The organism is Cronobacter muytjensii ATCC 51329 (assembly GCF_001277195.1).
Lineage (GTDB): Bacteria > Pseudomonadota > Gammaproteobacteria > Enterobacterales > Enterobacteriaceae > Cronobacter > Cronobacter muytjensii.
Genome location: NZ_CP012268.1, coordinates 4,288,836 through 4,344,820, shown reverse-complemented (window position 1 = coordinate 4,344,820; position 55,985 = coordinate 4,288,836). Strand labels below are relative to the sequence as shown.

General features: G+C 58.6%; 55 protein-coding genes (2 of these 55 cut by a window edge). 18 read left to right on the top strand and 37 right to left on the bottom strand.

What is annotated here, in order from left to right; translation table 11 throughout:
• From glgX to asd, 3 genes are all read right to left on the bottom strand, one after another.
• A protein-coding gene (gene glgX / locus AFK63_RS19860; RefSeq protein WP_053531596.1) for a glycogen debranching protein GlgX crosses the window boundary here: on the bottom strand, positions 1-1,939 show its 5' portion. 44 nt of this gene lie to the left of the window's left edge; the window shows 1,939 of its 1,983 coding nt (coding positions 1-1,939); the start codon lies at positions 1,937-1,939; its stop codon lies off the left edge, out of view.
• On the bottom strand, positions 1,926-4,121 hold the full coding sequence (gene glgB / locus AFK63_RS19855; protein ID WP_038867024.1) for a 1,4-alpha-glucan branching enzyme: 2,196 nt from the start codon (positions 4,119-4,121) through the stop codon (positions 1,926-1,928). Before glgB ends, glgX begins: the two co-directional genes overlap by 14 nt.
• Before the next feature lie 258 nt (positions 4,122-4,379).
• Entirely contained in the window at positions 4,380-5,486 is a 1,107-nt protein-coding gene (gene asd / locus AFK63_RS19850) for an aspartate-semialdehyde dehydrogenase (RefSeq protein ID WP_038867022.1), read from the bottom strand.
• 169 nt (positions 5,487-5,655) lie between these two features.
• On the opposite strand from asd, the gene AFK63_RS19845 reads away from it, so the two are divergent.
• Entirely contained in the window at positions 5,656-6,249 is a 594-nt protein-coding gene (locus AFK63_RS19845; RefSeq protein WP_038867019.1) for a YhgN family NAAT transporter, read from the top strand.
• A gap of 102 nt (positions 6,250-6,351) precedes the next feature.
• Here AFK63_RS19845 and gntU read toward each other — a convergent pair whose 3' ends face one another.
• From gntU to AFK63_RS19820, 5 genes are all read right to left on the bottom strand, one after another.
• A complete protein-coding gene (gntU, locus tag AFK63_RS19840) occupies positions 6,352-7,692 on the bottom strand; it encodes a gluconate transporter (protein ID WP_038867017.1) in 1,341 nt (446 codons plus the stop codon).
• Between the two features lie 3 nt (positions 7,693-7,695).
• Entirely contained in the window at positions 7,696-8,223 is a 528-nt protein-coding gene (gene gntK / locus AFK63_RS19835) for a gluconokinase (RefSeq protein ID WP_038867014.1), read from the bottom strand.
• A gap of 141 nt (positions 8,224-8,364) precedes the next feature.
• The gene (gene gntR / locus AFK63_RS19830; RefSeq protein WP_038867012.1) at positions 8,365-9,360 is read right to left on the bottom strand and encodes a gluconate operon transcriptional repressor GntR; all 996 of its coding nucleotides are present in this window, start codon (positions 9,358-9,360) and stop codon (positions 8,365-8,367) included.
• A 104-nt stretch (positions 9,361-9,464) separates the two neighbouring features.
• The gene (locus AFK63_RS19825) at positions 9,465-10,160 is read right to left on the bottom strand and encodes a pirin family protein (protein WP_053531595.1); all 696 of its coding nucleotides are present in this window, start codon (positions 10,158-10,160) and stop codon (positions 9,465-9,467) included.
• A 121-nt stretch (positions 10,161-10,281) separates the two neighbouring features.
• Entirely contained in the window at positions 10,282-11,322 is a 1,041-nt protein-coding gene (locus AFK63_RS19820) for an oxidoreductase (RefSeq protein ID WP_038866983.1), read from the bottom strand.
• A gap of 273 nt (positions 11,323-11,595) precedes the next feature.
• Between AFK63_RS19820 and yhhY the strand changes: the two genes are divergently transcribed.
• The gene (gene yhhY / locus AFK63_RS19815) at positions 11,596-12,093 is read left to right on the top strand and encodes an N-acetyltransferase (RefSeq protein ID WP_038866980.1); all 498 of its coding nucleotides are present in this window, start codon (positions 11,596-11,598) and stop codon (positions 12,091-12,093) included.
• A 117-nt stretch (positions 12,094-12,210) separates the two neighbouring features.
• Here the strand turns inward: yhhY and ggt are convergent, their stop codons facing one another.
• Complete coding sequence (gene ggt, locus AFK63_RS19810) at positions 12,211-13,971, bottom strand: gamma-glutamyltransferase (protein WP_081642099.1); 1,761 nt, start codon at positions 13,969-13,971, stop codon at positions 12,211-12,213.
• Positions 13,972-14,097: 126 nt separating this feature from the next.
• Between ggt and AFK63_RS19805 the strand changes: the two genes are divergently transcribed.
• On the top strand, positions 14,098-14,574 hold the full coding sequence (locus tag AFK63_RS19805) for a DUF2756 family protein (RefSeq protein ID WP_038866971.1): 477 nt from the start codon (positions 14,098-14,100) through the stop codon (positions 14,572-14,574).
• On the opposite strand, the gene ugpQ is transcribed toward AFK63_RS19805, so the two are convergent.
• The 12 genes from ugpQ to AFK63_RS21765 all read right to left on the bottom strand — a co-directional run bounded on the left by ugpQ (position 14,571) and on the right by AFK63_RS21765 (position 24,545).
• Positions 14,571-15,311 carry a glycerophosphodiester phosphodiesterase gene (ugpQ, locus tag AFK63_RS19800; RefSeq protein ID WP_038866969.1) on the bottom strand — a complete coding sequence of 247 codons (741 nt, stop codon included), beginning with the start codon at positions 15,309-15,311 and terminating at the stop codon, positions 14,571-14,573. The genes AFK63_RS19805 and ugpQ overlap by 4 nt on opposite strands.
• Complete coding sequence (locus AFK63_RS19795) at positions 15,308-16,381, bottom strand: sn-glycerol-3-phosphate import ATP-binding protein UgpC (RefSeq protein ID WP_038866967.1); 1,074 nt, start codon at positions 16,379-16,381, stop codon at positions 15,308-15,310. The genes ugpQ and AFK63_RS19795 overlap by 4 nt, the downstream gene beginning before the upstream one ends.
• A 1-nt stretch (position 16,382) precedes the next feature.
• A complete protein-coding gene (gene ugpE, locus AFK63_RS19790) occupies positions 16,383-17,228 on the bottom strand; it encodes a sn-glycerol-3-phosphate ABC transporter permease UgpE (protein ID WP_038866965.1) in 846 nt (281 codons plus the stop codon).
• The gene (ugpA, locus tag AFK63_RS19785; RefSeq protein ID WP_038866963.1) at positions 17,225-18,112 is read right to left on the bottom strand and encodes a sn-glycerol-3-phosphate ABC transporter permease UgpA; all 888 of its coding nucleotides are present in this window, start codon (positions 18,110-18,112) and stop codon (positions 17,225-17,227) included. Before ugpA ends, ugpE begins: the two co-directional genes overlap by 4 nt.
• 216 nt (positions 18,113-18,328) lie before the next feature.
• Positions 18,329-19,648 (bottom strand): sn-glycerol-3-phosphate ABC transporter substrate-binding protein UgpB, encoded by a 1,320-nt coding sequence (gene ugpB, locus AFK63_RS19780; protein WP_038866961.1) that lies wholly within the window; start codon positions 19,646-19,648, stop codon positions 18,329-18,331.
• Positions 19,649-19,818: 170 nt separating this feature from the next.
• Complete coding sequence (locus AFK63_RS19775; protein ID WP_038866959.1) at positions 19,819-20,187, bottom strand: type II toxin-antitoxin system death-on-curing family toxin; 369 nt, start codon at positions 20,185-20,187, stop codon at positions 19,819-19,821.
• Complete coding sequence (locus AFK63_RS19770; protein WP_007730583.1) at positions 20,187-20,408, bottom strand: type II toxin-antitoxin system Phd/YefM family antitoxin; 222 nt, start codon at positions 20,406-20,408, stop codon at positions 20,187-20,189. Before AFK63_RS19770 ends, AFK63_RS19775 begins: the two co-directional genes overlap by 1 nt.
• 132 nt (positions 20,409-20,540) lie before the next feature.
• Positions 20,541-21,254 carry a high-affinity branched-chain amino acid ABC transporter ATP-binding protein LivF gene (gene livF, locus AFK63_RS19765; RefSeq protein WP_038866956.1) on the bottom strand — a complete coding sequence of 238 codons (714 nt, stop codon included), beginning with the start codon at positions 21,252-21,254 and terminating at the stop codon, positions 20,541-20,543.
• Position 21,255: 1 nt separating this feature from the next.
• Positions 21,256-22,023: a high-affinity branched-chain amino acid ABC transporter ATP-binding protein LivG gene (livG, locus tag AFK63_RS19760; protein WP_038866954.1), complete on the bottom strand. Its 768-nt coding sequence runs from the start codon at positions 22,021-22,023 to the stop codon at positions 21,256-21,258.
• Positions 22,020-23,300 carry a high-affinity branched-chain amino acid ABC transporter permease LivM gene (locus AFK63_RS19755; protein ID WP_038866952.1) on the bottom strand — a complete coding sequence of 427 codons (1,281 nt, stop codon included), beginning with the start codon at positions 23,298-23,300 and terminating at the stop codon, positions 22,020-22,022. The genes livG and AFK63_RS19755 overlap by 4 nt, the downstream gene beginning before the upstream one ends.
• A complete protein-coding gene (gene livH, locus AFK63_RS19750; protein WP_038866950.1) occupies positions 23,297-24,223 on the bottom strand; it encodes a high-affinity branched-chain amino acid ABC transporter permease LivH in 927 nt (308 codons plus the stop codon). The genes AFK63_RS19755 and livH overlap by 4 nt, the downstream gene beginning before the upstream one ends.
• A gap of 64 nt (positions 24,224-24,287) precedes the next feature.
• A complete protein-coding gene (locus AFK63_RS21765) occupies positions 24,288-24,545 on the bottom strand; it encodes an amino acid-binding protein (protein ID WP_038866948.1) in 258 nt (85 codons plus the stop codon).
• 420 nt (positions 24,546-24,965) lie between these two features.
• Here AFK63_RS21765 and panM point away from each other — a divergent pair, with 420 nt between their 5' ends.
• Positions 24,966-25,358 (top strand): aspartate 1-decarboxylase autocleavage activator PanM, encoded by a 393-nt coding sequence (gene panM, locus AFK63_RS19740; protein ID WP_038866997.1) that lies wholly within the window; start codon positions 24,966-24,968, stop codon positions 25,356-25,358.
• Between the two features lie 233 nt (positions 25,359-25,591).
• On the opposite strand, the gene AFK63_RS19735 is transcribed toward panM, so the two are convergent.
• From AFK63_RS19735 to AFK63_RS19725, 3 genes are all read right to left on the bottom strand, one after another.
• Positions 25,592-26,695, bottom strand: a complete 1,104-nt coding sequence (locus AFK63_RS19735) for a branched-chain amino acid ABC transporter substrate-binding protein (RefSeq protein WP_144420914.1) — start codon at positions 26,693-26,695, stop codon at positions 25,592-25,594.
• A 250-nt stretch (positions 26,696-26,945) separates the two neighbouring features.
• Positions 26,946-28,187, bottom strand: coding sequence for an aromatic amino acid transport family protein (locus AFK63_RS19730; protein WP_038866944.1), 1,242 nt, complete (start codon positions 28,185-28,187; stop codon positions 26,946-26,948).
• Positions 28,188-28,508: 321 nt separating this feature from the next.
• Positions 28,509-29,774 carry a 4-aminobutyrate--2-oxoglutarate transaminase gene (locus AFK63_RS19725; RefSeq protein WP_038866942.1) on the bottom strand — a complete coding sequence of 422 codons (1,266 nt, stop codon included), beginning with the start codon at positions 29,772-29,774 and terminating at the stop codon, positions 28,509-28,511.
• A 118-nt stretch (positions 29,775-29,892) separates the two neighbouring features.
• Between AFK63_RS19725 and pdxR the strand changes: the two genes are divergently transcribed.
• Positions 29,893-31,386: a MocR-like pyridoxine biosynthesis transcription factor PdxR gene (pdxR, locus tag AFK63_RS19720; RefSeq protein ID WP_038866940.1), complete on the top strand. Its 1,494-nt coding sequence runs from the start codon at positions 29,893-29,895 to the stop codon at positions 31,384-31,386.
• Between the two features lie 45 nt (positions 31,387-31,431).
• Here the strand turns inward: pdxR and rpoH are convergent, their stop codons facing one another.
• The 4 genes from rpoH to ftsY form a co-directional block, all read right to left on the bottom strand.
• Positions 31,432-32,289: an RNA polymerase sigma factor RpoH gene (rpoH, locus tag AFK63_RS19715; protein ID WP_007679219.1), complete on the bottom strand. Its 858-nt coding sequence runs from the start codon at positions 32,287-32,289 to the stop codon at positions 31,432-31,434.
• A gap of 261 nt (positions 32,290-32,550) precedes the next feature.
• Positions 32,551-33,606, bottom strand: coding sequence for a permease-like cell division protein FtsX (gene ftsX / locus AFK63_RS19710; RefSeq protein ID WP_038866995.1), 1,056 nt, complete (start codon positions 33,604-33,606; stop codon positions 32,551-32,553).
• Complete coding sequence (ftsE, locus tag AFK63_RS19705) at positions 33,599-34,267, bottom strand: cell division ATP-binding protein FtsE (RefSeq protein ID WP_015742802.1); 669 nt, start codon at positions 34,265-34,267, stop codon at positions 33,599-33,601. The genes ftsX and ftsE overlap by 8 nt, the downstream gene beginning before the upstream one ends.
• A gap of 2 nt (positions 34,268-34,269) precedes the next feature.
• Entirely contained in the window at positions 34,270-35,880 is a 1,611-nt protein-coding gene (ftsY, locus tag AFK63_RS19700; RefSeq protein ID WP_038866937.1) for a signal recognition particle-docking protein FtsY, read from the bottom strand.
• Between the two features lie 189 nt (positions 35,881-36,069).
• On the opposite strand from ftsY, the gene rsmD reads away from it, so the two are divergent.
• Together rsmD and AFK63_RS19690 are read left to right on the top strand one after the other, a co-directional pair.
• Positions 36,070-36,666: a 16S rRNA (guanine(966)-N(2))-methyltransferase gene (gene rsmD / locus AFK63_RS19695; protein ID WP_038866935.1), complete on the top strand. Its 597-nt coding sequence runs from the start codon at positions 36,070-36,072 to the stop codon at positions 36,664-36,666.
• Positions 36,656-36,925 carry a DUF1145 family protein gene (locus AFK63_RS19690; RefSeq protein WP_038866934.1) on the top strand — a complete coding sequence of 90 codons (270 nt, stop codon included), beginning with the start codon at positions 36,656-36,658 and terminating at the stop codon, positions 36,923-36,925. Before rsmD ends, AFK63_RS19690 begins: the two co-directional genes overlap by 11 nt.
• Before the next feature lie 50 nt (positions 36,926-36,975).
• Here AFK63_RS19690 and AFK63_RS19685 read toward each other — a convergent pair whose 3' ends face one another.
• Complete coding sequence (locus AFK63_RS19685) at positions 36,976-37,341, bottom strand: DUF2500 domain-containing protein (RefSeq protein ID WP_038866933.1); 366 nt, start codon at positions 37,339-37,341, stop codon at positions 36,976-36,978.
• Between the two features lie 140 nt (positions 37,342-37,481).
• On the opposite strand from AFK63_RS19685, the gene AFK63_RS19680 reads away from it, so the two are divergent.
• Positions 37,482-38,108, top strand: a complete 627-nt coding sequence (locus AFK63_RS19680; RefSeq protein ID WP_038866932.1) for a lysoplasmalogenase — start codon at positions 37,482-37,484, stop codon at positions 38,106-38,108.
• A gap of 100 nt (positions 38,109-38,208) precedes the next feature.
• Complete coding sequence (gene zntA, locus AFK63_RS19675; RefSeq protein WP_038866930.1) at positions 38,209-40,422, top strand: Zn(II)/Cd(II)/Pb(II) translocating P-type ATPase ZntA; 2,214 nt, start codon at positions 38,209-38,211, stop codon at positions 40,420-40,422.
• Between the two features lie 132 nt (positions 40,423-40,554).
• On the opposite strand, the gene AFK63_RS19670 is transcribed toward zntA, so the two are convergent.
• The 4 genes from AFK63_RS19670 to tusA all read right to left on the bottom strand — a co-directional run bounded on the left by AFK63_RS19670 (position 40,555) and on the right by tusA (position 43,825).
• Positions 40,555-41,841, bottom strand: a complete 1,287-nt coding sequence (locus tag AFK63_RS19670; RefSeq protein WP_038866928.1) for a TRAP transporter large permease — start codon at positions 41,839-41,841, stop codon at positions 40,555-40,557.
• Positions 41,842-41,852: 11 nt separating this feature from the next.
• The gene (locus AFK63_RS19665; protein ID WP_038866921.1) at positions 41,853-42,362 is read right to left on the bottom strand and encodes a TRAP transporter small permease; all 510 of its coding nucleotides are present in this window, start codon (positions 42,360-42,362) and stop codon (positions 41,853-41,855) included.
• Positions 42,363-42,410: 48 nt separating this feature from the next.
• On the bottom strand, positions 42,411-43,394 hold the full coding sequence (locus AFK63_RS19660) for a TRAP transporter substrate-binding protein (RefSeq protein ID WP_038866919.1): 984 nt from the start codon (positions 43,392-43,394) through the stop codon (positions 42,411-42,413).
• 185 nt (positions 43,395-43,579) lie between these two features.
• Positions 43,580-43,825 (bottom strand): sulfurtransferase TusA, encoded by a 246-nt coding sequence (tusA, locus tag AFK63_RS19655; protein WP_038866917.1) that lies wholly within the window; start codon positions 43,823-43,825, stop codon positions 43,580-43,582.
• A gap of 206 nt (positions 43,826-44,031) precedes the next feature.
• On the opposite strand from tusA, the gene AFK63_RS19650 reads away from it, so the two are divergent.
• Together AFK63_RS19650 and AFK63_RS19645 are read left to right on the top strand one after the other, a co-directional pair.
• Positions 44,032-44,697 carry a 7-cyano-7-deazaguanine/7-aminomethyl-7-deazaguanine transporter gene (locus AFK63_RS19650; protein ID WP_038866915.1) on the top strand — a complete coding sequence of 222 codons (666 nt, stop codon included), beginning with the start codon at positions 44,032-44,034 and terminating at the stop codon, positions 44,695-44,697.
• Between the two features lie 73 nt (positions 44,698-44,770).
• Positions 44,771-45,328, top strand: a complete 558-nt coding sequence (locus tag AFK63_RS19645; RefSeq protein WP_038866913.1) for a DcrB family lipoprotein — start codon at positions 44,771-44,773, stop codon at positions 45,326-45,328.
• 39 nt (positions 45,329-45,367) lie between these two features.
• Here AFK63_RS19645 and AFK63_RS19640 read toward each other — a convergent pair whose 3' ends face one another.
• On the bottom strand, positions 45,368-46,558 hold the full coding sequence (locus AFK63_RS19640; protein ID WP_038866912.1) for an MFS transporter: 1,191 nt from the start codon (positions 46,556-46,558) through the stop codon (positions 45,368-45,370).
• A gap of 147 nt (positions 46,559-46,705) precedes the next feature.
• Here AFK63_RS19640 and AFK63_RS19635 point away from each other — a divergent pair, with 147 nt between their 5' ends.
• Positions 46,706-47,764, top strand: coding sequence for an AI-2E family transporter (locus AFK63_RS19635; RefSeq protein WP_038866909.1), 1,059 nt, complete (start codon positions 46,706-46,708; stop codon positions 47,762-47,764).
• 5 nt (positions 47,765-47,769) lie between these two features.
• Here the strand turns inward: AFK63_RS19635 and AFK63_RS19630 are convergent, their stop codons facing one another.
• A complete protein-coding gene (locus AFK63_RS19630; RefSeq protein WP_038866993.1) occupies positions 47,770-48,276 on the bottom strand; it encodes an NlpC/P60 family protein in 507 nt (168 codons plus the stop codon).
• Between the two features lie 304 nt (positions 48,277-48,580).
• Between AFK63_RS19630 and AFK63_RS19625 the strand changes: the two genes are divergently transcribed.
• Together AFK63_RS19625 and AFK63_RS20940 are read left to right on the top strand one after the other, a co-directional pair.
• Positions 48,581-49,996 carry a glutamine synthetase family protein gene (locus AFK63_RS19625; protein ID WP_038866907.1) on the top strand — a complete coding sequence of 472 codons (1,416 nt, stop codon included), beginning with the start codon at positions 48,581-48,583 and terminating at the stop codon, positions 49,994-49,996.
• Positions 49,997-50,020: 24 nt separating this feature from the next.
• Complete coding sequence (locus AFK63_RS20940; RefSeq protein ID WP_071603765.1) at positions 50,021-51,430, top strand: alpha,alpha-trehalose-phosphate synthase (UDP-forming); 1,410 nt, start codon at positions 50,021-50,023, stop codon at positions 51,428-51,430.
• A 6-nt stretch (positions 51,431-51,436) separates the two neighbouring features.
• Here AFK63_RS20940 and AFK63_RS19615 read toward each other — a convergent pair whose 3' ends face one another.
• Entirely contained in the window at positions 51,437-52,627 is a 1,191-nt protein-coding gene (locus tag AFK63_RS19615) for a BaiN/RdsA family NAD(P)/FAD-dependent oxidoreductase (RefSeq protein ID WP_038866905.1), read from the bottom strand.
• A gap of 229 nt (positions 52,628-52,856) precedes the next feature.
• On the opposite strand from AFK63_RS19615, the gene pitA reads away from it, so the two are divergent.
• Positions 52,857-54,359: an inorganic phosphate transporter PitA gene (gene pitA / locus AFK63_RS19610; RefSeq protein ID WP_038866892.1), complete on the top strand. Its 1,503-nt coding sequence runs from the start codon at positions 52,857-52,859 to the stop codon at positions 54,357-54,359.
• 50 nt (positions 54,360-54,409) lie between these two features.
• Here pitA and uspB read toward each other — a convergent pair whose 3' ends face one another.
• Entirely contained in the window at positions 54,410-54,745 is a 336-nt protein-coding gene (gene uspB / locus AFK63_RS19605) for a universal stress protein UspB (RefSeq protein WP_038866891.1), read from the bottom strand.
• Positions 54,746-55,140: 395 nt separating this feature from the next.
• Here uspB and uspA point away from each other — a divergent pair, with 395 nt between their 5' ends.
• The 3 genes from uspA to AFK63_RS19590 form a co-directional block, all read left to right on the top strand.
• Positions 55,141-55,578: a universal stress protein UspA gene (gene uspA, locus AFK63_RS19600; RefSeq protein WP_004388310.1), complete on the top strand. Its 438-nt coding sequence runs from the start codon at positions 55,141-55,143 to the stop codon at positions 55,576-55,578.
• Positions 55,579-55,751: 173 nt separating this feature from the next.
• Entirely contained in the window at positions 55,752-55,943 is a 192-nt protein-coding gene (relB, locus tag AFK63_RS19595) for a type II toxin-antitoxin system RelB family antitoxin (protein ID WP_038866888.1), read from the top strand.
• Positions 55,943-55,985, top strand: the 5' end (the start) of a protein-coding gene (locus tag AFK63_RS19590) for a type II toxin-antitoxin system RelE/ParE family toxin (RefSeq protein ID WP_038866886.1). It continues 233 nt past the right edge of the window; only the first 43 of its 276 coding nucleotides appear in the window; the start codon lies at positions 55,943-55,945; its stop codon lies off the right edge, out of view. Before relB ends, AFK63_RS19590 begins: the two co-directional genes overlap by 1 nt.

Sequence of the window (55,985 nt, the reverse complement as noted above, 5' to 3'; positions counted from 1 at the left end):
ATACAGCCATGACAACCGGATTATCCTCTCCGGCAAATGGGGGAACGGCGCGCCACTCCCCTTCAGGTAATACGATCTCGCTTACTTCATCGTGGCCGTTAAGGGTAACAAGCCAGCGATCGGACAAGAGGATTTGCAGCAAGCGTGTGCCGCTGTGCCACTCCTCAGGCCGCATCGGCACGCCCGCGGCGTTCAGCCAGCGGACATTGCCGTCGTGCTCTTCCCACCAGGATGCGGCGGTCAGGGCCGGGATCTGCCTGCGCAGGCGGATCAGAGCGGCGGTAAACGCGACAAGCCCCTCGTCAGCCTGCGACCAGTCAAACCAGGTCAGTTCGTTATCCTGGCAATACGCGTTGTTATTGCCATGCTGGCTGTGACCGTGTTCATCGCCCGCCAGCAGCATCGGCGTGCCCTGCGACAGCAGCAGCGACGCCAGTAACGCGTGCGCGCTGGCGCGCCGCGCGTCCTGAATACTCTGCCCGCCGCCCAGGCCTTCATAACCGTGATTATTGCTGTGGTTTTCCCACGCGCCGTCGCGGTTATCTTCGCCGTTGGCTTCATTGTGTTTGCCGTTGAACGACACGCAGTCGCGTAGCGTAAAACCGTCATGCGCTGTCACCAGGTTGACGCTCGCCCAGGGCTCGCGCCCGTCGCGGCGATACACATCCGCCGATGCGGCAAAGCGGGTGGCGAATTCGCCAGGCCCTGATTCACGGCGCAGCCAGAAGCGGCGCATATCGTCACGAAAACGGTCATTCCACTCGGCGAACGGCGGCGGGTAGTTACCTACCTGATAACCGCCTGGGCCGATATCCCACGGCTCGACGATAAGCTTCACGGCAGAGAGCGTCGGGTCGCGGCGCATCGCCTCGAAAAGCGGCGCGTCCTGACGGAACGCCGGCGTGCGGCCCATCACGGTCGCCAGATCAAACCGGAATCCGTCGACATGGCACGTCTCCACCCAGAATTTCAGGCAGCCCATGGCGTAATCCACCACCGCCGGATGGCTCAGGTTCAGCGTGTTACCGCAACCGGTCCAGTTGTGATAATCGCCATGGTCCTGTAACCAATAATAGCTACGGTTATCAATTCCGCGCAGGGAGAAGGTCGGTCCTTCGAGATCCAGTTCGGCGCTGTGGTTGAGCACAACGTCGAGGATCACCTCAATACCCGCGTTGTGCAGCGCTTTAACCGCGTCGCGAAACTCATTCAATGCCGCCTGCGGCGTGGGCTGCGAGGCGTAGCGCGTCTCGGGTGCCCAGAGTGCGAGCGGGTTATATCCCCAGTAATTGGCAAGGCCGAGGCGTTGCAGGCGCGGCTCGCTACAAAATTTCGCCACCGGCTGTAACTCCAGGGCGGTAATACCGAGCCGTTGAAAATGGGCGATCATCGCCGGGTGGCCGAGCGCCGCGTAAGTGCCGCGCAACGCGGGCGGGATAGCCGGGTGCAGGCGCGTTAAGCCGCGTACGTGCGCCTCGTAAATCACCGTTTCGCCCCAGGGGATAGCGGGCGGCGCGTCGTTTTCCCAGTCGTAACGGTCGTCCATCACCACCGCTTTGGGCATCACGTCGCGGTTGTCGCGCGGGTCCGGCGCATCGATACCGCCATACAGGCGCGGGTCGTCCACGACATCCCCTTCCACCCCGCGGGCGCAGGGGTCGAGCAGCAGTTTGGCCGGGTTAAAGCGATGACCCTGCGCAGGGTTCCACGGACCATGCACGCGGTAGCCGTAACGAAGGCCAGGCCGCGCGCCGGGCAGATAGCCGTGCCAGATATCGCCGCTGCGGGCGGGCAGCGCATAACGCGATTCGTTGCCGCTGTCGTCAAACACGCACAGCTCCACCTTTTCCGCATGCGCGGAAAACAGCGTGAAATTCACGCCTGCGCCGTCAAACCAGGCGCCAGGCGGAGCGGAACGGCCTGCGTTAAGCTGCATCATCTGCCTCTCTGACCAGCCAGATAGTGGCAAGCGGCGGCAGCGTGAGGGAGAGCGAATTGTCGCGTCCGTGGCTTGCAATAGCCTCACTGCGCACCTTACCGCCGTTACCGGCGTTGCTGCCATGGTAGTGCTGCGAGTCGGTATTGAGGATTTCACTCCACTCGCCCGGCTGGTTAATACCGAAGCGATAGTTGTGACGCACCACCGGCGTAAAGTTGCTGGCGACGATGATTTCATTCCCCTGCGAATCGCGGCGCACGAAGATAAATACCGAGTTCTGGTTATCCTCTACCACCAACCATTCGAAGCCATAGGGATCGAAATCAAGTTCATGCAGGGCTTTGTGGTGGCGATAGGTGGAATTGAGATCCCGCACCAGTCTTTGCACGCCGTGGTGCCAGTTGTCATCGCCTTCAAGCAGATGCCAGTCGAGGCTGGCGTCGTGGTTCCACTCGCGCCCCTGCGCAAACTCATTGCCCATGAACAGCAGTTTTTTGCCCGGGAAACCCCACATCCATGCGTAATAGGCGCGCAGATTGGCAAACTTCTGCCAGGCATCGCCGGGCATACGGTCAAGAATCGATTTTTTGCCATGCACCACTTCGTCATGCGACAGCGGCAGAACGAAGTTTTCGGTGTAGTTGTAAATCATCCCGAAAGTCATTTTGTGGTGATGGTACTGGCGATAAACCGGGTCGAGTTTCATGTAGTCGAGCGTGTCGTGCATCCAGCCCAGGTTCCACTTGTACCAGAAGCCGAGACCGCCCGCAGACGGCGGACGGGAGACGCCCGGGAAATCGGTGGACTCTTCGGCCATGGTCACCGCGCCGTTTACCTGCTCGCCGATAATGCGGTTGGTATTGCGCAGGAACTCCATCGCTTCGAGATTTTCACGCCCGCCGTACTGGTTTGGGATCCACTCGCCCTCTTTGCGGCTGTAGTCGCGATAAATCATCGAGGCGACGGCGTCTACGCGCAACGCGTCGATGCCGAAACGCTCGGTCCAGTACAGCGCGTTGCCCACCAGGAAGTTGCTCACTTCGCGGCGGCCATAGTTGTAAATCAGCGTGTTCCAGTCCTGGTGATAGCCTTCGCGCGGGTCGCCGTGCTCATAAAGCGCGGTGCCGTCGAAATTCGCCAGCGCGAAATCATCGGAGGGGAAATGCCCCGGCACCCAGTCGAGAATGACGTTCAGCCCGGCGGCGTGCGCGGCGTTGATAAAATAGCGGAACTCTTCGCGCGTGCCGAAACGGCGGGTGGGCGCGTACAGACCGGTCGGCTGATAGCCCCAGCTGCCATCAAACGGGTGTTCATTCACCGGCAGCAGTTCGATATGGGTAAAGCCCATCCACTTCACGTAAGGGATCAGCTGGTCGGCAAGCTCCCGGTAGCTCAGCCAGAAGTTGTTGTCGGTATGACGACGCCAGGAGCCGAGATGCACTTCGTAAATGGAAATGGGCGCGTCGAAACGGTTAGCGTCCTGACGCGCCGTATTGGGCGCTATTTTTTCCGGCAGCCCGCAGATAAGCGACGCGGTTTCCGGGCGCATCTGCGCCTCAAACGCGTACGGGTCGGATTTCATGCGCAGATGACCGTTGGCGTCGATCATCTCATATTTGTAGAGCTGGCCGTTGTGCGCGCCGGGGATGAACAACTCCCAGATGCCGCTCTCTTTACGCAGCCGCATCGGGTGGCGGCGGCCATCCCAATAGTTGAACTGCCCCACCACGGAGACGCGCTGCGCGTTCGGCGCCCAGACGGAGAAACGCGTGCCGGTGACGCCGTCCATCGTGTCCGGGTGCGCGCCGAGCGTTTCATAAGGCCGCAGATGGGTGCCTTCGGACAGCAGCCAGACATCCAGCTCCTGCAACAGCGGCCCGAAACGATAAGGATCATCAATCAGATTCTGCTGGCCGTGCCAGATCACGGCCAGCTGATAGCGAAATGGGTTTTTACGACGCGGCATCACGCCGCTGAAGAAACCGCGAGAATCCAGACACTCCAGCTTGCCCACTTTACGCCCGGTCTTAGGTTCAATGACCCAGACTTCGGTAGCGTCGGGAAGCAGCGCGCGGACTTCAATCCCGGCCTCGGTGGTGTGCATGCCCAGAACGGAGAAAGGATCCGAAAAATGGCCCGCGATCAGCGCATTAATCACGTCTCTTGAGACACGATCAGACATGGTTATCATCCTGTTTATTTGGTGCCGCCCCATTCCAGCCTTACGCCTGCGCGTCCGGTAGCGACACTCTTAATGACCTGAACGGGCAAAGCCTGAAACATTCCTTGAGCTGTGCCGTTCCACCTGGAAGTATGACGAGGAGATCCCGCCTTGTGTTAAGCATAGCCAGGGGATTCCGTTACCCCTCAGAAAATATGAAACATTCGACTTTTCTTTAGTGACGCAGATAAAAAAAGAGCGCCGAAGCGCTCTTTTTGTTTAAGCCAGTTGACGCAGCATACGCCGCAGCGGTTCGGCGGCCCCCCAGAGGAGCTGGTCGCCGACCGTGAACGCGGAGAGATACTCCGGCCCCATGTTAAGCTTGCGCAGGCGTCCGACCGGCGTGCTGAGCGTGCCAGTGACCGCCGCAGGCGTCAGTTCGCGCACGGTGATATCGCGGTCGTTTGGCACCACTTTCACCCAGTCGTTATGGCCCGCCAGCAGCGATTCGATAGTCGACAGCGAGACATCTTTTTTAAGCTTCAGCGTAAACGCCTGGCTGTGGCAGCGCAGCGCGCCGATGCGCACGCACAGGCCATCGACCGGGATAACCGACGAGGTGCCGAGAATTTTGTTGGTCTCCGCCTGGCCTTTCCACTCTTCTCGGCTCTGGCCGTTATCGAGCTGTTTATCGATCCACGGAATAAGCCCGCCCGCCAGCGGTACGCCGAAATTATCCACCGGCAGGTCGCCGCTGCGGGTCAATGCAGTGACTTTCCGCTCGATATCAAGAATGGCGGAGGCCGGGTCGGCCAGTTCCGCCGCGACGTGCTGCTGCAACAGGCCCATCTGGTTCAGCAGTTCGCGCATATGGCGCGCGCCGCCGCCGGACGCCGCCTGATAAGTCGCGACAGAAACCCACTCCACCAGGTTTTCCGCGAACAGCCCGCCCAGCGACATCAGCATCAGGCTGACGGTGCAGTTACCGCCGACAAACGTCTTCACGCCGTTATTCAGGCCGTCGGTAATCACATGCTGGTTCACCGGGTCGAGAATAATAATGGCGTCGTCTTTCATGCGTAGTGAAGACGCCGCGTCAATCCAGTAACCCTGCCAGCCGCTTTCACGGAGCTTTGGATAGATTTCGTTGGTATAATCGCCGCCCTGGCAGGTCACGATAATGTCCAGCGCCTTCAGCGCGTCAAGATCGTAAGCGTCCTGAAGCGTGCCGCCGCCCTGTGCGCCGAAAGCGGGCGCGGGCTGGCCGAGCTGGGAAGTAGAGAAAAAGACAGGACGAATGGCGTCAAAATCACGCTCTTCCACCATGCGTTGCATGAGTACAGAGCCGACCATACCGCGCCAGCCGATAAAACCAACATTTTTCATAACCCGTGTTCCTGCGAGATGTGCTTTGTGTGCGTGTCGGGAGATGCCCGTAGATACTTTCACCATACAAAATGCAGCTAAAGTGGCAAGTGAAATTAATCAATGATCGTCTGAACATCAGAAACAGAGCTAATCAGGCGTCGCGTTTACCGTTATCAGGACTCTTTTCATGAATGACATTCTCTCCGCCGCCGTCCTGCTGATCCTGATTATGGATCCGCTGGGCAACCTGCCGATTTTCATGTCGGTGCTCAAGCATACCGAGCCGAAACGCCGCCGGGCGATTATGGTGCGCGAGCTGTTTATCGCGCTGCTGCTGATGCTTATTTTTCTGTTCGCGGGCGAGAAAATCCTCGCGTTCCTGAACCTGCGCGCGGAAACCGTCTCTATTTCCGGCGGCATTATTCTCTTCCTTATTGCTATCAAAATGATTTTCCCAAGCCAGGAGGGCAACAGCACCGGCCTGCCTGCGGGCGAAGAGCCCTTTATCGTGCCGCTGGCGATCCCGCTGGTCGCGGGCCCAACGCTGCTCGCGACGCTCATGCTGCTCTCGCACCAGTATCCGAACCAGATGGGGCATCTGGTTATCGCGCTGCTGCTCGCCTGGGGCGGCACGTTCGCCATCCTGTTGCAGTCGTCGCTGTTCCTGCGCCTGCTTGGCGAAAAAGGCGTGAACGCGCTGGAGCGCCTGATGGGCCTGGTGCTGGTGATGCTCGCCACCCAGATGTTCCTGGACGGCATCCGGGCGTGGATGAAGGGGTAAAAAAAGGGCTTCCACTGGGAAGCCCTTTTATTGTCAGCCCTGCCCCCGGGAGAAGGCTTAAGGCTGACAAAAAACCGCCGGGTGATATCGAAGAAATCGTTATCAGGACAGTAGCGTAAACGCGATCATCCCGACAATGGCGCCGGTGGTGCCGAGCAGCGTTTCCATCATCGTCCAGGTTTTCAGGGTCTCCCCTTCGGTGGCGCCGGTAAACTTACCGAACAGCCAGAACCCGGCGTCGTTAACGTGGCTCACCACAATCGAGCCGCCCGCGATACAAATGGACAGCGCCGCAAGCTGCGCGCCGGAGAAGTGAAGCTGTTCAATAACCGGCATCACCAGCCCGACGGCCGTGAGACAGGCCACGGTCGCGGAGCCCTGAATAATGCGCACCGCCGCCGCCAGCACAAAGCAGGTGACGGCAATCGGCAGGCCCACGCCGGTCAGCGCTGCGCCGAGCGCCGGGCCGACGCCGGAATCCACCAGCACCTGTTTGAACACGCCGCCTGCGCCAATCACCAGCAGAATAATGCCCGCCGGTTGCAGCGCCTGGCCGCAGACCGCCATGACCTTCTCTTTTTCCATGCCCTGACGACGCGCCAGACCGTAAATTGCCACCAGGCACGCGACCAGAATCGCGGTAAACGGATGGCCGATAAACTGCAGCCATTCGTAGAGCGTGGAGCCCTGCTCGGTAAAGCGCGCGGCGATGGTTTTAAGACCCACCAGCACCAGCGGCAGCAGGATCAGCGCAAGGCTAAAGCCAAAAGACGGCAGTTTGCCCTCGCCCAGATGCGGTTCGCTGATATCGTCAGGAATATGCAGTTCCACATAACGGCTGATGAAATTGCCAAACAGCGGCCCGGCCACCAGCATGCCCGGAATGGCGGCGCACAGCCCGATTAAAATCATCCAGCCGAAATCGGCGTGCATCTGGGAGGCAAGCAGCATTGGCGCAGGCCCCGGCAGCAGGAACGCGGCAGCGGCGGCGACGCCTGCGAACAGCGGGATCACAAGCTTCACCAGGTTGGTGCCGGTGTGGCGCGCCATCGAAAACGCGACGCTAATCAGCAATACGATCGCCACTTCGAAAAACAGCGGCAGCGCGCAGATGAGGCCCGCAAGACCAATCGCATAATGCGCCCGGCTATGGCCGAACGATTTCAGCATTTTGACCGCAATCTGGTCGACCGCGCCGGTTTCATGCAGGATTTTGCCGAACATGGCGCCCAGCGCCACGACGACGGCCAGAAAACCGAGCGTGCCGCCCATGCCTTTTTCCATGGTGGCGGCGATTTTATCGAGCGGCATGCCGGAGAAAAGCCCGGCACCGATGGACACCACCATCAGCGCCACGAAGGCGTGCATTCGCGCCTTCATCACTAAAAACAACAGAAGTAAAACGGACCCTACTGCCGTTAAAACGAGGGTTAATGTATTCACAACTTACTGGCCTTTGTTGATAAGCGCGATCGTGCTGTCGATAACGTCGTCAAGCGACTGGTTGATATCCACAAACAACACATCTTTTTCATCTTCCTGCGGGGCTTCCAGCGCCTCGAACTGGGTCACCAGCATTTGCGGCTTGAAGAAGTGCCCTTTACGCGCGCGCAGGCGGCTTTCGATCACTTCAAAATCGCCTTTCAGCCAGATGAAAGAGAGATTCGGATTGCCGCTGCGCAGAATGTCGCGGTAGCGCTTTTTCAGCGCCGAGCAGACGATCAGCGACACTTTGTTGGTGCGTTGCATCGCGAAGGCGGCGTCGTTGAGTGCCTGTAGCCACGGCGTGCGGTCATCATCATTAAGCGGATCGCCGGACGCCATTTTCATAATGTTGCGGCGCGGATGCAGAAAGTCGCCATCCAGAAACGCCGCTTTCAGACGATGCGCGACTTCGCTGGCGACAACGGATTTCCCGCTGCCGGAAACGCCCATCAGGATATAAATGTGGTGATCATGATTGGTCGTGCTCATTGCAGAACTCCCCTGGCAAAGGCATTACGGATAATGTTACGGGTAACTGTTAACGGTAACATTGTCTGGCTCACACTGAAAATTAGCAATTTCCGCAGGAGGCCAGTGTGAATAAGTGTGAACTAGCTCAAATTTGTGGGATTAAATTGAGCCGCCCGGCGAGAGCGTAAAACCGAGATCGAGCATCTGCGGCGTGACGGTTTCGCCACGGATGCGCGCCAGCAGGCGTTCCGCGCCGATGCGTCCCATGCGCTCGCGCGGCGTAAGCACGCTGGCGAGCTGCGGCTCCATCACCTGCCCGATATCGTGGCCGTGGAAGCCGGCGATAGCCATATCGTCAGGAATACGCAGACCCAGGCGCTGACACTCGAACGCGGCGCCGATAGCGAGATCGTCATTGGTGCAGAAAATACTGTCGAGCTGCGGATATTCGCGCCGCGCCTGCCGCAGCAGTTCGCTGCCGGTGGAGAATGACGAAGAGTGCTCCACCATGACGCTGTAAGGCGTCAGCCCCGCGTCAAGCATCGCCTGCTCGTAGCCTTTCTGTTTCATGATGGTGCGTTCGTCAAGACGCGCGCCGAGATACGCGACGTGACGATGACCGCGGGCGATAATTTCCGCCGTCATCTGGCGCGCGGCGTCGAAGTTATCAAACCCTACGGCGATATCGAGGCAGGGCGAGACGCTGTCCATCAGTTCCACCACCGGAATGCCCGCCACTTCAATCATCTTCAGCGTGCGCGGCGTGTGGTTGCGCTCGGTTAAAATCAGCCCGTCAATATTCCAGGAGAGCATCGATTCCAGGCGTTCTTCCTCCAGCTCCGGCTTATAGCCGTAGTGGGCAAGCATGGTTTGATAACCGTGCGCGTCGATAACGCTTTCAATGCCGCGTAAGACTTCGGCAAATACCTGGTTGGTCAGGGAGGGCAGCAACACGCCAATAGCGCGGCTGGTAGCGTTGGAGAGAATATCCGGCGCGCGGTTGGGAATGTAGCCAAGATCGTCCAGCGCCGCCGCGATTTTACTGCGCAGCGCCAGCGAGACTTGCTCGGGGTTGCGCAGATAGCGGCTGATGGTCATTTTGGTCACGCCGACGCGATCGGCCACATCCTGAAGTACCGGTCTTCTCTTTTTCATCGTCCTGAAGGGGGGATAAGGTCATGGGTAATAACCAGTTTATCACGGACGCGCAACAACCTTCCCCTGTTTAGAGGAAGGTTGCGAGTGAGGTTAAGGAATTATCAGACCGGCGGCAGATCGAACAGCAGGATTTCGCTGTCGCTGTCGGCGCGGATGGCAAGCGTCGCTTCGTCCCAGATAGCCAGGCCGTCGCTGGTGGTCGCGCGGGTGCCGTTAATGGTCACATCGCCTTTCACCACCTGGATCCAGACGCGACGACCGGCAGCCGGCGTGTACTCGCCCTCTTCGCCATTGGGCAGCGCCCAGCGCGACAGTTCCATATCCTGATGCACTTTCAGCGACCCGTCGCGGGCGTCCGGCGACAACACCAGCTGGCGGCCCTGGGCGGCGTCGAAGCGGCGCTGCTCATAACGCGGTTCGATGCCGTTTTCAGACGGGATTATCCAGATCTGATACAGACGCAGACGCTCGGTGGCGCTCGGGTTGTATTCCGAGTGGCGAACCCCGGTGCCGGCGCTCATTATCTGAAACTCACCGGCAGGCACCTGTTCTTTGTTGCCCATGCTGTCCTGATGTTCTACCGCGCCTTCCAGCACGTAGGTCAGAATTTCCATATCTTTATGCGGGTGCGTACCGAAGCCCTGACCGGCGTCGATGACGTCGTCGTTGATCACCCGCAGGGCGGAGAAGCCCATAAAATTCGGGTCGTAGTAGTTGGCGAAAGAAAAAGTGTGCCAGGAATCGAGCCAGCCGTGGTTAGCATGGCCACGTTCATTTGCTTTGCGTAAATAGATCATCGTGTACCCCCTTAGCGATTTGATGGGGTAAGTGTGTACCCGAACGGTTCGCGATCATAGAGGGTGAAAATTGACTCCTCTGTTCAAATTTTGTGAATAAGAACAGAGGAGCCGGTAACCCTTATTTCGCAAGGGTTACCGTGGCAGGAGACGCCTGCTCGAAACCGCGTTCGAGGATCTCCAGATTGGTGAGCACTTCAGATTCTCTGACATAATTCGGCGCGCCGTTAACCAGGGTGTCATAGAGCGCGTCATATACGAGGCCATAGTCGCCCACTTCCGGTTTTATCTCTTCACGCACCGTTTCGCCCCGCTCGTTGACATACTCCAGCCGCCCTGTGCTTTCATCCGCCGCAAAGCCCGGCTCGCCCGGCATGATCCCGGCCTTCAGGCTGGTCTCCTGCTGGTCGATGCCATATTTGATAAACGAGCCCTTTTTGCCGTGGACGATAAATTTCGGGTAGTCGATTTTGACGTAATGGCTGGTCTTCACAATGGCTTTCAAATCGCCATAAAACAGCTGCGCCTCAAAGGTGTCGTCCGGGTTGGCCTTATTGCGCAGGCTGCGGATGTCGTAGCTGACGTGATCGGGCCGGCCAAACAGCGAAATAATCTGATCCATCGTATGCACGCCGAGTCCGAAAAACATGCCGTCCTCCGGCAGGCCCGGTTTGGTTTCCGCCTCCGGGCGGTAGTAATCGAAATGGCTTTCGATTTCGACAATCTCGCCCAGTTTGCCGCTCTCAATCACCTTGCGGGCGGTGAGGAAGCAGGCGTCGAACCGGCGATTCTGATACGGCGTGACCACCAGCCCCTTGCTCTTCGCCAGATCCAGCAGCAGGCGCGCATCCGCGACGCTTGTCGTGAACGGCTTCTCCACCAGCACGTTTTTCCCGGCTTCCAGCGCGCGTTTCGCGTAGTCGAAATGGCTGTCGGCGTGGGTGCAGATAACCACCAGCTTCACCGAGTCGTCGTTCAGGATGTCATCCAGCACGCTGGTGAAGTGAATATGCTGATAACGCGGATGGCTTTCCAGCTCCGGTTTAGGATGACGGCGGAAAATATGCGCGACGTGAAATGTCTCTTTGCGGTGTAAAACGTAGGGAAGATGGTAGCGGGTGGTGCTTTTGCCAAAACCAATAAAAGCGCAGTTAATCGTCATTGCCCGATCCTTATAGCGAGTTAAAGCGTTGGTTTAACCATAGATCATCAGGCAAAAAAAAAGCCAGCACCCGGCTGGCTAAGAAATACTGGAAGCAATGTGAGCAATGTCGTGCTTTCAGGATGATTCCGTTGGGGTTCCCCCTGAACGCATGGCAATAATAATCATTATCATTCGCATGTGTCCAGCCTTTTTTGAAAAAAATTTGGGAATTGACCACAAAGAAAAAACCATTGATGTTGAGAGGGTTATCGGAAAACACAGGGGAACGCCATGAATGACGTCGTGGTAAGACATGCAGAAACTGACGATGCGCAGGCGTTGCAGCAGATCCACACAATGCCGGAGATCATCCACAACACGCTGCAAATCCCGCATCCGTCGCTGGCGATGTGGCGCGACCGGCTCGGCGCGCCGCAGCCGGGGCGTCGTCAGTTAGTGGCGTGCATTGACGAGCAGGTGGTGGGCCATCTGGCCTTAACGGTCGAGCAGAACCCGCGGCGCAGCCATGTGGCGACATTCGGGATGAGCGTGCATCCGGCGTGGCGCAACCGCGGCGTGGCCTCGGCGTTGATGCGTGAAATGGTGAACCTGTGCGATAACTGGCTGCGTATTGAGCGAATAGAGCTGACGGTGTTTGTCGATAATGCGCCTGCGCTGGCGGTATATCGTAAATTCGGGTTCGAGACGGAAGGCACAGGCCGCCGTTACGCCCTGCGCGACGGGGAGTATGTGGACGCGTACTTTATGGCGCGAATGAAGGCCGGTTAACGGGCGCTGGCGGAGGTTGTTAAGGCGGGCGCGCGTGGCTTACCCGCCCAGGAGAACCCTATCGCCGTTTTTAATGCACGCCCGCCTTTCGCATTACGCGATACGGCGGGCGCTACCTTAATACCCCGCCGTTAAATCATCCACGCTGCGCGGGTCGGACGCGCCATAAAGCGCCCCGTCCGGGCCAATCATAATGCTCTGGGTGCTGCCCATCGCCTCTTTCACCGCCACGTTCTGCCCTTTTTCACGCAGCAGCTTCAGCGTATCCGGGCTAAAGCCCTTCTCCACCCACAGCTGATCCGGCAGCCACTGATGATGGAAACGCGGCGCGTTAGTGGCTTCCGCCACGTTCATACCGAAATCGATTGAGTTCACGACCATCTGCAATACGGTAGTAATAATACGGCTGCCGCCCGGGCTGCCGGTCACCAGCCAGGTTTTGCCCCCTTTCACCACGATCGTCGGCGACATCGACGACAGCGGGCGCTTTTTCGGCCCTACGGCGTTCGCATCGCCCCCCACCAGACCATAAACGTTCGGCGTGCCCGGCTTCGCGGAGAAATCGTCCATCTGGTTATTCATCAGAATACCGGTATCGCCCGCCACAATGCCGCTGCCGAAGGTGGTGTTCAGCGTGTAGGTCACCGCCACCGCGTTGCCGTCTTTATCGACAACCGAGAAATGCGTCGTCTGGTTGCTCTCATAAGGCGCGAGATTGCCAGGCTTTATCTCCTTTGACGGCCGCGCTTTATTCACATCAATCTGCTGCGCCAGCGTTTTTGCGTAATCCTTGCTGGTCAGCGCCTGCCAGGGCACCTTCACGAAATCGGGGTCGCCCAGATATTCCGAGCGGTCGGCGTAGGCATATTTTTCCGCCTCGGCCATTATCTGCATCGCGTCAGCGCTGCCGAAACCATATTTATGCAGGTCAAAATTTTCCAGAATATTAAGGATTTGCACAATGTGGATCCCGCCGGAAGACGGCGGTGGCATTGAGTACACCTGATAACCGCGATAGTCGCCGCTCACAGGCGTGCGCTCCACCGCTCTGTAATTCGCCAGATCGGCTTTAGTGATAAGCCCGCCGTTTTTCGCCATTTCATCAGCTATCTGATCGGCGATGGGGCCTTTATAAAAGGCGTCCGGGCCATTTTTAGCGATAAGCTCAAGGCTTTTCGCGAGGTTCGCCTGCACCAGTTTGTCGCCTTTCTGGTAAGGATTGCCGTCCTGTTTCCAGAATATCGCTTTACTGGCCGGGTGGTTCGGGAGCGTCTCCACGCCGTAGGTTTTTAAATCGATAGCCAGCGCGTCGTTTACCGTAAAGCCGTCACGCGCCAGCGCAATGGCGGGCTGGATAACGTTATCGAGCGACATCGTGCCATATTTTTGCAGCGCCAGCGCGAAGCCCGCGACGCTGCCCGGCGTGCCGGAGGCGAGATGTGAAGTGAGCGATTTTTTACTGTCGGCGTTGCCCTGCGCATCGAGGAACATATCGCGCGTGGCTTTCTCTGGCGCCATTTCGCGAAAATCGATCGCGGTCACTTTGCCGTCTTTGGTGCGCAGCATCATAAAACCGCCGCCGCCGAGGTTACCGGCCTGCGGGTGTGTGACCGCCAGCGCGAACCCTACTGCGACTGCCGCATCCACCGCGTTGCCGCCCCGCTTCAGCACATCGACGCCCACCTGGGTCGCGGCGGCATCCACAGACGCCACCATGCCGTGTTCGGCGCGCACCGGATGAAACACATCCTCTTCAACGCCATAGGAGACCGGCGCAGGCGCCGCAACGGGCGGAGGCGCTGCCGCCGCCGATACGCAAAAGGCTGCCGCCAGCGCGGCTATCGCGGTCTGGCGTACGGTTTTCCACTGCATCATCATTATTTTTCTCCGGTTCTTGTCTGGGACACTCCCCGGATCAAGTCTGGTTCACAACTCTTAAAAGATCATCGTGTTGTCACAGAGGGAGTAAACTTAAAAGATCTTCCATACGGGGAGGGAAATACCATGAAACGTTACTTACTGATTGCCGCCGCGCTGCCGCTGGCGGCGCTGGCCGAACCCATCAACGTCCTCAATAACCCGAACCAGCCGGGGTACGTAAACCCCAGCCAGCAACGTTTACAGACGCAGATGCAAAGCCAGCAGATCCAGCAAAAAGGTATGCTGAACCAGCAGATCCAGACGCAGAGCCGTCTGCAACAGCAGAACCTGCAAACGCAGATGAACGCCAACACGCAGCGTATTCAGCAGAACCAGCCGGGGAATCTGAACCCGCAGCGGGAGCAGGTACTGCCGAACACCAACGGCGGTATGCTGAACGGCAACAGCGGCAGTTCGCAGCACATGCTGAACAGCACCGGCAGCAGCGGCGCGACGCTGAACAGCCCTCAGCAGACGCATATGATCCAGCCGCACCAGAACGGTGACATGCTGCGGCAAAACGGCGCCACCTTAAACACAAATAGCGCCATCGCGCCTTAAGCGTGGAAATCAGGCCCTATCTCGTCAATCGCGTCGGTGCAGATGCAGTCAACGCCCCAGGCGAGCAATTCCAGCGCGCGCCGGGGCGAATTGACGGTATAGACCAGGATGCGCAGCCCGGCGTCTTTAAGCTGTCTGACGCGCGCCTGATCCAGCAGCTTGTGGTTGAGGTGAATCGACACACAGCCAAGCCGCGTGGTCAGCGCCTGCCAGTCATCGCGCCACTCATCCAGCAACAGCCCGCGCGGCAACTCCGCGGCGGCCTGTTGCGCCGCTTCCAGCGCCTCGACAGAAAATGACGAGAGCAGCGGCGCGGTCATCCCCTGCCAGAGTTCACGTGCGGCCAGCGCCACCACGCGCCCGGTTTCTTCATCGGCGCCGGTCGTCGGTTTGATCTCGATATTCGCCATCATGTGATGCTCGCGGCAGCGCTGCGCCACGTCGCTCATCAGCGCCAGCTTCTCGCCTTTAAACGCGCCGCTGTACCAGCCGCCGGCATCCACTTTCAGCAGGTCATCCCAGTTCAGCTCGCCCGCCACGCCCCAGCCGTTGCTGGTGCGTTCAAGCGTGTCGTCATGCAGCAGGAAAATCTGGCCGTCTTTCGAAAGCTTGACGTCAAACTCAATCATGGCGTGCCCCAGACGCGCGCCGGTGTCGATCGCCGCCAGCGTGTTTTCCGGCGCCAGTCTGCCGCCGCCGCGGTGAGCGACGATCGGAGGATATGGCCAGTTGCTCATAGTCGTTGTCCTGTTTCACCGTCAAAAAAGTGCAGATGGGTTTCCGGCAGGTGTAGCCACAGCTGGCTGCCCGGCTGTGGGCGCTCCTGATGCGCGAGGCGCGCCACCACTTTCTGGCTGCCCCAGCGGCCATGCGCGAGATTATCCGCGCCCAGCATTTCCAGCGTATCGAGCGGCAGCGGCACGCCGCCTGCGGCTTGTGAGCTTAACGCAATATGTTCCGGGCGGATACCCAGCGTCACTTTCCGTCCGGCGAGCGTTTTATGCAGCCCGCCAAGCGGCAGAGAGAGACCGCCGTCAACGTCAAAATGGGTTCCGTTGGCGTTAACGCGCCCTTCCAGCAGGTTCATCGCCGGGCTGCCGATAAAGCTCGCCACAAAGCGGCTGGCGGGCCTTTCATACACATCAACCGGCGTACCTATCTGCTCCGCCACGCCTTTGTTCATCACCATCACGCGCTGGGCGAGCGTCATCGCTTCTACCTGATCGTGCGTGACGTACAGCGATGTGGTGCGCAGGCGGCGGTGCAACTGTTGCAGCTCAAGGCGCATCTGCACGCGCAGTTTGGCGTCGAGGTTAGAGAGCGGCTCGTCAAAGAGAAACACTGCCGGGTCGCGCACGATGGCGCGGCCCATTGCCACGCGCTGCCGCTGCCCGCCGGAGAGTTCGCGCGGGCGGCGCTTCAGCAGCCCGTCCAGCTCCAGAATACGCGCGGCTTCTTTGACACGCTCGGCGATATGCGCTTTGCCCATGCCGCGAATTTTCAGGCCCCAGGCCATGTTCTCCTCCACGTTCATGTGCGGGTAGAGGGCGTAGTTCTGGAACACCATCGCGATGCCGCGCTCTTTGGGTTCCATTTCCGTGACGCGCTGGCGGTCTATCCAGATATCGCCGCTCGTCACCCGCTCAAGCCCGGCCACCATACGCAGCAGCGTGGATTTGCCGCAGCCGGACGGGCCGACCATCACGATAAATTCGCCATCCGCCACGTCGACCGTCAGGGGCTGGATCACCTGTGTTTTGCCGTTATCCCAGCTTTTGGTCACCGCCTGAAGTTTTAAACCTGCCATTTTATTTCTCGCTGTCTACCAGCCCGCGGACAAACGCGCGCTGCATTACCAACACAATCACCACCGGCGGGATAAGCGTCAGCAGCATCGCCGCCATCACCTGATTCCACTGCGTGCTGCCCTCACCTACCGAAATCATGCCTTTGATACCGGCCACCGCCGTGCCAAGCGCCGGGTCGCTGACGATAAGCAGCGGCCAGAGGTATTGGTTCCAGCCGTAGATAAACGTAATGACAAACAGCGCCGCCAGGTTGGTTTTCGACAGCGGCAGCACGATGTCGCGGAAGAACCGCATCGGCGAAGCGCCGTCGATGCGCGCCGCCTCCATGAGCTCATCGGGCAGCGTCATAAAGAACTGGCGGAACAGGAATGTCGCGGTGGCGGAGGCCATCAACGGCAGCGTCAGGCCGGTATAGCTGTCCATCAGCTTCAGGCTGGCAATGACGTCTACCGTCGGGAAAATACGCACTTCTACGGGCAGCATCAGCGTAATAAAAATCATCCAGAAGAAGAGGTTCCTCAGCGGGAAGCGAAACCAGACGATGGCGAATGCCGAGAGCATCGACACCGCGATTTTCCCGACGGTAATACTGAACGCCATGATGAAACTGTTGAGCAGCATCAGCCAGAACGGCGCGCTGTTGGCGCCGACGCCGTTGATCCAGATGTCTTTCAGGTTTTCCCACAGGTGCGTGCCGGGGATAAGCGTCATCGGCGTGGCGAACACGGCCTGGTTGTCGAGCGTTGCCGCCACGAACGCCACGTAGAGCGGGAAGAGAATGGCGGCGATGCCGAGAATTAAAATGGTATGGCTGAAAATCGTCAGCCCGCGGCGGTTTTCAATCATTGGTAGCGCACCTTACTTTCCACATAGCGGAACTGCACCACGGTGAGGATGATCACCAGCACCATCAGCACCACCGACTGCGCGGCGGAGGTGGAGAGATCCAGTCCGGCGAAGCCTTCGCGGTAAATCTTGTAAATCAGCGTGGTGGTAGCCTGCACCGGCCCGCCCGCGGTGGCAGCGTCGATAACCGGGAACGTGTCGAAAAACGCGTACACCAGATTGACCACCAGCAGGAAAAAGCTCACCGGCGCGATAAGCGGCAGCGACAACTTAAAGAAACGACGTACCGGGCCTGCGCCGTCGATAGCGGCGGCCTCGACCAGCGAGCGCGGGATAGACTGCAGCGCGGCGAAGAAAAAGAGAAAGTTGTAGCTGATCTGCTTCCAGACCGAGGCGAAAACCACCAGAAACATCGCCTGCCCGCTGTTTTGCGAGTGGTTCCAGTAATACCCCATCTGCTCCAGCACATGGGTAATCAACCCGCGTCCGGGGTTGAAGAGGAAAATCCACAGCACAGCGGCGATAGCGGGCGCGACGGCGTAGGGCAGCAACATCAGCGTCTGATAAAAGCGGCTGCCGCGCACCACATAATCCACGAGGGCGGCGAAAAACAGCGACACCAGCAGGCCGCTGACGGTCACCAGCGCGCTGAATTTAATGGTGGTCCAGAAGGAGTCCAGGTAATAGCTGTCATGAAACAGCTGCGTAAAATTCGCAAGCCCGACAAACTGGCTGGAGAGCCCGAACGGATCGACGCTTTGTACCGAGTACCAGAGCGCCTCGCCCGCAGGCCAGATAAAAAAGATAACGGTGATAATCAGCTGCGGCGCCAGCAGCGCATAAGGCAGCCAGCTTGCGCGAAACACCGGACGGGATGATGACATAAAGAGACACTTTCCTGAAAAATGCCGGGAGCGGCTTCGCCTTACCCGGCCTGGGAACTATCACGGGCAGAGCGGTAATCGCCTGATGACCTGCAAGCCGCCTGTAGGGCGGTAAGCGCAGCGCATCCGCCACGACAGACCGACAACCGTATTCAGGGCGGGTAAGGCAACGCCGCACCCGCCACATCAAACCGGCTGTCCCTGCCGGTTCTGGGGTTACGATTTCGTCGACTGCTCGAAGCGGCGCAACAGCTGATTACCACGTTCAACCGCGGCATCCAGCGCCTGCTGTGGTGTTTTCTTACCCGTCCAGACGCTTTCCAGCTCTTCGTCAACCACGGTGCGGATCTGCGGCATATTGCCCAGACGCAGCCCTTTGGTGAACGGCAACGGCGGCTTGTTCAGCATCTGGCGAGTGGCGATATCCGCACCCGGATTTTTGTCATAGAAGCCCTGCTCGCGGGTCAGGTCGTAAGCTGCTTTGGTGATAGGCAGATAGCCGGTTTTCTGGTGCCATTCCGCGGCGTTTTCCGGCTGCGCGAGGAAGCTCAGGAACTCTGCGACGCCTTTGTACATCTCTTTGTCTTTGCCCTGCATCACCCACAGGCTCGCCCCGCCGATAATGGCGTTCTGCGGCGCGCCTTTCACGTCGGCGTCGTAAGGCATCATGCCCACGCCGTAGTTGAATTTGGCGTAGTGGCGGATATCCGCAAGCGACCCGGAAGACGCGGTGGTAATCGCGCAGTCGCCGTTATAGAACTTCTCGGTCGACTCATCCTTGCGCCCGAAGTAGCTGAAATCGCCTTTCTTGTTGAGTTCCTGCAGCAGCGCGATGTGCTTCACCTGCTCCGGCTTGTTGAATTCCAGCACCGCATCGGTGCCGTCGAAGCCGTTATTTTTGGTGGCGACCGGCAGACCGTGCCAGGCGCTGAAGTTTTCAATCTGGATCCAGCCCTGCCAGCCGCTGGCGTAGCCGCACTTCATGCCCGCAGCTTTCAGCTTCGCGGTATACGCGGCGAGATCCTGCCAGGTTTTCGGCGGCTGCTCCGGATCTAAGCCCGCTTTTTTGAAGGCGTCTTTGTTGTAGTAGAGCACCGGGGTGGAGCTGTTGAACGGCTGGGAGAGTAAGTGCCCGCTTTTCGCGTCGGTGTAGTAACCGGCGACCGTCGGCACAAACTGCGATTCGTCGAATTTAATGCCAGCATCGTTGAAGACTTCGTACACCGGTTTGATCGCTTTTGAGGCCATCATGGTGGCGGTGCCTACTTCGTAGACCTGCAAAATCGCCGGGGCATTGCCGGTACGGAAGGCCGCGATGCCCGCCGCCAGGCTCTGTTCGTAGTTGCCTTTATAAACCGGTTCGATTTTGTATTCCGGGTGCGCCTGGTTGAACCGCTGCGCCAGCGAATTCACCTCTTTACCCAGTTCGCCTTCCATGGAATGCCAGAACGGAATGGTGGTGGCGGCCATCGCCTGGCTGCTCAGCGCCCATCCCAGAGCCACACAAATTGCTGTACGTCGTAACGAAGCTGTCATGTCTGTTATCTCTCTGATTATGCGTCGTTTGAGATGCGCGAAATCACGCGTTTTATGCTCGCGAGCTAACATGACATGCGCGTATGACAGAAAAATAACTGGATAATGACAAAACAGTGACGCAAGCGCGGCAGAGAAATGACGCGCCGATGATGGTCTGATGACAGGAGCTAAGCGCGAAGCTGGGCAGCTATCTCTTCCAGGGTCAGACGCCCTGCCGCCGCGTTGACGGTCATCTCAACAAAAGCCGGATTAGCCGCAAGCGCGATACCGTTTCGCTTAAGAAGCAACAGCGTAATGAAAAGCGCCGTGCGCTTATTACCGTCGTTGAAAATTTGGCCTCGCGCAATCGCCAGTAAATGCATCGCCGCCAGCAGCCAGATATCGTCAACGCCTTCGTACTCATATTTATTAAGCACGCGATACATTAACGCTTCGGCCCGCCCCGGATCGGGCATCCCTGTGACGCCGGGCGTCACCTGCAATAAGCGGTCATGGAAGCGAACTATCTCCTCCGCTGAGATAAAGTGAATCGTCATTACCTGTCCGCAAGCTCCCTGATTTCATTACCGTGCACGGCCATCATCTCCGCGAATTCGGCATCCAGTTTGGCCGCCTGGTAACGTTCAAACTCTTCGGCGCTGATGATAACGGCCGGTTTATGGCCGCGGCGCGTAATGGTCACTGGCGTTCCGGTGGTGGCGGATTCCAGGGCGGAAGCGAGCTGCTGGCGCGCTTCGCTGTAGTTCATCGTACGCATAAAGCTTCCTCTAAAGTACAAATTAATTGTACAAGTAATGCGTACATAAAACAAAAGCCGGGTGGCGTTTCGCCATACCCGGCTTTCTCAATGCACCGGCCCGGTAACCTTACGCCACCGGGCCGCGATGACTTAACCGCCTAAATAGGCGCTGCGCACCGCCTCGTTGGCGAGCAGCGCGTCGCCGGTGTCCTCAAGCACCACATGGCCGTTTTCCAGCACGTAGCCGCGGTCGGCGAGCTTCAGCGCCTGGTTGGCGTTCTGCTCGACGAGGAAAATGGTCATCCCCTCTTTACGCAGTTGTTCGATGGTGTCGAAAATCTGCTGGATGATAATGGGCGCCAGACCCAGCGACGGCTCATCGAGCAGCAGCAGGCGCGGCTGGCTCATCAGCGCGCGGCCAATCGCCAGCATCTGCTGTTCGCCGCCGGACATCGTGCCGGCGCGCTGGATGCGGCGCTCATGCAGGCGCGGGAAGAGATCGTAAACACGCTGAATACGCGTCTGAAACTGCGAGCGGTCGGCGAAAAAGCCGCCCATCGCCAGGTTCTCTTCCACCGTCATGCGGGAGAAGACGCGGCGGCCTTCAGGCACAATCGCCACGGCCTCGCGCATAATGCGCGCCGTCTGCCAGTCGGTAATGTCTTTGCCGTCAAAGACAATGCGCCCGGTGCTTGCGCGCGGATCGCCGCACAGCGTGCCGAGCAGCGTGGTTTTCCCCGCGCCGTTGGCACCGATAAGCGTGACGATTTCGCCCTGCTTAATGTGCAGGCTCACCTCATGCAGCGCCTGGATTTTTCCGTAGTGCGCGCTCACCTTGTCAAAAGACAACATCACGTTTTCCATCTTATGCCTCACCCAGGTATGCGCGAATCACGTCAGGGTTGTTGCGGATCTGCTCCGGCGTGCCGTTGGCAAGCGGCGTTCCCTGATTCACGACATAAATACGATCGGAAATGCCCATCACCAGTTTCATATCGTGCTCAATCAGCAGAATGGTGGTGTTGTGATGGTTACGCAGTTCGACAATCAGCTCGTCCAGCTCTTTAGTCTCTTTCGGGTTGAGACCCGCCGCCGGCTCGTCAAGCATCAGGATCTCCGGCTGCGTCACCATACAGCGGGCAATCTCCAGACGACGCTGGTCGCCGTAGGCGAGGTTGCCCGCCTGGCGGTTGGCGTGCTGCAACAGATTGATGCGCTCAAGCCAGGTGGCGGCGCGATCCAGCGCCTCGCTGTGGGCGCGACGAAACGCCGGCGTTTTCAGCAGGCCGGAAAACAGCCCGGACTTCAGTTGCTGATGTTGCGCCACCAGCAGGTTTTCAATCACGGTCATTTCGCGAAACAGCCGCACGTGCTGGAAGGTGCGCACCACGCCCATACGGGCGATCTGCTGGCCCGGCAGCCCTTCGAGATGCTGGTCGCGCAGCATAATGGTGCCGCCGGTGGGCTTGTAAAAGCCGGTCAGGCAGTTGAATACCGTGGTTTTACCGGCCCCGTTCGGGCCAATCAGCGAGACGATTTCACGCTCGCGCAGTTCAAGCGAAACGTTATTCACGGCAAGCAGGCCGCCAAAGCGCATCATCAGGCCGTTGACGGATAATAAGGGCTGACTCATGCCTGCTCTCCTTTACTGCTCACACCATTTTTCAGTTTCAGTTGCGGGCGTGTCATCGGCAACAAGCCCTGCGGACGCCAGATCATCATCAGCACCATCAGCCCGCCCAGCACCAGCATGCTGTATTCATTCAGGTCACGCATCAGTTCACGCGACACCACCAGCAGAATGGCGGCGAGGATCACCGCGAACTGCGAGCCCATGCCGCCCAGCACCACAATCGCCAGCACGAACGCGGATTCCGCGAAGGTGAACGACTCCGGGCTGACGAAGCCCTGGCGCGCGGCGAACAGCGTACCGGCGAAACCGGCGAACGCGGCGCTGATGGTAAAGGCGGTGAGCTTGATGCGCGTCGGGTTGAGGCCGAGCGAGCGGCAGGCAATCTCATCTTCGCGCAGCGCTTCCCATGCGCGGCCCAGCGGCATACGCAGCAGACGGTTAATCACGAACAGCGAGAACACCACCAGCAGCAGCGCCACCAGGTAGAGCCAGATAACGCGGTCGGCAGGGTCGTACTTCACGCCAAAGAAGTTGCTGAAAGTGTCCCATCCCCCTTCGCGCGCGGTGCGGCTAAATTCCAGGCCGAAAAAGGTCGGTTTGGGGATCTGGCTGATGCCGTTCGGCCCGCCAGTGATTTCGGTATTGTTGAGCAGCAGAATACGGACGATTTCGCCAAAGCCGAGCGTCACAATCGCCAGGTAGTCGCCGCGCAGGCGTAATACCGGGAAGCCGAGCAGGAAACCGGCGGCGGCAGCCACCAGGCCCGCCAGCGGCAGACAGGTCCAGAAGCCCAGACCGTAGTAGTGGTTCAGCAGCGCGAAGGTGTAAGCGCCGATGGCGTAAAAGCCGCCATAGCCCAGCACCAGCAGGCCGGAAAGCCCCACCACCACGTTCAGGCCGAGGCCCAGAATCACGTAAATCATGGTCAGCGTGGCGATATCCACCGTGCCGCGCGAGACCATAAACGGCCACGCGACGGCGAGCGCCAGAAGCCCCAGCAGGAACAGCTTCTGTTTCGGCGTCGAGCCATCGATAGCCGGCAGAATAAACTTCGGCCCGGAGACGTTTTTCAGGCCCTTTTGAAAGAGCGGGCGCAGGAGCTGGAACAAAAAGACCACGCCGGTGCCGAGGGCAATCCACTCCCAGCGGATGCTGTCGGCGGTGTCGACGACAAGACGCGTGCCGTCCAGCTCAAGCTGAACGCCCATAAAAATGCCTGCCAGCAGGAAGAACATGGCAGCCGCCAGCAGCGCCGCCACAAAATGCATCGGTTTCATACTTTTTCTACCTCCGGGCGGCCCAGAATACCGGTCGGCATCACCAGCAGTACGCCGATCAACAGGGCAAACGACACAACATCTTTATATTCGGTGCTGAGATAGGCGGAGCAGAGCGATTCGGTCACGCCGAGGATAAGCCCGCCAATCATCGCGCCCGGAATGCTGCCGATGCCGCCCAGCACGGCGGCGGTGAAGGCTTTCATCCCGGCCATAAAGCCGATGTAGGGGTTGATGACGCCGTAGAACTGGCCGAGCAGCACGCCCGCCACCGCCGCCATCGCCGCGCCTATCACAAAGGTGAGCGCGATAACGCGATCGGTGTTGATGCCAAGCAGGCTCGCCATTTTCAGATCTTCCGCGCAGGCGCGGCAGGCGCGCCCCATGCGGGAGTAGCGGATAAACAACGTCAGCGCGAGCATCGCCACTACCGTCACAACCCAGATAACCAGCTGCATCGTCGTAATGCTGGCGGCGAAGTTATCGCTGCTGCCGATGGTCCACTGTCCGTTAAACAGGCTCGGCAGCGCGACGTCGCGCGAGCCCTGCGTCAGGCTGACATAGTTTTGCAGGAAGATTGACATCCCGATGGCGGAGATCAGCGCAATCAGGCGTTTGGAGCTGCGCACGGGGCGATACGCCACGCGCTCGATGCTCCAGCCGTAGGCGCTGGAGACGACAATCGCGCCGATAAAGGCGGCGCCGACCAGCAGCCAGCTGGCGTCGATGCCCATCATCATGAGCGCGGCGATGATCATGAATGACACATAGCTGCCGATCATATAGACCTCGCCGTGGGCGAAGTTGATCATGCCGATAATGCCGTAGACCATGGTGTAGCCGATGGCGATCAGCGCATAGGTGCTGCCCAGCGTGACGCCGTTAAACATCTGCTGCAGAAAATAGAGAAACTGCTCGGACATAACGTAACCTTATTAAAACCTGCCAGACGAAGCGCCGACAGGCGGGATGAACATCGGGTATGCTTTATTTCACGGCCACAGACGGGCCGTTTTTCGCAACGGTTGACGCCCCGTCGGCATGCCACGTGAAAACACCTGCTTCAAATCCTTTCAGATCGCTTTTTTCATCCCAGTTCAGCGGCCCAGGCACGGCATTTGCGCCATGCGGAGTTAATTTTTGTACCGGAGCGGCAAGGTCGCGGTCGATCCCGTGAGCGCTTACCGCCTGAGAGAGCGCCAGCGCTATCATCCCCGCAAGCCAGCGCGTTGCGTTGCTGTTCATCCTCAAATCCCCGTTCGTGTTGTGTGTTGCTAATAAGTTTTATTATGGTTAAAAAATATTCTGCCGTTTTAATAGACAACGCTATTTTTACCTGTCTCTTTAAAGAGTTAGCGTGGTTTTTCGCGAAACTATAATTAAAACATCTATTTTTCAGTCTATTAAGAAAAGATAATATTCTGAAACATGGCCGAAATAAACAAAAAAAAGCGCAACGAATAGCATAAAATATCGGTACTATTAGCCAGATAAAACGCTAGTATTCAGGGTTATCTGCTGGTTAAATTTCATTCCCCGCGCTTTCCCGCTACCTAATGAATAAGACAAAAACTAATCAGCTACCGAATAGATCTTGCGGTGGCGTCCAGCAGCCAGAAAAAATCGGGTAAACTCAATTATTCATCCCTGGCGGAAAGCGTGTTTATGAAACTGACTATCCTTCGTCTGCATACCCTGAGCGAACAGGACAAAATCGACCTCGCAAAGATTTGGCCGGAATATCCTTCTGATTCGTTACGTCTTGATGAGAACCATCGCATCTATGCCGCGCGCTTTAACGAACGATTACTGGGCGCAGTGCGCGTGACGCTGCGCGGCACCGAAGGCGCAATGGATTCCCTGCGGGTGCGGGACGTCACACGACGACGCGGCGTCGGGCATTATTTGATTGAAGAGACGATTCGCGATAACCCGTCGATGACGGACTGGTGGGTGATGGATATCGGCGTGGAAGACTACAACGTGATGAACGCGTTTATGCAGACGCTGGGCTTTGCGGCACAGCAGGATGGCTGGGTGAAGCATACAGGAGCCTGAGACTGGCCTGACTGCGGATATAAAAGGTGGGTACGCTACGCTTATCTGCCTCCTGCTCGCTCCGCAGCCAGCGCCGCCATAGCGCGAAAGACGCCCTCTCGATTTTCCCCCGGCTATTTCGTGTTACAACAAGGCGGTAACCCCTGAAATCCCCGGACGCTTACGCCAGTAAGAGGCCGGGGTTGAAGAAGGCAGCCAACGCCGCTATAGCGCGAAAGCCGCCGGGGAGAAGTTTATTTCGCGTCGGTCGCCGTTCCGTTGGCATGCCAGGTAAACACGCCGAACTCAAACCCTTTCAGATCGCCTTTCGCATCCCAGGAGAGCGGGCCCATGACCGTTTCGACAGCGTTCGCTTTCAGATATTTGGCAATTTCAGCCGGGTCATCGCTCTGGTTCAGACCAGCGGCCAGAGACTGCAGCGCAGCGTAGGTCGTCCACACGAACGCGCCGCTCGGATCCTGTTTCTTCGCTTTGATAGCATCCACAATCGGTTTGTTCGCCGGCACCTGATCGTAGTTCTTCGGCTTGGTCACCAGCATGCCTTCGGCTGACTCGCCCGCGATGTTAGACAGTGACACGTTCGCCACGCCTTCCGGCCCCATAAACTGGGTTTTCAGACCTGCCGCACGCGCCTGGCGCAGGATCTGTCCCATTTCCGGGTGATAGCCGCCGTAATACACGAAATCGATATTTTCTTTCTTCAGGCGCGCCACCAGCGTGGAGAAATCTTTCTCACCGGCGGTAATACCGTCGAAGAAGACCACGTTAGCGCCGCCTTTCTTCAGACCGTCCTGCACCGCGCGGGCCAGGCCTTCGCCATACTGCTGTTTGTCATGAATAACCGCGATATTCTTAGGTTTAACTTTATCGAGAATGTATTTCGCCGCAGTCGGGCCCTGATCGGAATCCAGACCGGTAGTGCGCAGGATTAACTGATAGCCGCGCGCGGTCAGCTCCGGCGCCGTTGCGGCCGGGGTGATCATCAGGATGCCTTCGTCTTCATAAATATCAGACGCTGGCTGCGTGGAGGAGGAGCAGAGGTGGCCGATGACATATTTCACGCCGTCGTTAACCACTTTGTTCGCCACCGCCACCGCTTGTTTCGGGTCGCAGGCATCGTCATATTTGGTGATAACCAGCTTGTTGCCTTTGATGCCGCCTTTGGCGTTGATATCGGCAACGGCCTGCTCGGCGCCGGTAAATTCCTGGTCGCCATATTGCGCTACCGGGCCAGACATGGCGCCCACCACGGCAATTTTAATATCTTCCGCCATCGCCATGCTGCTCATCGCCAGCGCAATCGCGCCTGCCAGTAACGCTTTACCCGTCATTTTCATCCTGAGGTTCCCCATTCTTGTGGTCATTGCAGTTGTGGTGTTGTTGTTTTTCGCTACTTTATTTCCGCTTCGCTTGTAAGCGCAGCATTTAATAATGGTTTTAAGCCCTGCCGCCTGGCTAAAAGCAGCATACTCTGCTAAAAACATACCCCATTTTTATGAATTTGGAATCACTATTTTTCACGTCAATTATGGCGGGGAGCGGTCAAAAAACATCCGCCGCGCCTGTCACGCGGCGGGTTATCGGGTTTTACCAGCCTGCGGGCAGATAACCGAAGGCGGAGAGCACCGCGTAAATCGCGCTGGCCACATAGAGCACAACAATCAGCGTCTGGATCAGCGGATGCGTACTCCACGTACACTGCCAGCGGGGCGAGAGCTCCCCATGACGACGCGCGCCGCGCAAAATAAGAATAGGCATAATGGAAAGGATCACGCCGCTGAACACGCCTGCAAAGTAGAGCGCGTTCACAAAAGAGACCATGCCGCTGTAGGCAAGCGCGAACGGCGGCAGCGCCACCACCGCCAGCACGCCGAGGCGTTTGAACGGCTGCGCGTCGTCGCCGAGGCGGAATTTATCGAAGATATTCGTCAGAAAGCTACCGCCCAGGCCCCAGTAAGAGGTGAGCATCGCGCAGAGCGCGAAAATATTGGCCGAGAAAAACGCCCATTCGCCCAGCGCGCGGCCCCAGGAGATGGTCGCCACTTCAGAGATGTTATCAAGCCCGCTCAGCGCGATAACCGAGAGCGGCACCAGCGCCAGCAGCGTAAAGGTGATAATCATCCCGACGATAATCGCTTTCGGCAGTTTTTCTGGTTTGTCGGCGAAGCCGCGCGCCATTTCCGGCACGATGTATTGCGCGGCGAAGCAGAACGCGGTGACGTTAAATACCGGCACCATATAGCGCCAGTCGCCATCCAGTAGCCAGCGCATCTGAGTAGACTCATGCAGCAGCGTGGCAATCACCAGCACCGCTATCATCACCACCATGCCGATGCTGATAAATTTCTCGCCGCGACCAATGGCTTTCAGGCCGAGCCAGAGAATACCTGCCGCCGGAATAAAGAAAATCAGGCTGCCGATGGCGGGCGACACGCCGATAAGCGAACTCAGAAGTTTGCCGCTGCCGGTCATGTAGGCGGTGAGCGCGCCGACGCTGTTGACGCATACCGAAGCAAACATCAGCCAGGCGCCGATGCGCCCGACGTAACGCCCCGCGAGACCGCTTAACTGCAAATGCGCGCGGGTGCGCAGCGTCGCTTCGGCGACATAAAGCATGGTGATAGTGGTCAGCACGCCGACGACGGCAAGCCAGAACAGAAGCGGCATAAAGCCCGCTTTGCTTGAGGCATAGGCGATAGAGAGGACGCCTGCGCCGATATTGGTGCCAACGATCATCGCCACGCCTTCGAGGAAGCTCAGTGATTTCGGTGATGACGCAGCCCGCTCTCGGGCCGCCCACAGTGAAGCGGAGGTTGTGTTTTCAGACATAGTTCTTCCTTAAATATCCGGCGGCTATCACCACCGGAAGCGGTTGTGTTCACGGTGTTTTATTGTGTTAGCAAGTGAGATATTTAAGCTTCGGGCCTGTCAGCCTCCCGAAGCGCGCTCCTTCGCAGGTTCCCCAAAGACGCGCCGTTATGGCCCGCTGCCGCGCGGCGGCCAGGCCATAAGGCGGGCGCCCTCGGGGTATTTCCTGTTTCGTGTTGCGGGACGGTTTTGTCTGCCTTGTGCGGTGGGTTGCTGCGCTTCCCCCCCTACGGGCTGTGGCGGGTAAGCCGTGCGTGCCCGCCGTTCAAACCGTTATCGCCGTTACCGCCCCAGCGCGCGGGAGAGGATCGCCAGCGCTTTGCTGAACTGCGCATCCGGAATAGTCAGCGGATACAGGAAGCGGATAACGTTGCCGTAAACGCCGCAGCTCAACAGCAGCAGCCCCTCTTCACGGGCGCGCGCCTGCACGTCCTGGGTAAACGACGGCGACGGCTTGCCGGTCTGCGGATCGTTGAATTCCACGGCCACCATTGAGCCCTGCCCGCGCACCTCCGCGATGGCCGGGCAATGCTGACGCGCCTGATTCAGCACTTCTTTCAGGTGCTGGCCCAGCTCGTTCGCGCGCTGGCACAGATTTTCCTCATCAATCACGTCCAGCACCGCATGCGCCGCCGCGACCGCCAGCGGGTTGCCCGCATAGGTGCCGCCGAGGCCGCCCGGGGCGGGCGCGTCCATCACCTCCGCTCGCCCCACCACGCCGGAAAGCGGCATACCGCCCGCCAGGCTTTTCGCCATCGTCAACAGGTCAGGCTTCACGCTGTAGTGTTCCATCGCGAACAGCTTGCCGGTGCGTGCGAAACCGGTCTGCACCTCATCGGCAATCAGCAGGATCCCGTGCTCGTCACAAAGCGCGCGCAGCGCCTGCATAAACGCGGGCGGCGCCACGTTAAAGCCGCCTTCGCCCTGAACCGGCTCCAGCACGATGGCCGCCACCTGATCCGGCGCGATATCCGCTTTGAAAATGCGCTCAAGGCTCGCCATCGCGTCGTCCACCGATACGCCGTGCAGTTCATTCGGGTACTGCGCGTGGAACACGGAGCCAGGGAACGGGCCGAAGCCGATTTTGTACGGCGCGACTTTGCCGGTCAGCGCCATTGTCATAAACGTGCGTCCGTGGAAGCCGCCGCCAAAGGTGATAAGGCCAGGACGACGGGTATACGCGCGGGCAATTTTCACGGCGTTTTCGACGGCTTCCGCGCCGGTGGTGAAGAAAGCGGTTTTCGCCGGGCCGTCAATGGGCGCGCGTCCGTTGATGCGCTCGGCCAGCGACACATAACTTTCGTAGGGCACAATCTGGTACGCCGTATGGGTAAAGGCGCGCAGCTGGTTTTCGATGGCTTCCACGACGCGCGGGTGGCGATGGCCGGTGTTCAGCACCGCGATGCCTGCCGCGAAGTCGATAATCTCGTTGCCTTCCACGTCCCACAGGGTGGCGTTTTCGGCTTTTTCGGCATAGAAGCCGCACATGACGCCGACGCCACGTGGGGTGGCGCTCTGACGACGTTGGTTCAATTCTGAATTTTTCACCCGCATTCTCCTGCTGATAAACGTCACTTTTTAGCAACAAACCTGAAACAGTGACGTTTATTTACCCAGGCTATGGCCCTATAATCGAGTACCAGTTTCGAATAAATGAGGGATCCAATTGCATTCTTTAGTGTCCGATCTCTTATTACTTCGTCTCGGTGAACAACGCGACGAGCGCCTGCATAAGCGGCTTTATAACGCGCTGCGCCTGACTATTCTCGACGGTAGCCTGCCGCCGCAAAGCCGTCTGCCCGCGTCCCGGGATCTTGCCCAGCAGCTCGGCCTTTCTCGAAACACAGTTTTAACAGTTTATGAACAATTGCTGGCGGAAGGATATGTGACGTCACGCGCTGGCAGCGGAACATTCGTCGCCGGAATGCTGCCGGACAGCCTGTTATCTGCGCCGCCGGTGGCGCAAGGGGAGCACGATCGCGTACCGCCCGCAGGCTTCTCTTCACGCGGAAAAACGCTGCTCGGGCAGGTGAGCGCCAGCCCAAAACAGTGGGGCGCGTTTATTCCTGGCGTGCCGGATGTCCACGCGTTTCCACATCAGCTCTTCAGTAAAATCCAGGCGCGACTCAGTCGCCGTCCAACCCCGCAGCGCCTCACCTATAGCTGTCAGGGCGGCACACCGGAGCTGCAACGCGCGCTGGTCGATTATTTGCGGGTGTCGCGCTCGGTGCACTGCACTGCCGACCAGGTGCTGATCACTGAAGGCATCCACCAGGCTATCGATCTTGTGGCGCGCATGCTGTGCGATCACGGCGATGTGGCGTGGGTAGAGGAGCCGTCGTACTGGGGCATCCGCCATGTATTGCAGATGAACGAGGTGAATATCGCGCCGGTGATGGTCGACCGCGCGGGCATGGTGCCGCCAGCGCGCCGGGAGACGCCGCCGCGGCTGATTTTCGTCACGCCGTCGCACCAGTACCCGCTCGGGGCGGTGATGAGCCTGGAGCGCCGCCAGCGGCTGCTGACGCTGGCGCGCCAGACCGGCAGCTGGATTGTGGAAGACGATTACGACAGCGAATTTCGCTTCTCAGGCCAGCCAATCCCGGCATTACAGGGGCTCGTGGCCGACCCGCCGGTGATTTACATCGGCACCTTCAGCAAAACGCTTTATCCGGGCCTGCGCATCGGCTATGTGGTGTTGCCGCGCGCGCTGGCGCAGGAGATGAAAACCGCGCATGCGGAGCTCTATCGCGGCGGACATTCGATTATCCAGGCGGCGCTGGCGGAGTTTATCGAGGCGGGGCATTACAGCGCGCATATCCGGCGTATGCGGCTGCTGTATGGCCGTCGCCGGGCCTGCCTGACCGCGCTTATCACGCGCTATCTTGGCCCGCAGGCGCTGTCAGATTTCAGCGATAATGCCGGGCTGCATCTGGTGCTGAATCTGCCGGATGACGCCGACGATGTGGCGATCGCCCGGCTCGCCAACGAACGCGATATTCTGGTGCGTCCGCTCTCGCGCTATTACCTGACGGAAAACCGGCGGCGTGGTCTGCTGATGGGCTTCGCCTGCGTGGCGGAAGAGAAAATGGAGGGCGCGTTTAAAGCGCTGCTGGCGTGTATTGAGGCAGCGTACCCGCAACTTATCCGGTACGCCTGAAACAAAACACCCCGCTTAAGGCGGGGTGTCATCAGGCTGCGTGGCTCAGGCTTCTATCGCGGCGCGCAGTTTTTTCATCGCATTTTTTTCAAGCTGACGTACGCGCTCGGCGGAAACGCCGTAGCGATCGGCCAGCTCCTGCAGCGTGCTTTTGTTGTCTTCGTCCAGCCAGCGCGCGCGAATGATCTGCTGGCTGCGCTCGTCGAGACCCTGCATGGCGTCGGTCAGTTTGTCGGCGGCGTGCTCTTCCCAGTTGTCATCCTCAATGCCGTCAGCAAAGTTGGAAGACTTGTCCTGAAGGTACAGCACCGGGGCCATCGGCTGGCTGTCGCCCGCGTCATCGTCTGATGACATATCAAACGTCATATCCTGCGCGGCCATACGCGATTCCATTTCGCGCACATCTTTGCTGGAGACACCGAGCTCACGAGCCACCATTTCCACTTCGTCCTGGTTAAACCAGCCCAGACGCTGCTTCGTTTTACGCAGGTTAAAGAACAGCTTACGCTGCGCTTTAGTGGTAGCGACTTTCACGATGCGCCAGTTACGCAGCACATATTCGTGGATCTCCGCTTTGATCCAGTGCACGGCGAAGGAAACCAGACGCACGCCTACTTCCGGGTTGAAGCGACGCACCGCTTTCATCAGGCCGATATTGCCTTCCTGAATCAGATCCGCCTGCGGCAGGCCATAGCCCGCATAGTTACGAGCGATATGAACAACAAAACGCAGGTGGGACAGGATCAGCTTTTTCGCTGCTTCCAGATCGCCCTGGTAATGCAGCTTTTCAGCCAGTGCCCGCTCTTCGTCTGCCGATAACATCGGCCAGGCGTTGGCCGCCCGGATATACGACTCCAGGTTACCGACCGGGGCTAAAGCTAAAGTTTGCATTTCTTTGGTCATTCAAATCCTCTCAATCGACATCGGACTGGCGTTCGTCCCCATCAGGCAACAAACGGGCCAGCATGGTTGAGCAACGAGACTATCAGCCACTCTTTTATCAGACCGTGATTTTATCCACAAGTTCCCTTAAGGCTTGTGTATAAATTACGCACAAAATGTGACATTGCTATGAAAAAGCGTGGGCAGGAGAAGCGGAATTCATCGGTACGTATCCCCTGCTGACGGGAACTCGTAGCAGGGGATGATTATAACAAATATTTTTTATTCCGGAGTAAAGTGACGTAAATGTTGCACGGTCGCAAGCCAGGCGGCTGCCCAGCCAATCATCGAGCAGACCAGCAGCAGCAACAGGCATTCATCAAAAGATAACCCGCTGATTTCAAACGTCGTTCCGAAAACTTTCGCCACATCCGTCACGGCGGCGGATAACCGCATCACCAAAATTTCTGACAGAATCAGTGAAAGTAATGCGCCGGTAAAACCGAGCAGCGCGCCGCCGTAAAGGAACGGGCGCAGAATAAAACCATCCGTCGCGCCAATCAGTTTTTGCACATTAATCGTGTCGCGACGCGCGAAAATGCTCAGGCGCACGCTGTTGCCGATGACGAGGAACACCGCCGCCACCATCAATACGCCAATCATCGCCGCCACGCGGCCGACCAACCCGGTGAGCGCCGCAAGCCGCGCGAACCAGCTGTCATCCATACGGACTTCGTCAACGCCCTGCAACCGCGCCACGCGATCGCGCAGCGTATTAAGCGCCTCGCTGCTCTGGAAATCGAGCTTCGGCTCGACCACGACTACTGCTGGCAGCGGGTTTTCTTCCAGCATATCGAGCGCGCCGCCAAAGCCTGACCAGTTGCGGAACTCGCCCAGCGCTTCGTCGCGCGACAGGTAATTGACCTTCGCCACGCCCGGTTCGGCCTGAAGCTGGCCCACCACCTGCTGCGCGGCATTATCGTCGAGCGTTTTATCGAGATAAACGGTTATCTGCGGCGACGGGTAATACTGGGTCGCCGCCTCGCTGACGTTTTTGTACACCATGTAGCAGACGCTCGGCAGCGTCAGCGAAATGGCGATCACCATGATGGTTAAAAACGTGGCGAGCGGTTTGCTTTTCAGATCGGCAAGCGCGCCCTGCCAGGCGTAACGCACCTGTTCATTGATGCCGCCCTGCCGCGATTTGCCTTTGACGTTGGAGCCTTTATTTCGCTTCTGCACAGGCCGTCCTGTTTCACCGGAGGAACGCTGTTTACGGAAATTATCCAGCTTGTTGCTAAAGCGCCGAATTTCATTCAGCGCATCACGTTTATTCACCAACACGGCCTCCATGCAAATGCCCTTCGCTCAGGGTGAGCACCGGGTAACTGCGCCGTGAGATAAGCCCGGTGTCGTGCGTCGCCATCAGTACCGTCACCCCGACGCGGTTAAACTCTTCGAAAAGACGCAGAATGCCTTCCGAGAGAGCGTCGTCCAGGTTACCCGTCGGTTCATCCGCCAGCAGCACCGCCGGTTTATTGACCACCGCACGGGCGATCCCCACACGCTGCTGTTCACCGCCAGAGAGCTGGATCGGGAAATTTTTCGCTTTGTCCAGCAGGCCGACTTTATCCAGCGCCGCCGAGACGCGACGGCGAATATCTTCGCCGCTGGCGCCTGCGATGATCAGCGGGATCGCCACATTATCGTAGACGGTTCTGTCCATCAGCAGATGGTGATCCTGAAAAATCATGCCGATCTGGCGACGCAGAAACGGCACTTCACGGTTTTTCAGGCGGCTAATATCATGGCCGCCAAACCAGATTTTTCCGGCGCTGGGCCGTTCGATACCGCAAATCAGCTTCAGCAGCGTACTCTTACCGGCGCCGGAGTGGCCGGTAAGAAAAGACATCTCGCCAGGCCGCAGGTGGAACGTGACCCCCTGCAGCGCTTGTCTCCCACCGAGATAGGCTTTGCTGACATGTTCAAAGCGAATCATGGTTAATCCTCTCGGGCAAAAAGTGCCTCAATAAAGTCGCCCGCGTTAAACGGACGCAAATCTTCAATACGTTCGCCCACGCCAATGTAGCGAATCGGAATGCCAAACTGGTCGGCCACCGAGAAGATAACGCCGCCTTTGGCGGTGCCGTCCAGTTTGGTGAGCGTAATGCCGGTGAGCCCGACGGCCTCGTGGAACAGCTTCGCCTGGCTTACTGCATTCTGACCGGTGCTGGCGTCGATGGTCAGCATCACTTCATGCGGCGCGTTCTCGTCGAGCTTTTTCATCACGCGGACAATTTTTTTCAGCTCTTCCATCAGGTGCGATTTATTCTGCAAACGCCCGGCGGTGTCGGCAATCAGCACGTCAACGCCGCGCGCTTTCGCCGCCTGGATGGCGTCGAAAATCACTGAGGCGGAATCGGCGCCGGTATGCTGCGCGATAACCGGAATGTTATTGCGCTGGCCCCAGACCTGGAGCTGTTCCACCGCCGCCGCGCGGAAGGTATCTCCCGCCGCCAGCATGACCGACTTGCCTTGCTGCTCAAACTGACGCGCCAGCTTGCCGATGGTGGTGGTTTTACCCACGCCGTTGACGCCGACCATCAGGATAACGAAAGGCGTTTTGCCTTCCACGTTTAACGGCTCGTCCACTTTGGCGAGAATTTCGCCCATCTCATCTTTCAGCAGGCCGTAAAGGGCTTCTGCATCACGCAACTGCTTGCGGCTCGCGCCTTCAGTCAGACTGGCGATAATTTTCCGGGTGGTATCGACGCCCACATCGGCAATCAGTAACTGCTCTTCCAGCTCCTCGAACAGATCGTCGTCGATTTTTTTGCCGCGGAACAGACTGATAAATCCGGAACCGAGATTTTCTTTCGTTTTCAGCAGGCTGCGTTTAAGACGCGCGAAGAAACCCTCTTTAGTCGGCTTCTCCTGCTCAGCGACTGGCGCAGCGTCTTCGACAGCCTCCGGCTCGGTTTCGAGCGCCGCTTCCGGGTCAGCCGCCAGCGCAGCCAGCTCTTCTTCGCTAATCGGCGCGTCTTGCGCAATCTCGTCTTCACCGCGCGAAACGTCTGGCGCCGCAGGCTCGATGACCGGCTCTTCAACCTCAATGACCGGCTCTTCATCGGCGAGCGTGTCAATAGCAGCCGTCTCTTCGATAACGTCTTCTTCAACAATTTCAACAATCGTCTCGCGGGCCGTCTCTTCCGGTATCGTTTCGGCAACCGGCTCAGGCGTTATCTCGACCGGCGTGCGGTTTTCTTCCTGCTCCGGCAGCCACTCTTCGGCTTCCACCACCGGCGGCGCTACCGCCTGCGGCTGCTCCGGCTCGGGCTGTACGGGAGCCGCAACCGGCTCCGGCAGCTGTGCCTTTTCCTGCTCTTCATGAACGACGCTTTCGCTGACTGCGACCACGTCGTCGGCGAATTTTTCAGACTCCGCCAGGGAGTGCGTCGTCTCTTCAGCGGTTGTCTGCGAGTCAGGCTCAACGCGCTCTTCTGTCGCCGCGGGTTGTTCTGTTACTTTTTGTTGTTCGGCTTCAGTTTCTGCCTGCTCTTTCTGGCCAAAACCGAGCCAGGAAAAAAAGCCACGTTTCTTCTCTTTTGCCATTGGCGAATGCACTCCTCGCGGTTAATACATGGCGCAGTCCCGTCGTCTGGCTCAGGGTACTGAAAAAATTGCGAATGAATAAGTTAGTCTACCACTTTCCCGCCGGGGCGGCATACCGCCGCACGGAGGTTTCGCCCGCCCGTTTGCGCCGCTAGAATAGCAGCCCAGACTGAAAAGCGTGTGAGCATAATGAAGAAACCAACCTCATCAGGTAGCGGCCAGATCCGCATCATTGGCGGACAGTGGCGCGGCAGAAAGCTGCCCGTGCCTGACAGCCCCGGCCTGCGCCCGACCACCGACCGCGTGCGCGAAACCTTATTTAACTGGCTGGCGCCTTATCTGGTTGGCGCGCGCTGCCTGGATTGCTTCGCGGGAAGCGGCGCGCTGGGCCTGGAGGCCCTCTCCCGTTACGCCGCCAGCGCGACGTTGCTGGAAATGGAGCGCGGCGTCGCGCAGCAGCTTCAGAAAAACCTTGCTACGCTCAAATCCAGCGCCGGGAAGGTAGTGAACGCTAACACACTTAACTTTCTCAATCAGAATGGCGAGCCGCACGACATCGTGTTTGTCGACCCGCCGTTTCGCAAAGGGCTGCTGGAAGAGACGTTAACCCTGCTGGAAACGCGCGGCTGGCTGGCGCCGCAGGCGCTGATTTATGTTGAAAGCGAAGTGGAAAATGGCCTGCCGCCGGTGCCTGCCAGCTGGCAGTTACACCGGGAAAAAGTCGCAGGCCAGGTGGCTTACCGGCTCTATCTGCGCGAGACACAAGGAGAGGAACATGCTGATTAATCTGGGTCGTCTGCTGATGCTGGGCGTGTGGGGCTTTCTGGTGCTGAACCTGATCCAGCCATTCCCGCGTCCGCTAAATATTTTCGTCAACGTGGCGTTATTTTTCATGATAATCATGCATATTCTGCAATTATCGCTGCTGCGCGCCACACAGCCTAAAGACGCCCCGCCGTTAAGCCGCTTTGAGCAGGCGCGTATTTTTATCTTCGGCGTATTTGAACTGATCGCCTGGCAGAAAAAGCAGAAAACGCCGCGTTAACGCGCGCACATCCAGGGCAGGTAAGCGAAGCGCCCCGCCTTGCTGCGTTGTTAACGCGCAGGCGCGGGCACAAACTCCAGAAACCGCGAGCCCTGATACACCAGCCGCCCCTGGTCGCCGACCGTTAGCTGGTGATAATGGGCTTCATCCAGCCGAAATCGCATCTCCGCCCCGCCTTCCTGCGGGCGAAACGTCGCCTCATACCGCACGGTTTGCGCAGGCGGCGCGACCTGTTGTTCACGCGAAAGCCTTCCGGTAGCGGGTTTTTCCCGCTTGCTGGCGACGACCACGTCTTCCTGTGTGACCGGGGCCGCGTCATTTTCTGTTTTCTCGCGCCGCTGCTGTACATAACGAAAAGAGGCGGCCGCGACGATTAACGCAATGATAACAATGAAAAAAAGCGGTGGCTTACTCATGATGAATTCCGGCGGCTCAGATCTTTTTAAGAATACCCCGCAGCGCCAGGCGTTGTCATCCCGGCCGTCTGACCACTAGACTGAAATGAAGGGCCGCGCGTCACATGCGCACGTTACAATAACTGAATCAGGGACTTATCATGCTTTGGTCGTTTATTGCTGTCTTTTTATCCGGTTGGCTGTATGTCGATGCGTCTTACCGCGGCGCGACCTGGCAACGCTGGGTGTTTAAACCCTTAACGCTGTTGTTGCTGCTGTTGCTGGGCTGGCAGGCGCCGCTAACAAGCCCGACAGGTTATCTGGTGCTGGCAGGGCTGGTGGCGACGCTCGCGGGCGACGCGCTGATGCTGTTGCCGCGCCAGCGGTTGCTCTACGCCTTCGGCGCATTTTTCCTGTCGCACCTGCTTTACACCATCTGGTTCGCCAGCCAGATGACGCTGTCGTTTTTCTGGCCGCTGCCGCTGGCGTTGCTGGTGATTGGCGTGGCGCTGATCGCCACTATCTGGACTCGCCTTGATGAACTGCGCTGGCCCATTTGCACCTATATCGGCATGACGCTCGTCATGGTGTGGCTCGCGGGCGAGCTCTATTTCTTCCGCCCGACCGACACCAGCTTCTCAGGCTTTGTGGGCGCAGCGCTGCTGCTGTTGAACGCGATCATCTGGCTCGGCAGCCATTACCGTAAGCGCTTTACCGCAGACAGCGCGATTGCGGCGGCGTGTTACTTCGCGGGCCACTTTATGATTGTCCGCGCGCTCTATATCTGACCGACGGGCGGTGAAATTCCGCCCACAATATTCTTGACTCTGGAGTCGACTCCAGAGTGTATGCTCCGGTAATGAGAAAATTATCATTACCGGAGGCGCCATGAGCACCCCTTCTGAAAAGCCCCGCGTGACCCCGCAGTTTGCCAAAATGACGCTGACGCCCATGCCGCAGAAACCGTCTGGTGGCGAAGCGCCCTGCTGTTCGGGCGCCTGTGACGCCCCGCAACCGGTGGTTGAAGCCACAGGCGCGCTGCGCTGGCAGGTCGCCGGTATGGACTGCGCCGCCTGCGCGCGCAAAGTGGAAAACGCGGTGCGCCAGGTGGCGCAGGTGCGTCACGTTCAGGTGCTGTTCGCGACCGAAAAACTGGTGGTGGACGCGCCGCCCTCGCAGCGCGAGGCCATCGAACAGGCGGTACGCGCCGCCGGTTATACGCTGCGCGACATGCACACCGCCGCGCCCGCCGCCTCATCAGCCTGGCGCGAAAACCTGCCGATCCTCATTATCGCCGCGCTGATGGCGCTGAGCTGGACGCTGGAGCAGTTTCACCCGCAGGCGGGCCGCGCGGCGTTTATCGTCACGACGCTGGTCGGCCTGTTCCCGGTCGCCCGTCAGGCGTGGCGTCTGACGCGCAGCGGCAATCCTTTCGCCATCGAAACGCTGATGAGCGTCGCCGCCACCGGCGCGCTGATCATCGGCGCCAGCGAAGAGGCGGCGATGGTGCTACTGCTCTATTTAGTGGGCGAACGGCTGGAAGGCTGGGCGGCGAACCGCGCGCGCAGCGGCGTCAGCGCACTGGTAGCGCTGCGCCCGGAAACCGCGGTGCGGCTGCGCGGCGACGCCCGTGAAACGGTCGCGATAAGCGCGCTTCAGCCCGGCGATGTGATTGAAGTGGCCGCAGGCGGGCGGCTCCCGGCCGATGGCAAACTGCTTGGCGCGGCGGCGAGTTTCGATGAGAGCGCGCTGACCGGCGAATCGCTCCCCGTTGAGCATCAGCCGGGCGATAACATTCCGGCGGGCGCCACAAGCGTTGACCGGCTCGTCTCGCTGGAAGTGACCTCGCGCCCCGGTGAGAGCGCCATTGACCGGATTCTGCATCTGATTGAAGAGGCAGAAGCGAAGCGCGCGCCAATTGAGCGTTTTATCGATCGCTTCAGCCGCCTTTATACCCCGGCCATTATGGCAGCGGCGCTGCTGACCGCGCTTATCCCGCCGCTACTGTTCGCCGCCCCCTGGCTGCCCTGGATTTACAAAGCGCTGGCGCTGCTGCTGATTGGCTGCCCGTGCGCGCTGGTGATTTCGACGCCTGCGGCCATTACGTCTGGCCTTGCCGCCGCCACGCGTTTCGGAGCGTTGATTAAAGGCGGCGCGGCGCTGGAGGCGCTCGGGTGCGTCGAGCAGATAGCGTTTGATAAGACCGGCACGCTCACCGCCGGTACGCCGCAAGTGACGGCAATCTCTCCGGTTACCGGGCTGGAAGCGGACGCCCTGCTGGCCTTCGCCGCCGCCGTGGAACAGGGCAGCACGCATCCGCTGGCGCAGGCGGTCGTGCGCGAGGCGAGCGAGCGCGGCGTGGCCGTGTTGCGCGCCGGGGAACAGCGCACACTGGCGGGTGTGGGCGTCGAAGCGCAGGTGGAAGGCCGCCGCGTGCGTATTAGCGCGCCGGATAAAGTCTCCATTGCGTTGCCAGACGAGTGGCGGCAGCGCATCCGCGATGAGGAGGCGCAGGGGCAGACGGTTATCGTCGTGACCGCAAGCGATCAGCTTCTTGGCACGCTGGCGCTGCGCGACACGCAGCGCGCCGACGCCCGTGACGCAGTAGGAAAACTGCGCGCGATGGGCATTCAAAGCGTGATGCTGACGGGCGATAACCCGCGCGCGGCGGCGGCTATCGCAAAAGCGCTCGGCATGGATTATCGCGCCGGGCTGCTGCCTGCCGATAAGGTCGGGCAGGTGAATACGCTCAATGCCCGCGCGCCGCTGGCGGTGGTGGGCGACGGCATTAACGACGCGCCCGCGATGAAAGCCGCCACGATTGGCATCGCAATGGGCAGCGGCACTGATGTGGCGCTGGAAGCCGCCGACGCGGCGCTGACGCATAACCGTCTCGCGGCGCTGCCGGAGATGATCGCCCTGGCCCGCGCCACGCACCGCAATATTCGCCAGAACATCGCGATTGCGCTGGGGTTAAAGGCGGTTTTCCTCGTCACGACGCTGCTCGGGTTAACCGGCCTGTGGCTGGCGGTGCTGGCCGACACTGGCGCGACGGTGTTAGTGACCGCCAATGCGTTAAGGCTGTTGCGCCGACGAGGCTGAAGGGAATGTGGTGCACACGGCGGGTAAGCGCGCTTACCCACCCTGCGCGGTCTGGAAGGCAAATGCTATGACCCGTCGTTTGCAGGGCGGGTAAACAGCGCGCATACCCGCCCTTTTGCAAACACAGCCCGCTTACATCATTCCTAATATGCGCGGCAGCCAGAGCGATATCGCCGGAATATAAGTCACCATCGCCAGTACAATCAGCAATATGCCGTAGAACGGCAACATCGCGCGCACCACGGTTTCGATATTCTTCTTGCTCACGGCGCTGGCGACAAACAGCACCGAGCCCACCGGCGGCGTAATCAGGCCGATCCCGAGGTTCACCATCATGATCATCCCGAAATGCACCGGATCGATGCCAAGCTGATTGGTGACCGGCAGCAACACCGGCGTCAGGATCAAAATGATCGGCGCCATATCCATCAATGTGCCGATGAGCAGCAGCATAATGTTGAGATACATCAGGATGACGTATTTGTTATCCGAAAGCGTGGTGAAAAACTCGGTAATGCGCATCGGCAACTGCATGTACGTCATCACTGCGCCGAAAGCGGATGCAAAACCAATGAGGATCATGACAATCGTTACCGTTTTCACGGTGCGGAACATCAGCTTCGGCAGTTCGCTCCACTTATAGTCGCGATAGATAAACATCGTCACGAAAAATGCCCACAGACAGGCCACCGCTGCCGATTCCGTGGCGGTAAATATGCCACTCAGAATCCCGCCCAGAATGATGACCACCGTCATCAGCCCCCACAGCGCGTCGACGAAAATCTTCAGCGCCTGCTTAAACGGAATCCGCTCGCCCTTCGGGTAGCCGCGCCGCCGGGCGAAGGCAATGCAAAGGACCATCAGGCTCAGGCCCAGCAGCAGCCCCGGCATTACGCCTGCAATAAACAGCGTCGCGATTGACACCGTACCGCCCGCCGCCAGCGAGTAAATCACAGAGTTATGGCTGGGCGGGATGAGGATCGCCTGCACCGAGCCGCTTGCCGTCACCGCCGCCGCGTATTCGCGCGGGTAACCCTTCTTTTCCATCTCCGGGATCATCACGCTGCCGATAGAAGCGGTATCCGCCACCGAAGAGCCGGAGATCGCGCCAAAAAACGTCGAGGCGACGATATTCACCAGCGACAGCCCGCCGCGGATAAAGCCCACAAACAGATAGGCGAAGTTCACCAGCCGCCGGGCGATGCCGCCTTCCGCCATAATCGCGCCCGCCAGAATAAAAAACGGGATCGCCAGCAGCGTGAATTTGTTAACGCCGCTGGTTATCTGGATCATTAACGCCTCCAGCGGCAGGTCTATCCAGAGCGCGCCTGCAATGGCGCTCAGACCCACCGCGAAAGCGACCGGCATTCCCAGCGCCAGCAGCACGGCAAGCGTGGCCAGTAAGATAAAAGCGTCCATGGTGTTCCCCGTCAGCTATGGTTGCCAATCAGCACGACCGGACGGTTCTCCTGGGAACCGAACAGCAGTCGCTCGATGACGAACAGAATCATGATCGCCGAGCCAATCGGCAGCGGCAGGTAGCTTTCTCCTGAGGTCAGCACCGGGAATTCCGCGACCGGCTGCTCCCAGAGTTCCATACACAGCAGGGCGCTGTACCAGAACATCACCAGCGAGATAATCAGCATCAGCAGGTCGACGATGCGCGCGCAGACCCGCTGCGCGAACGCGGGCAGACGGTCAGTAAGCATGTTTACCGCGATGTGCGAGCCCGCGCGATATCCTACCGCCGCGCCGATAAACGTGAACGTGACCATGCAGATAATGGCGACCGGCTCAGGCCAGGATTCGCCGCGATTAAGTACGTAGCGTGAGAAAATACCCACCGGGATAACGACCGTCATAATCAACAGCGCAAACCCGGCCACCACCATGGCAAGCAGGTACAGGCGATCCATCCAGACCAGAAAGAATCGGGACATAACAACTCCGCAGAGGGTAAGGCGCCGGGGCTGGCCCGGCGCGCAGGATCATTTAACGTCGGCGATCGCCTTCATGAGTTCCTGGTGTTTCGCGCCATACTGTTCGCGCACCGGCTCCGTCGCTTTCACGAAATACGCTTTATCAATGTCATGGAACTGCACGCCGCCTGCTTTCATTTTGTCGAGGGCCTGTTTGTTATACGCGTTCCACAGTTCGCGCTGTTCCATTTGCGCCTCGCGGGCGAGGGTCAGGATTTTCTGCTGCTGCTCGGGCTTGAGCTTGTCCCACTTCACTTTGGAGTAGAGCAGCATTTCGGGGATGATAAAGTGGCCGCTCAGGGTGTAGTGTTTGGCGACCGGCAGGTAATTGTGGGCGATATAGGTGGGTGGGTTGTTTTCCGCGCCGTCGATAACGCCGGTTTGCAGACCGCTGTAAACTTCGCTCACGCCCATCGCAACGGCGTTCGCGCCCATCGCTTTCAGCGTGCCGATAGCGACAGGGCTGCCCTGGACACGAATTTTCATGCCCTGTAAATCTTCAGGCTTAATGACCGGATTTTTGGTGATTAAGTTGCGGGTGCCGGAATCCATCCAGCCTAAAAAAACCAGCCGCGACTTCGGGTTGCTGGTGAGCTTATCGCCGATTTGCTTACCAATATCGCCATCAATGACCTTATGCATATGGTCTTCATCGCGAAAGACATAGGGCAGCGTAAAAACCTCGATCTCCGGCAAAATCGCCGCGACGGGCGCCATTGAGACGCGGATCATGTCGAGAGCGCCCATCTGCGCCTGCTCAATCATCTGCTTCTCATCGCCCAGCACGCCTCCCGGAAACACTTTGATCTCCAGATCGCCATTAGTTTGTTGTTTTAATTTTTCACCCATGTTTTGCACAGCGACGATGTTCGGATACCCCTGCGGGTGAACATCAGCCGCTTTAATCACTTGCGCGTGAAGGGCAGGCGCAAACAGCAGTGACGCGGTGGACAGGCACAGACCGGCGAAAGCCGGAATAAATCGCTTTTTCATCGGGTCGCTCCAGAAGGTATGGACAGGCTAGTTATAAAACGGCGTTTTGATTTGACGGTTATAAACTAGACGACGTCCTGTAAAGCCGGGGTGAAGCGCCTCACAAAAGCAACAAGTCTGAAACAAGGGTTTAAAAAGAATGTGACGCAGGTTCAGAAAGCCACGCTGAGCGGCTTCCGAAGAGGTTACTGGCCTTTACGCAGCAGATAGCGATACGGCAGCGTTTCGGTTTGCGACGCTATCAGTTCATGCTCCATAAAACGGCAGAAACCGGGAATATCGCGGGTTGTCGCCGGATCGTCGGCCACGATCAGCAGCGTTTCGCCAGGCTGCATATGGCGCACCGTTTTACGAACCATCATTACCGGCTCAGGGCAGCGCAGCCCGAGGGCGTCAAGGGTGTGGTCAGGGTTGGCGAACAGATCGGTCATGCTTCTCTCGGGATAGTGAAAAACCGCTTTAGTTTACGCGCCGTTTTTAGCGACGCAACACATGTGAACGATTGCGTTAAAATTAACCATTGCATTGACGATACAAAGCAGTATCATGCGGCGGCTTTTGCGCAAACGTACTGCGTCTGCCTTGTGCGTGAAGATGAACTGGGTTCCCTCACCCCAACTAACAAAAAGGTCACAATATGACTCCCTTTACTCCTGGTCAGCGCCGCAATGCGCTCGTCTGGCTTTCGTTGTTTCATTTGCTGGTCATCACCTCCAGTAACTATCTGGTACAGCTGCCAGTCTCCATTTTTGGTTTTCACACCACCTGGGGCGCGTTTAGCTTTCCGTTTATTTTTCTCGCCACCGATCTGACCGTGCGCATTTTCGGCGCGCCGCTGGCACGACGCATTATTTTCGCTGTGATGGTGCCTGCGCTGCTCGTCTCCTACGTCATCTCCTCGCTGTTCTACATGGGCAGCTGGCAGGGGTTCGGCGCGCTGGCGCACTTCAACCTGTTTGTGGCGCGCATCGCGACCGCGAGCTTTATGGCGTATGCGCTGGGGCAAATTCTCGATGTGCATGTCTTTAACCGCCTGCGCCAGAGCCCGCGCTGGTGGCTCGCGCCGGGCGCGTCGCTGCTGCTTGGCAACGTCAGCGATACGCTGTCGTTTTTCTTTATCGCCTTCTGGCGCAGCCCGGACCCGTTTATGGCCGAGCACTGGATGGAAATCGCGCTGGTGGACTACACCTTCAAGGTGCTTATCAGCCTGATTTTCTTCCTGCCGATGTATGGCGTTCTGCTGAATATGCTGTTGAAAAAGCTGGCGGATAAATCCGATTTCCGCGTGCTGCAGCGCGGTTAAAGGTTCACGGAATTTCTTGTGTTAAGATGCAGGGACGGGTCGTAACGACCGTCTCTTGTAAAGGAATAAGTGAATGCGCAATCTGGTGAAATATGTCGGTATTGGCCTGCTGGTGATGGGGCTTGCCGCCTGCGACAACAAAGACAGCAACGCGCCGGCCAGCGCCGGTGCTTCACAGAGCGAAGCCTCCGGCCAGCCGATAAGCCTGCTGGACGGTAAACTGAGCTTCTCCCTGCCGGCCGATATGACCGATCAGAGCGGTAAGGTCGGCACGCAGGCAAACAACATGCATGTCTACTCCGACGCCACCGGTCAGAAAGCGGTTATCGTTATCGTCGGCGAGAAAAGCCAGGAGTCGCTGGAAGTGCTGGCGAAGCGTCTGGAAGATCAGCAACGCGCCCGCGACCCGCAACTGCAGGTCGTCACCAATAAAGCGATTGAAGTTAAAGGCCAGAAGCTGCAGCAGCTTGACACCGTCATCTCTGCCAAAGGCCAGACCGCCTACTCTTCCGTGGTGCTGGGCAACGTGGATAACCAACTGCTGACCCTGCAAATCACGCTGCCTGCCGACAACCAGCAGCAGGCGCAGAGCACGGCAGAAAACATCATCAACACCATCGTGGTGAAATAAGTCGCGATAAAAACGTGCTTACCTTAACGGCCTGCCCTTTTACGGGGCGGGCCGTTTTTTTAAGCGCACGCTCAACAGAATGGCGAGCATCACCAGCCCTGCCGCCGCCAGATAAATCGCCGGTACGCCCGCCCAGGCCATCAGCACGCCCGCCGCAGGGCCGGTTATCCCAAGCGACAGATCCATAAACAGCGTATAAGTGGCGAGCGCCGCGCCCTGATTACTCTGGGGAACGGCTTTCACCGCCACGACGCCGAGCGCCGGGAACACCAGCGAAAAGCCCGCCCCCGCGAGGAAAGTGCCCACCTTCGCCATCCACGGACAGACCGCCAGACCGACCAGCAACAGCCCCAGCGTTTCCACCACGCCGCATATCAGCGTCACGTTAATGCCGCCCAGCCGGTTAATGGCATTCGGAAACAGCAGCCGCGTGCCGACGAACGCACCGCTGAAGAGCGTCAGAGCGAAGGCCGCGCCGTCCCAGCCTTTCGCCTGGTAGAAGAGCGTAATAAAGGTGGCGATCACCCCAAAGCCGGATGTCGTGAGCGCCAGCGCCATGCCGAACGGCCAGACCTTACCGAGCACCGCACAAAACGGCAGCGGCTTGCCTTTGCTGGCTTTCACCGCCGGGCGCGGCAACGCTAACACGATCCCAACCAGCGCCACGCCCATAATCACACCCGCCACCAGCGGCAGACCGCCCAGCCGGTAGCACAGCGCGCCGAGCGGCGCGCCGACCGCCATCGCCCCATAGGTGACGACGCCGTTCCAGGAGATGACTTTACCGATATGCGCCGAGCCGACCACGCCGACGCCCCAGAGCGTCGAGCCGGTACCCGCGCAGCTCTGCCCGAAGCCCAGCACCACCCGCCCGAGACACAGCAGCACCAGCGATACCAGCGGCCAGCCGCCGCCCCACCACGCCAGAAAATAGCTCGCGCCACTCAGCAGGCAGCCGAACATACCGACGATAACGACGGTTTTCGGCCCCCAGAGATCGGCATAGCGCCCGGCATGAGGACGACTTATCAGCGTGGCGATATACTGCAGGCTGATAACAAGCCCCGCCCAGAACGGACTAAAACCCATGACATCATGGACGTAGCCGGGCAGTACCGCCAGCGGCAGGCCAATGGTCAGAAAGGTAGCGAAGTTAAAGATAACGATGGAGACGATTTTCAGGTTCAGCCGCAGGCCGCTTAATGCGGGTTCGGCGCAGACATCCGGCATGACATTTCACTTTTTCAGCAACAGCGGTAGCGTCAGTATAAACCTGATATTTCCTGCAACGGAAATGCCAGGCTTTCAGACTTCCCCCCTGCGGCGCAATACCCAATGCGCACTACACTAAGAAAGCCCTCATAAAAGGAATTGGTTATGATTGGTCCACAACGTCCCCAACAAGATAAAGTCGGCCTGCATATGCTGCAAAAGCTGGCGGCGCTGGTCATTATTCTGGCGGGCATTCACGCCGCCGCGGAAGTGATTGTGCCGCTCCTGCTGGCGCTGTTTCTGGCTATTGTGCTTAACCCTCTGGTGACCTGGTTTATACGCCGGGGCTTTCGCCGTCCTGTCGCCATTACGATCGTCGTGTTCGTGATGCTGATTGGCCTGACGCTGCTCCTGGGCGTGCTGGCCGCGTCTTTCAATGAATTCATCGCGTTAATGCCGAAATATAATAAGGAACTGACGCGAAAACTGCTCCATCTTCAGGAAATGGTGCCTTTTTTACACCTGCATCTCTCACCGGAGCGAATGCTGCAACGCATGGATTCCGAGAAAATGGTGACCTTCGCGACGACGCTCATGACGCAACTCTCCGGCGCGATGGCGAGCATCGTGCTGCTGGTGATGACCGTCGTGTTTATGCTGTTTGAAGTACGCCACGTGCCTTATAAGCTGCGCTTCGCGCTCTCCAACCCGCAGTTGCATATCGCCGGGCTGCACCGCGCGTTAAAAGGCGTCAGCCACTATCTGGCGCTCAAGACGCTTATCAGCCTCTGGACCGGCGTGATTATCTGGCTCGGCCTGACGCTGCTTGATATCCAGTTCGCGCTGATGTGGGGCGTGCTCGGCTTTTTGCTTAATTACATTCCGAATATCGGCGCGGTGCTGTCAGCCATTCCGCCGATGATTCAGGCGCTGCTATTTAACGGCGTGTATGAAGTCTTTATGGTGGGCCTGCTGTTCTCGCTGGTGCACATGATCCTGGGGAATATCGTCGAACCGCGCATGATGGGTCACCGCCTCGGGATGTCCACAATGGTGGTATTCCTCTCGCTACTGTTCTGGGGATGGCTGCTGGGGCCGGTGGGCATGCTGCTCTCGGTGCCGCTCACCAGCGTCTGTAAGATCTGGATGGAGACCACGCACGGCGGCAGCAAACTCGCCGTATTGCTCGGCCCCGGACGTCCGAAAAGCCGGCTACCGGGGTAGCGCAGTCACACCACGCGGCGCGCGGCGAGGTAACGTGCGCGCCAGTAGCGGTTGCTCAGGCTGGAAATGGTTACGCCTTTCTCTTTCGAGGCGTGAATGAACTGGTTGTCGCCGATATAGACGCCTACATGGCGCTGACGCGGGCCGGTGTTGAAAAACACCAGATCGCCTGGCTGCAGCGCCGTTTTTCTTACCGCCCGGCCTTTTTTAATCTGCTCCTGCGTAGTGCGCGGCAGCGCAACACTCGCCGATTCGGCAAACAGGTGCTGCATCAGCGCCGAACAATCAACGCCCCGGCGGGTCGTGCCGCCGAAGTGATAGCGGGTGCCCTTCCAGCTGACGTAGCGGCTCAGCAGTGCGCTTTTCAACCGCGTCGGCGGTGCATCATGGTGAAAACGGTATGAGAAATCCGCATTCGCATTCTGGGAGTGCCAGACATGCGACGGGGCAGCGCTGAACGCTGGCGCAGAAAGCAAAGCGGCGAAATAAAAAATCATCAATAAAAAACGCATCGCGGTCACTAACGTCATGTGTTGCTGTTCCCTACCCGGCAGGAAGTGGGCTCCTTATGGGCTTCCTGTTACGGGGCGCAACGTTAACAACTGGCGATAAAGCGTACTATCAACTCTCGCTACATTCGCTTGTTACTTCCCTTTCATTCCCCTTCGTACAGCGCGCGTAACCCCTTCACCCCACAACGAATAAACGCCATTTTTACGCGCCAGGCCTTTCTTTTTACGGGATTTTTACAACGGCGCGCTGCCGAAAACGCTAGCCTTTGACCATCGCCCGAGCGGCATTGAAGAAGCGTAACGTATGTTTTCCTTTGCTCTTACTCCCTGGTTTAAACCCCGCAGCCCGATAACGGCGCCCGTCAGTCAGGAACCGATTATGTTCTCCACTTTGCTCAATACATGGATGCTGGCGGGCACGCCTGACGGTGTCGCTGTGCCGTTTCGTCAGGAGGCCGAGGCATATTTGCGGGAATATCCGCAGACCCGCCACATTGATATCTATCTGCACGATCTTAACGGCTGCCGTCGCGGTAAACGCGTCAGCGTGGAGAGCCTGCGCGCGCTGGCGCAGGGCTGCTACTTCCCGCAATCGATCTATGAAATGGATATCGAAGGGCACGTGATTGACGGCGCAGTAGCGCAACGCGAGCCGGACCGGCGCTGTCTGCCGGTCAGCGGCACGCTGCGCCCGTGCGCGGGCGATCCAGAGCATCACGCCCAGCTCCTGCTCGCCATGCAAAGCCCGGATGGCGCAGGCTGCCCGCTTGAGCCTCGTGTCGTGCTGGAGCGCCTGCTGGCGACCTTTCACGCCCGCGGTTTGTACCCGGTCGTGGCGCCTGAAGTGGAGTTCTATCTGCTGGCACAGGATGGCGCGCCGCCGACGTCGCGCTGTTTTGATATCGACATGCCAGGGCGCGATAACGCGCTGCTGGAAGCGATGGAAACCGAAGCGCGCCGTCAGGGTCTGCCGCTTTGCGGCATCGTGGCGGAAGCGCAAGCGGGCCAGTTCGAGCTTAATTTTCGTCACAGCGGGCGCGTGGTGGCGCTCTGCGATCAAGTGCTGGCGGCCCGGCGGCTGGTACATCAGGTGGCGGAAAAACAGGGCTACTACGCCAGCTTTATGGCGAAGCCGCTGTCAGCGCTCGCGGGCAGCGGCCTGCACTTTCATCTCAGCCTGAACGACGCGCAGGGCAATAATCTGTTCGCCAGCGAAGCGGGTCAGCCAAACGTCATGATGCGCCGCAGCCTGAGCGGCCTGCTGGCGTTGATGCCAGCCAGCGTCGCGCTGGTCACGCCTGGCGCTAATGCGTTCCGGCGGCTGCGCAAGAGCCTGAACGAGCCGCTGTTCTCCTCCTGGGGCTATAACGATCGCTCGGCGGCGCTTCGCCTGCCCTGCGCCGATGCAAACAGCCAGCGCATCGAGTACCGGCTCGCGAGCGCGGACGCCAACCCCTATCTCGTGGCGGCGGCGGTACTGGCGGGGGTGCTTTATGGGCTCGACCATTCGCTTACGTTGCCGCAGGCCGGTTCAGGCGCGGGACAACCCGAGCTGCCGCTGTTCTGGCCGGACGCGCTGGCGCGTTTCCAGGAGGCCGACTGGCTGCGTAAACGGCTGGGCGCGCCATTCAGCGACGCCTGGCTCGCCTGTAAACAGCAGGAGCTGGCCCGGTTTGAAAGTGAAGTCACCGACGCGGAAAAACGCGCGCATCGCCATTAATTACGCTTAAAGAAGAGGTGAGTCATGTCTCGCTTAGTCATGATATCCAGCCGGTGCGGCGTGCCGCACGGCGCCGACGCGCAGGCGGAAGCCCTGCACGATATTATGCGCCAGCGCGGCGGCCTGTGGATGGGCTGGAGCGGCGCCATTGGTCTTGCGGGGGAGCCGCGCCGGGTCGCCGTGCGCGACACCGCAGGCTATACGCGCCAGCGCTGGACGATGTCGCCCGCCGAATACGCCGACTACTATCACGGCTATGTGCACCAGGCGCTGTGGCCGGTATTCCATAACCGGCCCGATCTCGCCACGCACCAGAAGGGCGCATTCTGCGCCTATAAAACCTGGAACGAGGCAGTGGCGGAGATGGCGACGGACGAGATCTGCCCGGATGACATGGTCTGGGTGCAGGATTACCATCTCATTCCTCTTGGGCGCTGCCTGAAAGAGGCGGGTTTGCTGAACCCGTGCGGCTTCTTTTTGCATCAGCCGTTTCCGCCCGGCGACGTGTTCAGAACGCTGCCGGAGCATGACTGGCTGATGCGCTCGCTCTTTTTTTACGATCTGATTGGCTTTCAGTCGGGCAGCGACGTGAATAACTTTTTGCTGTGCGTGATGCGCCACTACCGTACGGAGCGGCTTTCCGCCACTACGCTTCGCGTTAACGGGCATATCATTAACGTCGGCGTCTTTCCCTGCGGCGTGGCGACGCCGCGCCCGACCCGCCACGCGCCGCTGACCGGCAAAAGCGGCGCGTTATATCCGCGCCAGCTTATCGTCAGCGACGATGTGATAAATGACATCAGCGGCATTCATTACCGCATCGATGCGATGCGCAGCCTGCTGAATAACCATCCGCAATACCTGCGCGAAGTGACGCTGCTGCAAATGAGCGATCCGGCCAAAGAGTACCCGCATTTTTCACCGCGGCTGGAACAGCAACTGGCGCGTTTTTGCAGCGAGGTTAACGGCGCTTTTGGCGATCTCAGCTGGTTTCCGGTGAATTATCTGCATAACGACGCGCTGAACCGGCGCGCCGTCGCCGGGATTTACGGCCGCGCCAGAGCAGGGCTGTTTACGCCGCTGTCAGAGGGGGTCAGCCTGAGCGCTAAAGCCTATGTGCTGGCGCAGGATCCCGCCGATCCGGGCGTGCTGATCCTGTCGCAATTTACCGGCACGGCGGAGCAGCTTAAAGGCGCGATAGTCGTCAATCCGTATGACGCGCATGAGCTTAGCGAAGCGCTGCATTCCGCGCTCTCGATGCCGCTTGCAGAGCGCAAACAGCGCCATGCGGCGCTGCTGACGCAAGTGCGGCAGTATGATAATCAGTGGTGGGCGGGCGCGTTTCTCGACGCGCTGGATGGCGAGCCTGGCGCGCCCGCGTCGCTCCGGATGACGCGCCAGTACGGCATTTTCACGCCGCAAAATCTCTACTGAAACGCGTTATTCGACGAGCGCCTGGGCGCAGGCCCAGGCGGAACTCCAGGCCCACTGGAAGTTATACCCGCCGAGCCAGCCGGTCACATCCACCACTTCGCCGATAAAATAGAGACCCGGCACGTTGCGCGCCTCCATCGTGCGGGAGGAGAGCTCGTGAGTATCCACCCCGCCAAGCGTCACTTCCGCGGTGCGATAGCCTTCGGTGCCGTTGGGCTGGACGCGCCAGCCGTGCAGCGTCTCCAGCAGTTCTTGCTGCTGGCGGCTGTTGAGCTGTTTCAGCGTGACGTCCGGCAGTTGTCCGAGGCTTTGCAGACACTCCACCAGCCGCTTCGGCAGCAGCATCGCGAGTGTGTTTTTCAGGCTCTGATTCGGGTGTGCGGCGCGCTGTTCGTCGATAAACGCGCCCGCGTCGACATCCGGCAACAGGTTGACCGTTACCCACTCGCCCGGTTGCCAGTAGCTGGAGATCTGCAACATCGCCGGGCCGGAGAGCCCGCGATGGGTAAAGAGGATGTTTTCGCGAAAGACCGTGTCGTTGTCAGCGGTCACCACGGCGGGCACCGAGACGCCGGAGAGAGTCTGGATCTGCTCCAGCAGCGGCTTGTGGAGCGTAAACGGCACCAGGCCGGCGCGGGTCGGCAATACCTTCAGGCCGAACTGTTCCGCGACTTTATAACCAAACGGCGTCGCGCCGAGGCCAGGCATCGACAGACCGCCGCTCGCGATCACCAGCTTCGGGGTCTGCGCCGCGCCGCCGTTCAGCGTCAGGGTGTAGCCGTTCTCGTCGCGCGCGATATCCAGCACTTCACTGCGCAGCCGCACGGTGACGCCGCCTTTCTCACATTCCGCCATTAGCATCGTGACAATCTGTTCCGCCGAATCATCGCAAAAAAGCTGCCCGAGCGTTTTCTCATGCCAGGCGATGCCGTGCTTGCCTACCAGATCGATAAAATCCCACTGGGTGTAGCGCGCCAGCGCCGATTTACAGAAATGCGGGTTAGCGCTGAGGTAGGCGGAAGGCTCAACGTAAAGGTTGGTGAAATTGCAGCGTCCGCCGCCGGACATCAGGATTTTCCGTCCGGGTTTCTTACCGTTATCCAGCACTAAAACCCGGCGCCCCGCCTGCCCTGCCTGCGCCGCGCAGAATAATCCTGCCGCGCCTGCCCCTACGATGATGGCATCAAACTGTTCCACAACCCTTCCTCATTGCCGTTAAGGCCGCGAATTGTAAAGTTTCCTCTCTGGTCGCACCAGACAAAACCCTGTTACAAATTCTAATAAATTGAATTTAAAAGGTAATCTCTTTAGTGAAATTGACATTCCGATGACACCGATTAAAAAAAGTCTATATTTCACTTTGCCCATGCTGCCGTTGTCTTAGATAATGCGCCGCGTTCATGTCCTCAAAATGGCGTAACGTCCTATGCTACATTTGTTTGCCGGGCTGGATTTACACACTGGCCTGTTACTATTGCTTGCTCTGGGATTTGTACTGTTTTATGAAGCTATTAACGGCTTCCATGATACGGCAAACGCAGTCGCAACGGTTATCTATACACGCGCTATGCGATCGCAACTTGCGGTGGCCATGGCGGCTCTCTTTAACTTCCTCGGTGTTCTGCTTGGCGGCTTAAGCGTGGCTTATGCGATTGTGCATATGCTGCCGACCGATCTGCTGCTGAACGTGGGCTCCGCTCATGGCCTGGCGATGGTCTTTTCCATGCTGCTGGCCGCTATCATCTGGAACCTCGGCACCTGGTATCTGGGCCTGCCGGCGTCCAGCTCCCATACGCTGATTGGCGCTATCATCGGGATTGGTCTGACTAACGCCCTGATGACCGGCACGTCCGTGGTGGACGCGCTGAATATCCCGAAAGTCATTAATATTTTCGGTTCGCTGATTATCTCGCCGATTGTCGGTCTGGTATTCGCAGGTGGCCTGGTGTTTTTGCTGCGTCGCTACTGGAGCGGCACCAAAAAACGCGCCCGTATCCATCTGACGCCCGCCGAACGTGAAAAGAAAGACGGCAAGAAAAAGCCGCCGTTCTGGACCCGTATTGCGCTGATTCTGTCGGCTATCGGCGTGAGTTTCTCTCACGGCGCGAACGACGGTCAGAAAGGCATTGGCCTGATTATGCTGGTGCTGATTGGCGTGGCGCCTGCGGGCTTTGTGGTGAATATGAATGCCTCCGGCTACGACATCACCCGCACCCGCGACGCGGTCAATAACGTGGAAACGTACTTCCAGCAGCATCCGGCCGCGCTGCGTCAGGTGGCGGGCGTCGACCCGGTTATCCCGACGCCGGAGCAGGTGAACCCGACGGGCAATCCGAAAGAGTTCCACTGTGACGCCAGCCGCGCCATTCTGGCGCTGGATCGCGCGAAAGCGATGCTCAACAACATCGACAGCTATGACAAGCTGAACGTGGATCAGCGCAGCCAGCTGCGCCGCATTATGCTCTGCATCTCCGATACCACCGACAAAGTGGCGAAGCTGAAAGAGACCAGCGCGGAAGATCAGCGCCTGCTGAAGAACCTGAAGGCGGATATGCTCAGCACCATTGAGTACGCTCCGGTCTGGATCATCATGGCTGTCGCGCTGGCGCTTGGCATCGGTACGATGATCGGCTGGCGCCGCGTGGCGACCACCATCGGCGAGAAAATCGGTAAGAAAGGCATGACCTACGCGCAGGGCATGTCGGCGCAGATGACCGCGGCTGTCTCCATCGGCGTTGCGAGCTATACCGGTATGCCGGTATCCACGACGCATGTGCTCTCGTCGTCGGTCGCGGGCACGATGCTGGTCGATGGCGGCGGTCTGCAACGCAAAACCGTCACCAGCATCCTGATGGCATGGGTATTCACCCTGCCGGCGTCTGTCGCGCTCTCAGGCGCGCTGTACTGGATAGCGCTGCGTTTCGTGTAAGCGAAGCCGTGTAAGCGTGAAGAAGCGGGTCAGGCAACTGACCCGCTTTTTTAATGCCAAATCATCAGCCCAACCAGGCTGATAATGACTAATCCGCAGAGTGAACTGGTGAGAATAAACTGGCGACGCACGCGTTCGCAGCGGCGAATAAATTCGTCGTCATGATGATCGAGATAACGCTGCCAGTAGATATACCAGACAAGGCGAATCTGTTTGCTGGGCTGACCATGCGCGGTAAAAAAGCCGCCACCGTCCACATATTGATAAAGCAGCGGATCGCATCCTCTGAGCACCACCAACAGCGCGCGTAACGATGAGAAATAACGCGCCATATTAATAACGCAAACCAAAAACAAGGCCCAAAACAGCGCGACGGTGCTTATCATACCTTCCCCCCGACGACTCGCCTGGAAAGCAATGGCTCTCCAATACCTGAAAGACTGTTCTGTGAAAGCGTGCATGCGTGAAAGTCGATCGGGTTCACATTTATTCACCCGAACGGCTTTTTTAATAGTGTAGGAGATCCGGTAATTTTTTTACCACATCGTTAATCCTTATCAACGCTCACGGAGCTATTTTTAGCTTGAATGTATGCGACCCCGGCGCATTGACGGATCTACCGGGGCGCTATAAGGTAAAATTAGCTTTAGCGCTAAGTCTTTACGCTGGAATGCGTTCCCGCGATTGTGGTACGCAGGACGCGGGCACGGGGATGACGCCGCAGGCAGCAATACGTCATCCTGTCCACTGGTCATCGACATCTTATGGAAGGAGTAACACTATGGCTTACAAACATATTCTTATCGCGGTCGATCTGTCTCCTGAAAGCAAAGTGCTGGTAGATAAAGCGGTATCTATGGCGCGCCCCTATAACGCGAAGATTTCCCTGATTCATGTCGATGTGAATTATTCCGACCTCTACACCGGGTTAATTGACGTTAACCTGGGCGACATGCAAAAGCGTATCTCCGAAGAAACGCATCACGCGCTGACCGAGCTCTCCACCAACGCGGGCTATCCGATCACCGAAACCCTGAGCGGCAGCGGCGATCTGGGCCAGGTGCTGGTTGACGCTATCAAAAAATATGATGTGGATCTGGTGGTATGCGGTCACCATCAGGATTTCTGGAGCAAGCTGATGTCTTCTGCGCGTCAGCTTATCAACACCGTTCATATCGATATGTTGATTGTTCCGCTGCGCGACGACGAAGAGGCGTAATGGCGATGGCGGGTGCGCGACGCTTACCCGCCCTGCAGGTTCTCGTTGGCAGTCATTTCGGATTTCATTGACCTCAAACCGCGGCACAGGCCGCGGTTTTCATTTCCGCTTTAATTAGTTCACTCCCACCCGGACGTTATACTGCTTAAAAATGAATCGTAGAGAAAACGCGTATGCCAAAACATGACTTCCCCGGCATCTCCAGATTCGAGACCCATGAACAGGCGGAACAGTACGAACGGTGGTTTCGTGAAAAAGTGGAAGCCGCAGCGGCAAGCCGCCAGCCCATCACGCCACAGGAAGATGTGATAGCAAGCGCGCGCAAGATCATTGAAAGCGCAAAAGTGAGTAGAAAAATGGCGTAATGCGCCCCATTCAATGGACTGAAGCAGCAAAAACGGATCTTT

Coding starts and splice junctions, on each gene's coding strand:
- glgB (WP_038867024.1), bottom strand. CDS start 4,121: ATGTCTGATCGTGTCTCAAGAGACGTGATTAATGCGCTGATCGCGGGC.
- asd (WP_038867022.1), bottom strand. CDS start 5,486: ATGAAAAATGTTGGTTTTATCGGCTGGCGCGGTATGGTCGGCTCTGTA.
- AFK63_RS19845 (WP_038867019.1), top strand. CDS start 5,656: ATGAATGACATTCTCTCCGCCGCCGTCCTGCTGATCCTGATTATGGAT.
- gntK (WP_038867014.1), bottom strand. CDS start 8,223: ATGAGCACGACCAATCATGATCACCACATTTATATCCTGATGGGCGTT.
- gntR (WP_038867012.1), bottom strand. CDS start 9,360: ATGAAAAAGAGAAGACCGGTACTTCAGGATGTGGCCGATCGCGTCGGC.
- AFK63_RS19825 (WP_053531595.1), bottom strand. CDS start 10,160: ATGATCTATTTACGCAAAGCAAATGAACGTGGCCATGCTAACCACGGC.
- AFK63_RS19820 (WP_038866983.1), bottom strand. CDS start 11,322: ATGACGATTAACTGCGCTTTTATTGGTTTTGGCAAAAGCACCACCCGC.
- yhhY (WP_038866980.1), top strand. CDS start 11,596: ATGAATGACGTCGTGGTAAGACATGCAGAAACTGACGATGCGCAGGCG.
- ggt (WP_081642099.1), bottom strand. CDS start 13,971: ATGATGATGCAGTGGAAAACCGTACGCCAGACCGCGATAGCCGCGCTG.
- AFK63_RS19805 (WP_038866971.1), top strand. CDS start 14,098: ATGAAACGTTACTTACTGATTGCCGCCGCGCTGCCGCTGGCGGCGCTG.
- ugpQ (WP_038866969.1), bottom strand. CDS start 15,311: ATGAGCAACTGGCCATATCCTCCGATCGTCGCTCACCGCGGCGGCGGC.
- AFK63_RS19795 (WP_038866967.1), bottom strand. CDS start 16,381: ATGGCAGGTTTAAAACTTCAGGCGGTGACCAAAAGCTGGGATAACGGC.
- ugpE (WP_038866965.1), bottom strand. CDS start 17,228: ATGATTGAAAACCGCCGCGGGCTGACGATTTTCAGCCATACCATTTTA.
- ugpA (WP_038866963.1), bottom strand. CDS start 18,112: ATGTCATCATCCCGTCCGGTGTTTCGCGCAAGCTGGCTGCCTTATGCG.
- ugpB (WP_038866961.1), bottom strand. CDS start 19,648: ATGACAGCTTCGTTACGACGTACAGCAATTTGTGTGGCTCTGGGATGG.
- AFK63_RS19775 (WP_038866959.1), bottom strand. CDS start 20,187: ATGACGATTCACTTTATCTCAGCGGAGGAGATAGTTCGCTTCCATGAC.
- AFK63_RS19770 (WP_007730583.1), bottom strand. CDS start 20,408: ATGCGTACGATGAACTACAGCGAAGCGCGCCAGCAGCTCGCTTCCGCC.
- livF (WP_038866956.1), bottom strand. CDS start 21,254: ATGGAAAACGTGATGTTGTCTTTTGACAAGGTGAGCGCGCACTACGGA.
- livG (WP_038866954.1), bottom strand. CDS start 22,023: ATGAGTCAGCCCTTATTATCCGTCAACGGCCTGATGATGCGCTTTGGC.
- AFK63_RS19755 (WP_038866952.1), bottom strand. CDS start 23,300: ATGAAACCGATGCATTTTGTGGCGGCGCTGCTGGCGGCTGCCATGTTC.
- livH (WP_038866950.1), bottom strand. CDS start 24,223: ATGTCCGAGCAGTTTCTCTATTTTCTGCAGCAGATGTTTAACGGCGTC.
- AFK63_RS21765 (WP_038866948.1), bottom strand. CDS start 24,545: ATGAACAGCAACGCAACGCGCTGGCTTGCGGGGATGATAGCGCTGGCG.
- panM (WP_038866997.1), top strand. CDS start 24,966: ATGAAACTGACTATCCTTCGTCTGCATACCCTGAGCGAACAGGACAAA.
- AFK63_RS19735 (WP_144420914.1), bottom strand. CDS start 26,695: ATGAAAATGACGGGTAAAGCGTTACTGGCAGGCGCGATTGCGCTGGCG.
- AFK63_RS19730 (WP_038866944.1), bottom strand. CDS start 28,187: ATGTCTGAAAACACAACCTCCGCTTCACTGTGGGCGGCCCGAGAGCGG.
- rpoH (WP_007679219.1), bottom strand. CDS start 32,289: ATGACCAAAGAAATGCAAACTTTAGCTTTAGCCCCGGTCGGTAACCTG.
- ftsE (WP_015742802.1), bottom strand. CDS start 34,267: ATGATTCGCTTTGAACATGTCAGCAAAGCCTATCTCGGTGGGAGACAA.
- ftsY (WP_038866937.1), bottom strand. CDS start 35,880: ATGGCAAAAGAGAAGAAACGTGGCTTTTTTTCCTGGCTCGGTTTTGGC.
- rsmD (WP_038866935.1), top strand. CDS start 36,070: ATGAAGAAACCAACCTCATCAGGTAGCGGCCAGATCCGCATCATTGGC.
- AFK63_RS19690 (WP_038866934.1), top strand. CDS start 36,656: ATGCTGATTAATCTGGGTCGTCTGCTGATGCTGGGCGTGTGGGGCTTT.
- AFK63_RS19685 (WP_038866933.1), bottom strand. CDS start 37,341: ATGAGTAAGCCACCGCTTTTTTTCATTGTTATCATTGCGTTAATCGTC.
- AFK63_RS19680 (WP_038866932.1), top strand. CDS start 37,482: ATGCTTTGGTCGTTTATTGCTGTCTTTTTATCCGGTTGGCTGTATGTC.
- zntA (WP_038866930.1), top strand. CDS start 38,209: ATGAGCACCCCTTCTGAAAAGCCCCGCGTGACCCCGCAGTTTGCCAAA.
- AFK63_RS19670 (WP_038866928.1), bottom strand. CDS start 41,841: ATGGACGCTTTTATCTTACTGGCCACGCTTGCCGTGCTGCTGGCGCTG.
- AFK63_RS19665 (WP_038866921.1), bottom strand. CDS start 42,362: ATGTCCCGATTCTTTCTGGTCTGGATGGATCGCCTGTACCTGCTTGCC.
- AFK63_RS19660 (WP_038866919.1), bottom strand. CDS start 43,394: ATGAAAAAGCGATTTATTCCGGCTTTCGCCGGTCTGTGCCTGTCCACC.
- tusA (WP_038866917.1), bottom strand. CDS start 43,825: ATGACCGATCTGTTCGCCAACCCTGACCACACCCTTGACGCCCTCGGG.
- AFK63_RS19650 (WP_038866915.1), top strand. CDS start 44,032: ATGACTCCCTTTACTCCTGGTCAGCGCCGCAATGCGCTCGTCTGGCTT.
- AFK63_RS19645 (WP_038866913.1), top strand. CDS start 44,771: ATGCGCAATCTGGTGAAATATGTCGGTATTGGCCTGCTGGTGATGGGG.
- AFK63_RS19640 (WP_038866912.1), bottom strand. CDS start 46,558: ATGCCGGATGTCTGCGCCGAACCCGCATTAAGCGGCCTGCGGCTGAAC.
- AFK63_RS19635 (WP_038866909.1), top strand. CDS start 46,706: ATGATTGGTCCACAACGTCCCCAACAAGATAAAGTCGGCCTGCATATG.
- AFK63_RS19630 (WP_038866993.1), bottom strand. CDS start 48,276: ATGCGTTTTTTATTGATGATTTTTTATTTCGCCGCTTTGCTTTCTGCG.
- AFK63_RS19625 (WP_038866907.1), top strand. CDS start 48,581: ATGTTTTCCTTTGCTCTTACTCCCTGGTTTAAACCCCGCAGCCCGATA.
- AFK63_RS20940 (WP_071603765.1), top strand. CDS start 50,021: ATGTCTCGCTTAGTCATGATATCCAGCCGGTGCGGCGTGCCGCACGGC.
- pitA (WP_038866892.1), top strand. CDS start 52,857: ATGCTACATTTGTTTGCCGGGCTGGATTTACACACTGGCCTGTTACTA.
- uspB (WP_038866891.1), bottom strand. CDS start 54,745: ATGATAAGCACCGTCGCGCTGTTTTGGGCCTTGTTTTTGGTTTGCGTT.
- uspA (WP_004388310.1), top strand. CDS start 55,141: ATGGCTTACAAACATATTCTTATCGCGGTCGATCTGTCTCCTGAAAGC.
- relB (WP_038866888.1), top strand. CDS start 55,752: ATGCCAAAACATGACTTCCCCGGCATCTCCAGATTCGAGACCCATGAA.